40 protein-coding genes and 2 pseudogenes are annotated in these 49,394 nt (G+C 73.0%); 21 read left to right on the top strand and 21 right to left on the bottom strand.

Going from position 1 to position 49,394, the window contains the following annotated elements; translation table 11 throughout:
• Positions 1 to 191, bottom strand: a pseudogene (locus tag KSNIM_RS12465) (hypothetical protein); the annotation flags it as partial.
• A gap of 243 nt (positions 192 to 434) precedes the next feature.
• Between KSNIM_RS12465 and hemG the strand changes: the two are divergent.
• A complete protein-coding gene (gene hemG / locus KSNIM_RS12460; RefSeq protein ID WP_263103306.1) occupies positions 435 to 1,841 on the top strand; it encodes a protoporphyrinogen oxidase in 1,407 nt (468 codons plus the stop codon).
• Positions 1,838 to 2,551, top strand: a complete 714-nt coding sequence (hemQ, locus tag KSNIM_RS12455; RefSeq protein ID WP_263103305.1) for a hydrogen peroxide-dependent heme synthase — start codon at positions 1,838 to 1,840, stop codon at positions 2,549 to 2,551. Before hemG ends, hemQ begins: the two co-directional genes overlap by 4 nt.
• A gap of 67 nt (positions 2,552 to 2,618) precedes the next feature.
• On the opposite strand, the gene KSNIM_RS12450 is transcribed toward hemQ, so the two are convergent.
• The 3 genes and pseudogenes from KSNIM_RS12450 to KSNIM_RS39425 all read right to left on the bottom strand — a co-directional run bounded on the left by KSNIM_RS12450 (position 2,619) and on the right by KSNIM_RS39425 (position 5,906).
• Positions 2,619 to 3,389, bottom strand: a complete 771-nt coding sequence (locus tag KSNIM_RS12450) for a TIGR04222 domain-containing membrane protein (protein WP_263103304.1) — start codon at positions 3,387 to 3,389, stop codon at positions 2,619 to 2,621.
• A 76-nt stretch (positions 3,390 to 3,465) separates the two neighbouring features.
• Complete coding sequence (locus tag KSNIM_RS12445) at positions 3,466 to 4,488, bottom strand: TIGR04222 domain-containing membrane protein (protein WP_263103303.1); 1,023 nt, start codon at positions 4,486 to 4,488, stop codon at positions 3,466 to 3,468.
• A gap of 52 nt (positions 4,489 to 4,540) precedes the next feature.
• Positions 4,541 to 5,906: pseudogene (locus tag KSNIM_RS39425) on the bottom strand (DUF692 domain-containing protein).
• Between the two features lie 207 nt (positions 5,907 to 6,113).
• On the opposite strand from KSNIM_RS39425, the gene KSNIM_RS12435 reads away from it, so the two are divergent.
• Positions 6,114 to 7,025, top strand: a complete 912-nt coding sequence (locus KSNIM_RS12435; protein WP_263103302.1) for a GNAT family N-acetyltransferase — start codon at positions 6,114 to 6,116, stop codon at positions 7,023 to 7,025.
• Positions 7,026 to 7,211: 186 nt separating this feature from the next.
• On the opposite strand, the gene KSNIM_RS12430 is transcribed toward KSNIM_RS12435, so the two are convergent.
• From KSNIM_RS12430 to KSNIM_RS12410, 5 genes are all read right to left on the bottom strand, one after another.
• Positions 7,212 to 9,326 (bottom strand): restriction endonuclease, encoded by a 2,115-nt coding sequence (locus KSNIM_RS12430; RefSeq protein ID WP_263103301.1) that lies wholly within the window; start codon positions 9,324 to 9,326, stop codon positions 7,212 to 7,214.
• A 128-nt stretch (positions 9,327 to 9,454) separates the two neighbouring features.
• Entirely contained in the window at positions 9,455 to 9,859 is a 405-nt protein-coding gene (msrB, locus tag KSNIM_RS12425) for a peptide-methionine (R)-S-oxide reductase MsrB (protein ID WP_263103300.1), read from the bottom strand.
• 13 nt (positions 9,860 to 9,872) lie between these two features.
• The gene (gene murC, locus KSNIM_RS12420; RefSeq protein ID WP_263103299.1) at positions 9,873 to 11,279 is read right to left on the bottom strand and encodes a UDP-N-acetylmuramate--L-alanine ligase; all 1,407 of its coding nucleotides are present in this window, start codon (positions 11,277 to 11,279) and stop codon (positions 9,873 to 9,875) included.
• Positions 11,280 to 11,369: 90 nt separating this feature from the next.
• Complete coding sequence (locus KSNIM_RS12415) at positions 11,370 to 11,828, bottom strand: indole-3-glycerol phosphate synthase (protein ID WP_263103298.1); 459 nt, start codon at positions 11,826 to 11,828, stop codon at positions 11,370 to 11,372.
• Positions 11,829 to 11,938: 110 nt separating this feature from the next.
• On the bottom strand, positions 11,939 to 12,727 hold the full coding sequence (locus KSNIM_RS12410) for a dihydrofolate reductase family protein (protein ID WP_263103297.1): 789 nt from the start codon (positions 12,725 to 12,727) through the stop codon (positions 11,939 to 11,941).
• On the opposite strand from KSNIM_RS12410, the gene zapE reads away from it, so the two are divergent.
• The 4 genes from zapE to KSNIM_RS12390 all read left to right on the top strand — a co-directional run bounded on the left by zapE (position 12,726) and on the right by KSNIM_RS12390 (position 18,526).
• Entirely contained in the window at positions 12,726 to 13,829 is a 1,104-nt protein-coding gene (gene zapE / locus KSNIM_RS12405; RefSeq protein ID WP_411543860.1) for a cell division protein ZapE, read from the top strand. The two genes, KSNIM_RS12410 and zapE, sit on opposite strands and share 2 nt — an antisense overlap.
• 523 nt (positions 13,830 to 14,352) lie before the next feature.
• Positions 14,353 to 16,446 (top strand): excinuclease ABC subunit UvrB, encoded by a 2,094-nt coding sequence (gene uvrB, locus KSNIM_RS12400; protein ID WP_263107924.1) that lies wholly within the window; start codon positions 14,353 to 14,355, stop codon positions 16,444 to 16,446.
• A 248-nt stretch (positions 16,447 to 16,694) separates the two neighbouring features.
• Positions 16,695 to 17,276 (top strand): TerD family protein, encoded by a 582-nt coding sequence (locus KSNIM_RS12395; RefSeq protein WP_263103295.1) that lies wholly within the window; start codon positions 16,695 to 16,697, stop codon positions 17,274 to 17,276.
• A gap of 260 nt (positions 17,277 to 17,536) precedes the next feature.
• Positions 17,537 to 18,526, top strand: coding sequence for a TerC family protein (locus KSNIM_RS12390; protein WP_263103294.1), 990 nt, complete (start codon positions 17,537 to 17,539; stop codon positions 18,524 to 18,526).
• 43 nt (positions 18,527 to 18,569) lie between these two features.
• On the opposite strand, the gene KSNIM_RS12385 is transcribed toward KSNIM_RS12390, so the two are convergent.
• From KSNIM_RS12385 to KSNIM_RS12375, 3 genes are all read right to left on the bottom strand, one after another.
• Complete coding sequence (locus KSNIM_RS12385) at positions 18,570 to 19,169, bottom strand: class IV adenylate cyclase (protein WP_263103293.1); 600 nt, start codon at positions 19,167 to 19,169, stop codon at positions 18,570 to 18,572.
• A 7-nt stretch (positions 19,170 to 19,176) separates the two neighbouring features.
• Positions 19,177 to 19,830 (bottom strand): MBL fold metallo-hydrolase, encoded by a 654-nt coding sequence (locus tag KSNIM_RS12380; RefSeq protein ID WP_263103292.1) that lies wholly within the window; start codon positions 19,828 to 19,830, stop codon positions 19,177 to 19,179.
• An 84-nt stretch (positions 19,831 to 19,914) separates the two neighbouring features.
• Positions 19,915 to 20,700 carry a maleylpyruvate isomerase family mycothiol-dependent enzyme gene (locus KSNIM_RS12375; protein ID WP_263103291.1) on the bottom strand — a complete coding sequence of 262 codons (786 nt, stop codon included), beginning with the start codon at positions 20,698 to 20,700 and terminating at the stop codon, positions 19,915 to 19,917.
• 425 nt (positions 20,701 to 21,125) lie between these two features.
• Here KSNIM_RS12375 and uvrA point away from each other — a divergent pair, with 425 nt between their 5' ends.
• From uvrA to KSNIM_RS12315, 12 genes are all read left to right on the top strand, one after another.
• Positions 21,126 to 24,059, top strand: a complete 2,934-nt coding sequence (gene uvrA / locus KSNIM_RS12370) for an excinuclease ABC subunit UvrA (protein WP_263103290.1) — start codon at positions 21,126 to 21,128, stop codon at positions 24,057 to 24,059.
• A gap of 144 nt (positions 24,060 to 24,203) precedes the next feature.
• Positions 24,204 to 24,707: a Rieske (2Fe-2S) protein gene (locus KSNIM_RS12365; RefSeq protein WP_263103289.1), complete on the top strand. Its 504-nt coding sequence runs from the start codon at positions 24,204 to 24,206 to the stop codon at positions 24,705 to 24,707.
• A gap of 66 nt (positions 24,708 to 24,773) precedes the next feature.
• Entirely contained in the window at positions 24,774 to 26,837 is a 2,064-nt protein-coding gene (gene uvrC / locus KSNIM_RS12360; protein ID WP_263103288.1) for an excinuclease ABC subunit UvrC, read from the top strand.
• A gap of 118 nt (positions 26,838 to 26,955) precedes the next feature.
• Positions 26,956 to 27,840, top strand: coding sequence for an RNase adapter RapZ (rapZ, locus tag KSNIM_RS12355; RefSeq protein ID WP_411543694.1), 885 nt, complete (start codon positions 26,956 to 26,958; stop codon positions 27,838 to 27,840).
• A gap of 73 nt (positions 27,841 to 27,913) precedes the next feature.
• Entirely contained in the window at positions 27,914 to 28,990 is a 1,077-nt protein-coding gene (locus KSNIM_RS12350) for a uridine diphosphate-N-acetylglucosamine-binding protein YvcK (protein WP_263103287.1), read from the top strand.
• Positions 28,981 to 29,961, top strand: coding sequence for a DNA-binding protein WhiA (gene whiA, locus KSNIM_RS12345; RefSeq protein WP_030266394.1), 981 nt, complete (start codon positions 28,981 to 28,983; stop codon positions 29,959 to 29,961). Before KSNIM_RS12350 ends, whiA begins: the two co-directional genes overlap by 10 nt.
• Positions 29,962 to 30,246: 285 nt before the next feature.
• Positions 30,247 to 31,251, top strand: a complete 1,005-nt coding sequence (gene gap, locus KSNIM_RS12340) for a type I glyceraldehyde-3-phosphate dehydrogenase (protein WP_263103286.1) — start codon at positions 30,247 to 30,249, stop codon at positions 31,249 to 31,251.
• 155 nt (positions 31,252 to 31,406) lie between these two features.
• Positions 31,407 to 32,612, top strand: a complete 1,206-nt coding sequence (locus tag KSNIM_RS12335; protein WP_263103285.1) for a phosphoglycerate kinase — start codon at positions 31,407 to 31,409, stop codon at positions 32,610 to 32,612.
• Between the two features lie 4 nt (positions 32,613 to 32,616).
• On the top strand, positions 32,617 to 33,402 hold the full coding sequence (gene tpiA / locus KSNIM_RS12330; protein ID WP_263103284.1) for a triose-phosphate isomerase: 786 nt from the start codon (positions 32,617 to 32,619) through the stop codon (positions 33,400 to 33,402).
• 88 nt (positions 33,403 to 33,490) lie between these two features.
• Positions 33,491 to 33,724: a preprotein translocase subunit SecG gene (secG, locus tag KSNIM_RS12325; protein WP_263103283.1), complete on the top strand. Its 234-nt coding sequence runs from the start codon at positions 33,491 to 33,493 to the stop codon at positions 33,722 to 33,724.
• A 200-nt stretch (positions 33,725 to 33,924) separates the two neighbouring features.
• A complete protein-coding gene (locus KSNIM_RS12320; protein ID WP_257019256.1) occupies positions 33,925 to 34,212 on the top strand; it encodes an RNA polymerase-binding protein RbpA in 288 nt (95 codons plus the stop codon).
• 93 nt (positions 34,213 to 34,305) lie between these two features.
• Positions 34,306 to 35,451: an acyltransferase family protein gene (locus KSNIM_RS12315; RefSeq protein WP_263103282.1), complete on the top strand. Its 1,146-nt coding sequence runs from the start codon at positions 34,306 to 34,308 to the stop codon at positions 35,449 to 35,451.
• A gap of 68 nt (positions 35,452 to 35,519) precedes the next feature.
• On the opposite strand, the gene pgl is transcribed toward KSNIM_RS12315, so the two are convergent.
• From pgl to tkt, 5 genes are all read right to left on the bottom strand, one after another.
• Positions 35,520 to 36,260 carry a 6-phosphogluconolactonase gene (gene pgl, locus KSNIM_RS12310; RefSeq protein ID WP_411543859.1) on the bottom strand — a complete coding sequence of 247 codons (741 nt, stop codon included), beginning with the start codon at positions 36,258 to 36,260 and terminating at the stop codon, positions 35,520 to 35,522.
• 44 nt (positions 36,261 to 36,304) lie between these two features.
• Positions 36,305 to 37,423 (bottom strand): glucose-6-phosphate dehydrogenase assembly protein OpcA, encoded by a 1,119-nt coding sequence (opcA, locus tag KSNIM_RS12305; RefSeq protein ID WP_263103280.1) that lies wholly within the window; start codon positions 37,421 to 37,423, stop codon positions 36,305 to 36,307.
• Positions 37,420 to 38,943, bottom strand: coding sequence for a glucose-6-phosphate dehydrogenase (gene zwf / locus KSNIM_RS12300; protein ID WP_263107922.1), 1,524 nt, complete (start codon positions 38,941 to 38,943; stop codon positions 37,420 to 37,422). Before zwf ends, opcA begins: the two co-directional genes overlap by 4 nt.
• A 105-nt stretch (positions 38,944 to 39,048) precedes the next feature.
• Positions 39,049 to 40,188: a transaldolase gene (tal, locus tag KSNIM_RS12295; RefSeq protein ID WP_263103279.1), complete on the bottom strand. Its 1,140-nt coding sequence runs from the start codon at positions 40,186 to 40,188 to the stop codon at positions 39,049 to 39,051.
• 95 nt (positions 40,189 to 40,283) lie between these two features.
• The gene (gene tkt, locus KSNIM_RS12290) at positions 40,284 to 42,383 is read right to left on the bottom strand and encodes a transketolase (RefSeq protein ID WP_263103278.1); all 2,100 of its coding nucleotides are present in this window, start codon (positions 42,381 to 42,383) and stop codon (positions 40,284 to 40,286) included.
• A gap of 455 nt (positions 42,384 to 42,838) precedes the next feature.
• On the opposite strand from tkt, the gene KSNIM_RS12285 reads away from it, so the two are divergent.
• On the top strand, positions 42,839 to 43,780 hold the full coding sequence (locus KSNIM_RS12285; RefSeq protein WP_263103277.1) for a heme o synthase: 942 nt from the start codon (positions 42,839 to 42,841) through the stop codon (positions 43,778 to 43,780).
• A gap of 75 nt (positions 43,781 to 43,855) precedes the next feature.
• Here KSNIM_RS12285 and KSNIM_RS12280 read toward each other — a convergent pair whose 3' ends face one another.
• Together KSNIM_RS12280 and KSNIM_RS12275 are read right to left on the bottom strand one after the other, a co-directional pair.
• Positions 43,856 to 45,457, bottom strand: coding sequence for a phytoene desaturase family protein (locus KSNIM_RS12280; RefSeq protein ID WP_263103276.1), 1,602 nt, complete (start codon positions 45,455 to 45,457; stop codon positions 43,856 to 43,858).
• A gap of 71 nt (positions 45,458 to 45,528) precedes the next feature.
• Positions 45,529 to 46,170 (bottom strand): DUF2461 domain-containing protein, encoded by a 642-nt coding sequence (locus tag KSNIM_RS12275; protein ID WP_263103275.1) that lies wholly within the window; start codon positions 46,168 to 46,170, stop codon positions 45,529 to 45,531.
• Between the two features lie 85 nt (positions 46,171 to 46,255).
• Here KSNIM_RS12275 and KSNIM_RS12270 point away from each other — a divergent pair, with 85 nt between their 5' ends.
• Entirely contained in the window at positions 46,256 to 46,588 is a 333-nt protein-coding gene (locus KSNIM_RS12270; RefSeq protein WP_263103274.1) for a hypothetical protein, read from the top strand.
• Positions 46,589 to 46,702: 114 nt separating this feature from the next.
• Here the strand turns inward: KSNIM_RS12270 and KSNIM_RS12265 are convergent, their stop codons facing one another.
• A complete protein-coding gene (locus KSNIM_RS12265) occupies positions 46,703 to 47,656 on the bottom strand; it encodes a COX15/CtaA family protein (protein ID WP_263103273.1) in 954 nt (317 codons plus the stop codon).
• 92 nt (positions 47,657 to 47,748) lie between these two features.
• Positions 47,749 to 49,394 (bottom strand): acyltransferase family protein (locus KSNIM_RS12260; protein ID WP_263103272.1); only part of this gene is annotated, 1,646 nt, incomplete at its 5' end.

Here is a 49,394-nt window from a genome sequence, read left to right as displayed (position 1 = left end):
GCCGCCCCCGCCCCGGCCGCGGGCCCGCCCGCGGTGGGTGCGGCCTTCGGCGCCACCGCCTGGGCGGGTGCCGCGGCGTCCGAGGAGGACCGGCCGCCCTCCGCGCCGCACCCGCTCAGCAGCAGCACCGCCGCCAGCGCGGTGCCGGCCAGCACCCGTCTGCCCGCGAGCCCCGTGTCCGTGCGCCCCATGTCCGTCCTCCCCTGGTCCCTCCGCGCGGTGTTCCGCGCCGGTCGCACCATTGGACGCGCCCGCGGCCTGTCCGGACCCGTCCCGGTGATCCCGAACCGGTCACGGTCCGGCCTCGCCCCGGTGAACACCGCCCGTGCGGGGCAGCGGAGTTGACGGACCGCCGACAGCCCGGCCGGGCCGGACCGGCCGCGGCCGAGCGGGGCAGCCCGGGGGCGCGCGTAAGGAGTGGAAGACTGCCGGACATGGCAGAACCTCATGTCGTGGTGATCGGCGGCGGCATCGCCGGACTCGCCGCAGCGGTGTTCCTGAGCGACGGCCCGCACCGGGTCACCGTGCTGGAGGCGTCCGAGCGCCTCGGCGGCAAGCTCATGGCGGGGGAGGTCGGCGGCGTCCGGGTCGACCTCGGCGCCGAGTCGATGCTCGCCCGCCGCCCCGAGGCGGTGGAGCTGGCCCGCGCCGTCGGCCTCGCCGACGAGCTGGAGCCGCCCACCGGCGCGAAGGCCGCCATCTGGACCCGCGGCGCCCTGCGCCCGCTGCCCGGCGGACAGCTGATGGGCGTGCCCGGCGACCTCGACGCCCTGGCCGCCTCCGAGGTGCTCTCCGCCGACGGCCTGGACCGCGCCCGGCACGAGCGCCCGACCCGGGTCGGCGAGGACGTCGCGATCGGCGCCTACGTCTCCGCCCGGCTCGGCCGCGAGGTCGTCGACCGGCTCGTCGAACCGCTGCTCGGCGGTGTCTACGCCGGCCACGCCGACGAGATCTCGCTGCGCGCCGCCGTCCCGCAGCTGCTCCCGCTCGCCCGCGGCGGCGGAGCCCTGGTCGACGGCGTGCACGAGCTCGTCGGCCGGGCCCGACCCGACGCCGGCCCGGTCTTCCAGGGCATCCGCGGCGGGCTCGGCACCCTGCCGGAGGCCGCCGCGGCCCACCTGCGGCGCGGCGGCGCCGACCTGCGCACCGCCAGCCCCGTCGACGAACTGCGCCGCACCCCCGAGGGCTGGCGGGTGGTCGTCGGCGGCGAGGCACTGCACGCCGACGCCGTGGTGCTGGCGGTGCCCGCCCCGCAGGCGGCCGCGCTGCTGCGCACCGACGCCCCGGCCGCCGCGGCCGAGCTGGACACCGTCGAGTACGCCGGGATGGCCCTGGTCACCATGGCCTTCGAGCGTGCCGACGCGGCCGCCCTCCCGTACGGCAGCGGCTTCCTGGTGCCGCCGGTGGACGGCCGGGCGATCAAGGCCTCGACCTTCTCCTCGTACAAGTGGGGATGGCTGGACCGCGCCGCGCCGGAGGCGTTCCTGCTGCGCACCTCGCTCGGCCGGCACCGCGAGGAGGCCGCCCTCGACCTGCCGGACGAGGAGCTCGTCGCGCGCTCGCTGGCCGACCTGGAGCGGGCGACCGGGCTGCGCGCCGCGCCGTACGCCACCGCGGTCACCCGCTGGCGGGCCGGCCTGCCGCAGTACCCGGTGGGCCACCTGGACCGGATGACCCGGGTCCGCCGGCTGGTCGCCGAGGCCGGTCGGCTGGCGGTCTGCGGCGCCGCCTACGACGGGGTGGGCATCCCCGCCTGCATCGGCAGTGCCCGCCGCGCCGTCAACGAGTTGTTGACCCCGGCGGACGGCGCCGGAGCCCCGGAAGGGACAATGAGGACATGACTGAGAGCACTGAACAGCAGCCCGTGAAGAAGAAGGCCCGCGACCTCAACCAGGTCATCCGCTACACCATGTGGTCGGTGTTCAAGCTCAAGGGTGAGCTGCCCGAGGACCGCGCCACCCTGGCCGCCGAGGTGGACGAGCTCTTCGCCCAGCTCGACGCCAAGGACGTCACCGTGCGCGGCACCTACGACGTGTCCGGCCTGCGGGCCGACGCGGACGTGATGATCTGGTGGCACGCCGAGAACTCGGACGACCTGCAGGAGGCGTACAACCGCTTCCGCCGCACCGCCGTCGGCCGTGTCCTGGAGCCGGTCTGGTCGAACATGGCGCTGCACCGCCCGGCCGAGTTCAACAAGTCGCACATCCCGGCGTTCCTCGCCGACGAGCGCGCCCGCGACTACGTCTGCGTCTACCCGTTCGTCCGCTCCTACGAGTGGTACCTGCTGCCCGACGAGGAGCGCCGCGCCATGCTCGCCGAGCACGGCATGATGGCCCGCGGCTACCCGGACGTCCGGGCCAACACGGTCGCCTCCTTCGCCCTCGGCGACTACGAGTGGCTGCTCGCCTTCGAGGCGGACGAGCTGCACCGGATCGTCGACCTGATGCGCGACCTGCGCCCGTCCCGGGCCCGACTGCACGTCCGCGAGGAGGTGCCGTTCTTCACCGGTCGCCGCAAGCCGGTCGCGGAGCTCCTCGCCGGCCTGGTCTGAGCCGACCCGGACCGGGCGGACGCGGTCCGAACCGGCACGGTCCTGCCGCACGGGCGGCGCAGCGGACTCAGGTCCGCAGCGCCGCCCGCAGCCGTTCGTCGGTGAGGGCGGCCGGGCCGACCATGGCCACGGCCGTGAGCAGCGCCTGCTCCGGGTCCCGGTCGTGGCCGAGCTGGCGGGGAACCCGGGCGGTGCGCAGCACCTCCAGGCCCGCGGGCGCGGCGAACCGGGTGTAGGTGTGCACGTCCACCCGGGCCATCAGCAGGGTGCCGCAGGTGAGGATCAACGGCAGCGAGAACCAGGCGATCGCCGCACCGGCGTCGCCGGTGCCGGGGGCGGCGAGGGCGAGCGACGCGGCCAGCAGCAGGACGCACAGCAGCAGCGCCATCCGGACGTGCCGCACCGCCCGCGAGGTGTCCCGGCGGACGGTCTCCGGAGTCGCCAGACCGGCCCGGGCGAGGCGGTCACCGATCTCCCGGACGGTCGGGTGCGCCGCCAGCGAGGCCCGCAGCGGCGCCGTCCGGCACTGGCCCTCCGGCCCGATCTGCTCGATCAGCGCCCGCTCCAGCCGGCTGCGGCCCCGCGGGTCGACGACGGTCGTCCAGCCGGTGTGCGCGAGGTGCAGCCGGCCGCGGCCCGCCATCAGCACCAGCGCCAGCTCCACCACCCGGCCGGGTCCGCCGGCCAGGTAGGCGGTCTCGTACAGGCCGATCCCCACCGCTTCGGGGGGCCGGGAGCCGAGGCCGTCGAGCAGGTCGGCCCTGGTGGCGACCCGGACCAGCTGCAAGCAGGAGAACGCGGCAGCCGCGCAGGCCGGGATCAGGAGGAGCACCCACATGGGCTTGTTCTAGTCCCGGCAGGGGCGGGCGGGGAACACGTGCCCCGCCCGCGATACGAAACTGTGACAAGCCGGATCAGGACCCGCCGCACCCGCCGCCGCCGCAGCTGGACCCGCAGGAGCTCCCCGACGAGCAGGAGCTGCCGGAGGATCCGCACGAACTGCCGGACGAACCGCAGCCCGACGACGAGCCGCAGCTGGACGAGGAGGACCCGCAGCTGGACGAGCCGCAGCTCGACGAGGAGCCGCTGTCCGAGCCGGACCCGCACCAGGTCGCCGTGGAGCAGGACGAGGACGACGACGCCGAGGACGAGGCGGCCAGCTGCCGGGCCGTCAGCGCCGCCCGCATCTCATCGTCCAGCTCGTCGGTGCCCTCCAGGGCCAGCGCGCCGAGCACGGTCAGTGCGGCGACGGGCGCCACCACGTCGTACGGCCGCCAGGCGCCGCCCTCCTTCATCATCGACAGCTGGCGGCGGCCCGCCGGGGTGACCCGTCCCTTGTCCGGCCTGGTCGCGGCCATGTAGAACACGCCGGCGACCAGCAGCACGGCGAACGGGAAGACCGGCGGCGCCCCGGTGTACCGGCCGTCGAAGGTGCGGCTCGTCCAGTCGACCATCGCGAACACGCCGAGGACCACCGTCGCCAGCAGCGCCAGGCCCATCAGGCGGCGGGCCCGCACCACCGCCCGGTGGCGGTCCGGCCGGCGCATCAGGCCGCGGTCGGCCAGCCGGTCGCCGATCTCCTGGACGGCAGCGCTGCGCGCCACCTGGCGGCGCAGCACGTCGGCGTCCTGCTGCCGGCCGGGGCCGGCCGCGTCGATCAGCGCAGCCTCGACGGCGTCCCGGGGAGCCGGGTCGGTGACGGTGACCAGGCCGGACCGCGCCACGATCACCCGGCCCTCCTGCTGCATCCGCACCAGGGCGGTGACCGCGACCCGGGCCGGGCCACCGGCCAGGAAGGCCGTCTCCATCAGTTCCAGGCCGCGCCCGGACAGGCCCCGCGGGTGCGGCACCCGGCGCAGCCGCGCGTGGGTGACGCCCACTGCCGCCCCGGTGGCCAGCACCAGGACGAGGGCCACGGTGAACTCCGTACTCCACATCGTTGTCTCCCCCGTGGGTCGAACGGGTCCGGCGGACCCGGTGGTGCCGTGCTCAGCCCCGGGACGGGGCCGGCCGGCCGTGGGTGTCCGCACCGCCGCGGCGGCGCAGGCGGTCGTGCACCGTGCGGGCCAGCACCGTGCCGGACAACACCGCCCGGGCCGCCCGCAGCGGACCGGGCGCGTGCGCCGCCGCCGCGGGCCGCAGCCAGTGCTCCAGTTCGGCGTGCCAGGCGGCGGCCGGTTCCGCGGCCAGTGCCCAGGCGGCGAACTCCCGCGCGTCGGCCCGGTACCCGCCGCGCTGCGGGCCCTGCCGGGCGTACCGGTCGAACAGCGGCCGCCAGTCGGCACCGAGGATCCGGGCCGGCTCGGGCACCACCCGCGCGGTGGTGTCCCGCCGCTTGGCGAGCAGCCCGCGGGCCTGGGTGGCGACCTGCGCCGGGTCGAAGCCCTCCGGCACCGGGCCGCCCGCGACCAGCGCGGCCATCAGCTCGGTCTGCCGCCGGGCGAGCCGGGCCCGGGCCACCGCCAGCTCGGCGTCGTCCCCGCGCAGCAGGTACTCGTCGGGCTCAGCCACCGTGCCGCACCCCCTCGGCGAGCGGCGCGCGCTCCAGGACGGCCCGGATCGCGTCGAGTTCGCCGGCCAGCTCGGCCGGCGGCGGGAAGGCGTCGTCCCGTTCCAGCAGCACGCCGGGCGGCACGGCGCGCCCGCACAGTTCGGCGAGCACCTCCAGCACCGGCTCGGTGACCGGGTGGGCGTGGGTGTCGTGCCAGACGCCGTCCCGCTCCACCCCGCCGGCGACGTGCACGTAGGCGAGAGCCTCCAGCGGCAGCCTGGCCAGCTCGGCGGTGACGTCCAGGCCCAGGTTGACCCGGTTGGTGTGCAGGTTCGCGACGTCCACCAGCAGCCGCACGCCCGTCCGCTCCACCAGCTCGGCGAGGAACTCGCCCTCGGTCAGCTCGTCGTCCGGCCAGCGCAGGTGGGCCGCGATGTTCTCCAGCGCGAGCGGCACCGGCAGCTGGTCCTGGGCGATCCGGACGTTCTCCGCGACCACCCGCAGCGAGTCCCGCGACCGCGGCACCGGCAGCAGGTGCCCCGACTCCATCCCGCCCGCACGGACGAAGGCCAGGTGCTCGGTGACCAGCGGCGCACCGAGCGCCTCGGCCACCCCGGCCAGCCGCTCCAGCCGGTGCCGGGCCGGCGGCTCGGCACCGCCGAGGCCGAGCGACACCCCGTGCGGGACGACCGTGACGCCGCGCCCGCGCAGCACCTCCAGCGAACGCGGCAGATGGTCGGCGCAGACGTTCTCCGCGACCACCTCCACCCAGTCCACGCCGGACAGCCGCTCGACCGCGGTGTCGATCTCCGCCCGCCAGCCGATCCCCACCCCCAGCCGGGGCGGCTCCGTCGAGTGCGCCATGCGCGCTCCCCCCTCTCCTGCGTCCGACGCCGCCGGTGTCCGCTGCTGAGGGTGTACCGGCCGGACACGGCTGCCAACCACCGGCGGCCGAACTCAGAGCTGAACTTGAGCTTTCTCCGGGGCGGCGCCCGATTCGAGGGCAACTCCCGTCCCGGAGACCGATATTCGAGGGCGCCGAGGCGGCCGAGTCGTTAACGTGACGTGTCTATGACGCTCACGATCCGCGCCTTCCGGCCCGACGACGCGCCCGCGGCCTGCGCCGCCCTGCGCGCCGGCCGCCCGTATCTTGTCACCACCCCCGAGACGGTCGCCTGGCAGGTCGCCGCCCAGCCCCACCTGCGGATGCTCCTCGCCGAGGCGGACGGGCGGATCGTCGCCACCGCGCGGTTCGGCGCCTACCCCGACAGCGAGGAGCCGGGCCACGGCTTCGCCGCCGTCCACGTCGTCCCCGCACACCGCAGGCAGGGCGCCGGAACCGCCCTGCTGGCCGCCACCGAGGAGGCGCTCGTCGCCGAGGGCGTCCGCCACGCGCACTGCTGGGTGGACGACGATCCGGCCGCGCACGCCTTCGCCGCCGGCCGCGGCTACACCTGCGGCCGGGTCGCCTACTTCGCCGGACGCGACCTCACCGCCCCGCTGCCACCCCTGCCGGCCCGCCCGCCGGGCGTCGAACTGCGCACCGCCGCCGACTTCGCGGACGACCCGCACCCGCTCTACCTCGTCGACGTCGAGGGCACCCGGGACGAGCCCGGCGACGTCGACCTCGCCGACCAGGGCTACGCGTCCTGGCTGGCCGAGATCTGGCACCGGCCCGACCTCGACCGGAAGCTCACCACCGTGGTGCTCGCCGACGGACGGCCGGTCGGCTTCTCCGCCGCACAGACCGACGGCGAGGGCCGCTACTGGTCTTCCTTCACCACCACCGTGCGGGCCCACCGCGGCCGAGGCCTCGCCAAACTCGCCAAGGCCGACTCGCTGCACCGGGCCCGCGCCGCCGGCATCACCGCCGCCTACACCCACAACGACGGCAGCAACGCCCCGATGCTGGCGGTCAACGACTGGCTCGGCTACGAACGCTGCGCCGCCGAGTGGAAGTACAGCCGCGAGCTCACTGCGTGACGTTGCTGGGAGGGCAGGACGTCAGGGGCGCGGGGAGCTGCGCAGCCCGAGGGTGGCTGTCACTACGGAATCGGGCCGACCCCTGATCCGTGCAGTGGCCCGTATCCGACTTGCGCAGTTCCGCCCCCAGCCTTCGCCGCGGGAGGTACCCCCAGCGCCCCTGACGTGCTGCCCCCGGGAGTCCCTTCAGCCGACGTCGACGCCGTGGGCGCGGGCCAGGCCGGCCAGGCCGTCCGCCCAGCCCTGGCCGACCGCGCGGACCTTCCACACCTCCGCGCCCCCGGCCGGCCGGTGCCGGTAGACCTCGGCGACCAGCATCGCGGACACCGCGGGGTCGGACGGCGGCCGGAACGACCAGGCGGTGCCGTCCGCGGCGTGCAGCAGCAGGTCGGCGTCGATGAGCCCGGCGCAGGTGAGGGCGGTGTCGGCGTCCATGTTGACGGAGACGGCGACCCGGTGGACGTCCGCCGGGAGGTCCGCCGGCCGCAGCACCGCCGACTCCGTGCGCCGCCCGTCCGCGGCCGCCTTCTCGCCGAGCTGCACCGCCCCGCCGGCCGCGCTGCGCTGGTGGTAGAAGACGAAGTCCCCGTCGGAGCGCACCCGGCCCTCGGCGGTGAGCAGCAGCAGCGTCAGATCGGCGTCCGCACCCGCGGAGGAGAAGCGGACGGTCAGCGCACCGAGCGCGCTCTCCGGCAGCACTGCGTTCTGCCCGGGCGCGAGCACCGTCGGTGCCGGAGGCGCCGCCTGCCGTCGGGTGCCGCGACCCGCCGCACCGTCCGGTCCGAGTCGCCCGGCCAGGCCGTGCTCGCGCAGCAGGGCGACCAGCATCGGCCCGTCCACCAGGGTCAGCGGCCGGCCCTCCACCCAGCGCCGCGAGCCGGGGCCGAAGCCGGAGGTGGTGACGAGGATGCCGCGGTTGGCGCCGCAGCGGGCCATGGTGGCGTCCAGGTCGCGGACGGCGGTGGGCGGCACGGTGTGCCGGTAGCGCTTGGCCTGGATGACGATCCGGCCGCCGGTGATCGGGTCCGGGTCCTCGGCGAGCACGTCGACGCCCTCGTCGCCGCTGCGCGCGGTCGTCCGGGTGTGCAGGCCGCGCCGGCGGAACAGTTCGGCGATCAGCTCCTCGAAGGCGATCGGATCCATGGTGAACAGGTCCGGCCCCTCGTCGCCCTCCGGTGCGGCCGCGGCCGCGGACGGGGACCCGGTGGCGTGCGGCCGGACGGCCTCCGGCTTGTCGGGCCGCGCCGACAGCCGGCCGTCCAACGCCTCCACCAGGCAGTCCACCGCCGCGACCCGCTCCAGGTCGAGCGCCAGGAACCCGGCCCGTTCGGCGGCCACCGAAACCAGGCAGCGGCTCTCCTCACGGCCGGTCGCCGGATCGACGGCCTCCACCACGCCGTGCACCACGACCGACGAGAGCAACTCCCCGTCGTCCGCACGGAACGCCTCCGCCAGCACCCGCAGCGCGCACTGCGCCACGACCTCCCGGTACAGCGTCCGCCGCTCGCCGGCCGGCCGGGCCACCTCGGCGTCCCGGTCGTCGGCCTTCACGTACCGGTGCCGGGCGACCGCCGGCACCACCGATGAGTCCGGCAGCGGCCACTCCACCACCAGCTGCCGGGCCCCGGCGTCCCAGACGGCCTCGGCCGTGTGCGGGAAGCCCTCCGGCCAGTCGTCCCGCCAGCCCAGCGCCGTCTCGAAGTACTCCTCGACCGCCTCCGGCGCCTCCGACCGCAGCCCGGCGACCAGCTGCCCGGCCCGGGCCGCCAACTGCTGCCGGGAGGCCAGCCAGGCGTCGAACTCGGCCCGGTACTCGGCGAGCCGGCGCTGCCGCTCCTGCTCGGCGGCCTGCGCGGCGTACCAGTCCTGCTCGAACCGGGCGCGGGCCTGCGCCGCCTGCTCGTCCCACGTCCGGCGGGCCGCCGGGTCGAAGGCCTGCGCGCCCGTCAGCGGCGGTATCAGGTACCAGGACTGGTCGGGCATCGGCACCGGCACCCCCAGCTGCCCGGGGTCGAAGGCGGCCGCGGGCGCCGCCAGATCGGCGGGCGAGAAGGGCCGCCCGCGCAGGCCCGCGGCGAGCGTCCCGCGCAGCGCCGCGACCCGCTCCTCCAGCTCGGCCGTGCGCCGGGCCGCGTCCGCCTCCCGGCTCTGCCGGTAGGCCCTGAGCGCCTCCCGCTGGCCCTGGGCCGCCGCCCGCTCGGCCTCCCGCCGGGCCCGCTCGTACTGGCGCTGCGCGGCCGCGTCGGCGCGGCGCTGCGCCTCCTCCCGGCGGTGCTGTTGGCGCTGTGCCTCCGCCAGCATGGCCAGTACTCCGGAAGTGCGACGCCCTGCCACCGTTGTCCTCTCGTGCGGTTCGACCGATGATCAGTCTGGCACGGTGTGGCGCTGCGGTGACAGGGCGTGCGGGTGCGTGCTCGCGGGGCCCGGTCCTACTCGGCGGGCTTGAGCGTCAGCGAGATGCTGTTGATGCAGTAGCGCTGGTCGGTCGGGGTGTCGTAGCCCTCGCCCTCGAAGACGTGGCCGAGATGGCTGCCGCAGCGGGCGCAGCGGACCTCCACCCGGCGCATCCCGAAGGTCGTGTCCTGGATGTACTCGACGCGGTCCTCGGCCAGCGGCGCGAAGTACGAGGGCCAGCCGCAGTGGCTCTCGAACTTCGTCTCACTGCTGAAGAGCTCGGCCCCGCAGGCCCGGCAGCCGTAGACGCCGACCGTCTTGGTGTCGGTGTACTCGCCGGTGAAGGCGCGCTCGGTGCCGGCCTCGCGGAGCACGTGGTACTCCTCGGGCGACAGCTGGGCCCGCCACTCGGCCTCGGTCTTCTGGATCTCGTGGGTCACGGATGTCCTCCCATCAGGCACCGGGTGCAACGTCGGCGAGGCGGGCGAGAATTTCCGGACCCAGGTTGGTCACGTCGCCCGCGCCCATGGTGAGCACCAGGTCGCCCGGCTTCGCCAGGGCGGCCAGCCGCTCCGGGGCGGCGGCGAACTCGTGCTCCGCGGCGACGTCGGCGCCGGCCCGGCGGGCGGCGTCCACGATCAGGGCGCTGGTGACGCCGGGGATCGGGTCCTCGCGGGCCGGGTAGATGTCGAGCACCACCGAGGCGTCGGCCAGGGCCAGCGCGTCGCCCATCTCGTCGGCGAGCTGCTGGGTCCGGCTGAACAGGTGCGGCTGGAAGACCACCAGCACCCGGCCGGCGCCTGCGGCCTCGCGGATCGCCTCCAGGTCGGCGGCCATCTCGGTCGGGTGGTGCGCGTAGGAGTCGATCACCTGCACGCCCGCGGCCTCGCCCTTGAGCTGCAGCCGGCGGCGCACGCCGGTGTAGGCGCCGAGCGCCTTCGCCAGGTCCGCGGCGGGCACGCCGAGCGCCACGCCGGCGGCCAGCGCGGAGACCGCGTTGTGCGCGTAGTGCCGGCCCGGCACGGAGACGGTGAAGGAGAGCTCCTCGCCGTCCAGCCGCACGGTGACCTCGCTGGTCATGCCGCGCGGGGAGACCGAGAGCACCCGCACGTCGGCGTCCTCGGCGGCGCCGACCGTCACCACGTTCAGGCCCACCCGGCCGCGGACCCGGCGGGTCAGCTCCCGGGCGCCCTCGTGGTCGGCGGAGACCACCAGGGTGCCGCCGGGCACGATCCGGCCGACGAAGGTCTCGAAGGACTGGTGGATCTCCTCGATCGAGGCGTAGTTGGCGTGGTGGTCCAGCTCGACGTTGAGGACGATCGCCACCTCGGGCGCGTACTTGTGGAAGCTGCGGTCGCTCTCGTCGGCCTCCGCGACGAAGATGTCGCCGGTGCCGTGGTGCGCGTTGGAGCCCGGCGCGTCCAGGTCGCCGCCGATCGCGTACGAGGGGTCGAGGCCGAGCTCGCCGAGGCTGACCGCCAGCATGCTGGTGGTGGTGGTCTTGCCGTGGGTGCCGGCGACGGCGAGCGCGCGGCGGCCGCCCATCAGTGCGGCGAGCGCGTCGGAGCGGTGCACGACCGGGATCCCGCGCTCCCGGGCGGCGGCGAGCTCCGGATTGTCCGCGCGGATCGCGCTGGAGACGACCACGCTGCTAGTGCCGGCCGGCAGGTTCTCCGCGGCGTGGCCGACGGCGACCCGGGCGCCGAGCGCGCGCAGCGCCAGCACCGTCTCGGACTCCTTGGCGTCGCTGCCGGAGACCCGGGCGCCCCGCACCGCGAGGATCTTCGCCAGTCCGGACATCCCGGCGCCGCCGATGCCGATGAAGTGCGGGGCGTGCAGGTCGTGCGCGGCGTCGTTCAAGGGATGCTCCGTACAGCCGGGGACTAAGAGGACGAGAATCGCCCTCGCGGTGGTTCCGCAAGGACGATTCTGCACCACCGGCGGAGGAGCTCAGGAGTCGCTGGCGAACAGCTTGAGGACGGGGACACCGACCTTGTGCCGCGCCCGCGACGCCCAGTCGCGGTGGAAGAACTCCTCCACGAAGTGCGGCGAGGTCAGCACCAGGACCTCGTCCGCGCCGTGCTCCTCGACCACGCTCCGCAGGCCGTCGAGCGGGTTCTGCTCCACCACCCGGCCGGTCGCCTCGGCGCCCGCCTCGCGCAGGTGGCGCAGGCTGTGTTCCAGGGACTCCTCGGCCACCGTGGGCACCGACTCGTCGTCGTGCTCGTGCACCGCCTTGTCGAGATGGCCCAGCGCCACGTCGTCGAGTGCTCTCAACAGCTCGTCCTGTCTTCCTCTCGGCTGCATCAGCACCACGAAGGAGACCTTCTCGTCGCCGTGCAGCGTGGTGACCAGCTCGACGTCCGCGTCGGACAGCGCCTTTTCGATCATCAGTACGGTCTTGAACACGTGAGTCCCTTCGTACAGTGCAGGCCCCCCGGTCCGCTGCCCTCATCTTGCCCGGCGGAAGCTTTCCTCACGCTGCACACGCACCACACGGACCACGGCGGGCGGCCGGGTCACCCCGTGGCCGGACCGGCCGGACCGCCGTCCACCCGGACGTAGCGGCCGAACAGGAAACCGCCCTCCTCGATCAGCGACTCCAGCCGCATCGCCCGCACCTTCTCCACCGCGGCGCCGTACGCGATCCTCGGCGCATCGCCCGCCGTCATGAGCGGCGCCAGCGACAGGCACAGCTCGTCGAGCAGCCCGGCCGCCGCCAGCCCGCCCAGCAGCCGCGGGCCGCCCTCGGTCAGCTGCCTGGTCCAGCCCCGCGCCGCCAGCGCCGCCACCGCCGCCGGCAGGTCCACCGACTGCTCGCCGGCCACCACCACGTCCGCCACCTCGGCCACCGCCCGGCGCGCCTCGGCCGGGGAGTCCTCCGTGGTGAGCACCACCGTGCGCACCAGCGGCTCGGTGAACAGCGGCGCCGACAGGTTCAGCGCGAGCCGCCGGCTGACCACCGCGATCACCGGCGCGGGGGCCTGGCCCGCCGCCGCCCGGGCCGCCGCGAACTCCTTCCGCGCCCGGGCCGGCCGGTACCCCTCCGCCCGGACCGTCTCCGCCCCCACCAGCACCACGTCCGCGAGCGCCCGCAGCACCCCGAAGATCCGCTTGTCCGCGGCGCTCGACAGGCCCTCCGACAGGCCCTCCAGCCGCGCCGAGCCGTCCAGGCTGGACACCATGTTGGCGCGCAGCCACGGCCGCCCGGCGCCCGCCTCGTCCGGGTACGCGTACAGGGCGGCGAGCGACTCCAGCGCGGCCGGGTCTGCGACGGGGGCTGTGAGCGGATTCATCAAGAGCTGCATGGTGGCGAGTCTTCCACGGGGCGTACCCTGTACTACCGTGCCCGCAGCCCCCCACGCCGACGTCACCGCCACCGAGACGGCCACCGTGACAGCCCTCACCGATCGCCGACCGGTCGTGCCCGCCGAGCGCCTGGTGGCCGAGATGGTCCCGCCGCCGCGGTTCGCCGGCGTCAGCTTCGGCAGCTACATCCCGGACAGCACCCAGCCCAGCCAGTACGAGGCCGTGCAGGTCCTGGAGCAGTTCGCGGCCTCCCTCAACGGCAGCGGCGCCGCCCCGAAGCGCGGCTGGTTCCGGCGCGCCGCCGCGGCCCCGGCCGCCCCCGCCGGCATCTACCTCGACGGCGGCTACGGTGTCGGCAAGACCCACCTGCTCGCCTCGCTCTGGCACGCCACCCCCGGGCCCAAGGCCTTCGGCACCTTCGTCGAGCTGACCAACCTGGTCGGCGCCCTCACCTTCAAGGGCGCCGTCGAGACCCTCTCCGGGCACCGGCTGCTCTGCATCGACGAATTCGAGCTGGACGACCCGGGCGACACCGTCCTGGTCTCCACCCTGCTCAGCCGGCTCGTCGAGAACGGCGTCAAGCTCGCCGCGACCTCCAACACCCTCCCCGACAAGCTCGGCGAGGGGCGCTTCGCGGCCGCCGACTTCCTCCGCGAGATCCAGGGCCTGGCCGCCCACTTCCGACCCGTCCGGATCGACGGCCAGGACTACCGCCACCGCGGCCTGCCCGAGGCCCCGCCGCCGTACACCGACGACGAGGTCACCGCCCGGGCCGCCACCGCCCCCGGCGCCTCGCTGGACGACTTCGACGCCCTGCTCGAACACCTCAAGAACGTCCACCCGAGCCGGTACGGCGCACTGCTCGACGACGTCCACGCCGTCTTCCTGCGCGGCGTCCGGCCGGTCGACGACCAGTCCACCGCCCTGCGGCTGGTCGTCCTCGCCGACCGGATGTACGACCGCGAACTCCCCGTCACCGCCTCCGGCGTGCCCTTCGACCAGGTCTTCCCCGAGGACATGCTGCGGGGCGGCTACCGCAAGAAGTACCTCCGCGCCGTCTCCCGCCTGGTGGCCCTCGCCCGCGACAGTTCCAAGGTCTGACACCGGGTCGAGTTCGTCCCCGCTCGGCCCCGGGATGTGCGCGCCGTCCGCACGGGACGGCCTCGTCCACGGCGGACGCCCCGCCGACCGCCGCACCGGCCGCCGTCCAGGCCGGGACCCCGATCGTGGGGCCGCCCGCGGGTGTCACCGTGACGGCGTCGACCTGCACGACGGGCGGATCCAGAAGTTCGCGGTCTGCGCCGGGTACTGGACGTCGCCGGCCAGCCTCGGCGTCGGCCGGCCCGAGAACGGCCGCCGCCAGATCTCCGCACACAGCTGCGGCGGCCAACCCGACACCGTCCCGGTGATCGACGGCCAGGCCTGGCAGAAGATCAACCTCTGGACCGGTTCCACCGCGCCCGCCGGTTCGGACATCCACGTCGAGCCGCTGGTCCACACCCCGGGCACCGGAACCCCCGGGGACGGCGGTCTGTGGCGCCCGCCGTCCGCACCGTTCGTCTGCACCTGGGGCCGCTCGCCCGTAGGGCCCGACACTGTCGGTGCTGGGCCGTACGGTGGAGTGGTGCGCCCCAACACGAGTATCGAGCGGTCCACGACGCCCTTCGAGGTCGTCAGCCCCTACCAGCCCAACGGCGACCAGCCGGCGGCCATCGCCGAGCTGGAGCGCCGCATCCGCGGCGGCGAGAAGGACGTGGTCCTGCTCGGTGCGACCGGCACCGGCAAGTCCGCGACCACGGCGTGGATGATCGAGAAGCTGCAGCGCCCCACCCTGGTGATGGCGCCGAACAAGACCCTGGCCGCCCAGCTGGCCAACGAGTTCCGCGAGCTGCTGCCCAACAACGCGGTCGAGTACTTCGTCTCGTACTACGACTACTACCAGCCCGAGGCGTACGTCCCGCAGACGGACACCTACATCGAGAAGGACTCCTCGATCAACGAGGAGGTCGAGCGGCTGCGCCACTCCGCGACCAACTCCCTCCTCACCCGCCGCGACGTGGTCGTGGTCGCCTCGGTGTCCTGCATCTACGGCCTCGGCACCCCGCAGGAGTACGTGGACCGGATGGTCCCGCTCAAGGTCGGCGAGGAGATCGACCGGGACGCGCTGCTCCGCCGCTTCGTCGACATCCAGTACACCCGCAACGACCTCGCCTTCACCCGCGGCACCTTCCGTGTCCGCGGCGACACGATCGAGATCTTCCCGGTGTACGAGGAGCTCGCCGTCCGGATCGAGATGTTCGGCGACGAGATCGAGGCGCTCTACACGCTGCACCCGCTGACCGGCGAGATCATCAGCCAGGACGACTCGATCTACGTCTTCCCCGCCTCGCACTACGTCGCCGGCCCGGAGCGGATGGAGCGCGCCGTCAACGACATCGAGAAGGAGCTCGGCGAGCGCCTCGCGGTGCTGGAGAAGCAGGGCAAGCTGCTGGAGGCCCAGCGGCTGCGCATGCGCACCACCTACGACATCGAGATGCTCCGCCAGATCGGCACCTGCTCGGGCGTCGAGAACTACTCGATGCACTTCGACGGCCGGTCGCCCGGCTCCCCGCCGAACACCCTGCTCGACTACTTCCCGGAGGACTTCCTCCTGGTCATCGACGAGTCGCACGTCACGGTGCCGCAGATCGGCGCGATGTACGAGGGCGACGCCTCCCGCAAGCGCACCCTGGTCGACCACGGCTTCCGGCTGCCCTCCGCGATGGACAACCGCCCGCTGAAATGGGAGGAGTTCCTGGAGCGGATCGGGCAGACGGTCTACCTGTCGGCGACCCCGGGCAAGTACGAGCTGTCCCGCGGCGACGGCGCGGTCGAGCAGATCATCCGCCCGACCGGCCTGATCGACCCCGAGGTGATCGTCAAGCCGACCGAGGGCCAGATCGACGACCTGGTGCACGAGGTCCGCACCCGCGTCGAGCGGGACGAGCGCGTCCTGGTCACCACCCTCACCAAGAAGATGGCGGAGGACCTCACCGACTACATGCTCGGCCTGGACATCCGGGTGCGGTACCTGCACAGCGACATCGACACCCTGCGCCGGGTCGAGCTGCTGCGCGAGCTCCGCGCCGGCGAGTACGACGTCCTGGTGGGCATCAACCTGCTCCGCGAGGGCCTGGACCTGCCCGAGGTGTCGCTGGTGGCGATCCTGGACGCCGACAAGGAGGGCTTCCTCCGGTCGGGCACCTCGCTGATCCAGACCATCGGCCGTGCGGCGCGCAACGTCTCCGGCCAGGTCCACATGTACGCGGACCGGATCACCCCGGCGATGGAGCTCGCGATCGAGGAGACCAACCGCCGCCGGGCCGTGCAGCAGGCGTACAACGAGGCGAACGGCATCGACCCGCAGCCGCTGCGCAAGAAGATCGGCGACATCCTCGACACCCTCGCCCGGGAGGACGTGGACACCGAGGAGCTGCTCTCCACCGGATACCGCGCCCCGGGCGGCAAGACCCGCACGCCCGTCCCGGCGCTCGGGGCGGACCGCAAGCCGGCCAAGAGCCTGCCCGCGGCCGAGCTGGCCCAGCTCATCCAGGACCTCACCGACCGGATGCACGCGGCCGCGGCCGAGCTGCAGTTCGAGGTGGCCGCGCGGTTGCGCGACGAGGTCGGCGAGCTGAAGAAGGAGCTCCGGCAGATGCGCGAGGCCGGGATGGCCTGATCCCTTCCGGACGCGCTCCCACGGGGGCACTCCCCGGTGCGGGAGCACCCTGCATGACATGTGCCCGCAGGCCCTAGGCTGGCCTGCGGGCACCGGTCGTCGAACAGGACCCGGCCGCGCAGCTGCGGCGGGCGGTGGCGGTGCGGCCGCAGGGCACTGGGGGCCTCAGCCGGGGGACGGCAACGGGGTGTTCCGTCGGAGTGCGGTGGGACCGCTCCCGCCGGGCTGAGGAGAGAGAGGGAAGCACCGTGTCGGTGAATCTGGCCAAGGGGCAGAGCGTCAGCCTGCAGAAGAGCTCGGGGGAGTCGCTGACGGTCGTCCGGATGGGCCTGGGCTGGCGGGCCGCCGTCCGCAAGGGGCTGTTCGGCAGCCGCAGCCGTCAGGTCGACCTGGACGCCTCGGCCCTGCTGTACGCCGAGCGCACCCCCTCCGACGTGGTGTTCTTCCAGCACCTGGCGAGCAACGACGGCTCGGTGCAGCACACCGGGGACAACCTGACCGGTGGTGCCGGCGGAGGCGGCGACGACGAGGCGATCCTGGTCGACCTGCTGCGGGTGCCGGTGCACATCACCCAGATCGTGTTCACCGTCAGCTCGTACACCGGCCAGAGCTTCGCCGAGGTGCAGGACGCGCACTGCCGACTGGTCGACGAGTCCACCGGCCAGGAACTGGCCCGGTACGAGCTGGCGGCCGGCGGCCGGCACACCGGGCAGATCATGGCCAAGGTGTACCGCGAGCCGGCGGGCGGCTGGGCGATGCAGGCGATCGGCGCACCGGCGCGGGCCAGGACCTTCCAGGACATGCTGCCCGCGATCGAGCCCTACCTCTGAGGCCGCCGGCGCTGTCCCGCGGCACCCCCGACCGGCCCCGCGCCTGACAGTTCTTTACCTTCTTTACCTTGTCTTGGGGATTCTGTTAGCCTCGGCGTAGAGCGGAGGGGAGTACTCCCCAGCGGCAGCCCCGTCATCACGGACGTCCGCCCATCGGGTGTCCCGGGGTGCCGGCCCGCGTGCTCCTTGGGTGAGCCGCAGGGTGGAGGAGACCTCCGGCAGTGACGATGCCTGTTCGCCTACCTGCCGGAGGAGCAGACGTGGACGTTTCCCTTGGCCTGTGGATCGGCACGATCGGGGTGCTGGTCGCCCTGATCGTGGCCGACTTCTTCATCGGCGGCCGCAAACCGCACGAGGTCTCCGTCAAGGAGGCCGGGATCTGGACGGTCGTCTGGATCGTCCTCGCCGTGCTGTTCGGCGCGTTCCTCTGGAAGCAGTACGGCTCGCAGCCCGCGAGCGAGTTCTTCGCCGGATACATCACCGAGAAGTCGCTGAGCGTCGACAACCTCTTCGTCTTCATCCTGATCATGGGCAAGTTCGCGGTGCCGCGGATCTACCAGCAGCGCGTGCTGATGTTCGGCGTGATCATCGCGCTGGTGCTGCGGGCGGTCTTCATCGCCGGCGGCGCGGCCCTGGTCTCCACCTTCTCGTGGGTCTTCTACATCTTCGGCGCCTTCCTCGTCTGGACGGCCTGGAAGCTCATCCAGGACGCCCGCTCCGACGAGGAGGAGGAGTTCGAGGAGAACCGCCTGCTCAAGGCGATCGAGAAGCGCTTCCCGGCGACCGACAAGTACCACGGCACCAAGCTCTTCGTCGTGGAGAACGGCCGCCGGCTGATGACCCCGATGCTGATCGTCATGCTGGCGATCGGCACCACCGACGTGCTGTTCGCCCTGGACTCGATCCCCGCGATCTTCGGCCTGACCCAGGACCCGTACATCGTGTTCACCGCGAACGCCTTCGCGCTGATGGGCCTGCGCCAGCTGTACTTCCTGATCGGCGGCCTGCTGAAGAAGCTGGTCCACCTCGCCTACGGCCTGTCGGTGATCCTCGGCTTCATCGGCGTCAAGCTGGTACTGCACGCGCTGCACGAGAGCGGCGTGCACGTGCCGGAGGTCAGCATCGGCGTCTCGCTGGGGTTCATCGTGGCGGTGCTCGCCGTCACCACCGTCACCAGCCTGATCGCCTCCCGCCGGCAGGAGCGCGCGGCCCTCGAATCGGCGGACGAGCGCGACGGCGCGGACGTCTGACCCACCCGATCCCGCAGCGGCGGGGTGCGACCGCGGGGACCGGTCACACCCCGCCGCTGCGTCCGCGTGCGGCGGCCACCGCGTCGGTGTACGCCTCGGCCGTGAGGTCCGCGGGCGGCACGCCGAGCTCGGCGAGCACACCGCGGACGGCCGCCAGTGCCGCCGGCAGCTCGTCCTCGCCGCAGACCGTCTCCACCTCCAGGAAGGCCCCGGCGAGCTCCGGGACCTCGACCAGGGTGGCCAGCAGGTCGCGGCCGTCCCGGTGCAGCGTGTGGTTGCGGCAGTGCTTCTCGAAGGCCAGCACCGGCCGGTAGCCGAGGCCCCGCAGCACCGCGGCGGCGCCCGCCGGATCGGTGACGGCCGTCTCGGCCTCCGGCTTGGCGCCGGAGACCGCGTCGACCCGGGCGTCCTTCCAGGTCAGCAGGGTGCGGCTGTCCGCCGGGCCGGTGACGGTGCGCAGCCGCAGCTCGCGGTCGCCGTGGGCCAGCGAGCCGTCCGGCAGGTCGTAGTAGGTGTCCCGGTACACCTCGGCCCGGCCGGGACCGGCCAGGGCGTCGAGCCGGGCCCGGAGGGCGGTGGGGTCGCGGACGACGGCCTTGAGCTCGGCCTCGACCGCGCGGCCCCGCCGCGCACCTCCGCTCATCCGGCGGTCACCAGCCGCGCTCGCGCCACTCGCCGAGGTGCGGGCGCTCGGTGCCGAGCGTGGTGTCGTTGCCGTGGCCGGGGTACACCCAGGCCTCGTCCGGCAGCACGTCGAAGATCTTCTCGTTGACGTCGCGGAAGAGACTGGCGAAGGCCTCAGGGTCCTTCCAGGTGTTGCCGACGCCGCCGGGGAAGAGGCAGTCGCCGGTGAACACGTGCGGATGGCCCTGCGGGTCGTCGTAGATCAGCACGATCGCGCCGGGGGTGTGGCCCACCAGCTTGCGCACGGTGAGCTCGACCTGGCCGACCCGCAGCACGTCGCCGTCGTCCAGCAGCAGCTCGGTGGGGACGTCGATGGCCTCGGCGTCGATCCGGCCCGCCGCGGTGCGGGCGCCGGTGACGGCCACCACCTCGGCCAGCGCGGCCCAGTGGTCGTGGTGCCGGTGCGTGGTGACGACCGTGGCCAGGCTGTCGCCGACCGTCTCCAGCAGGGTGGGGGCGTCGGCGGCCGCGTCGATCAGCAACTGCTCGTCGGTGGCGCGGCAGCGCAGCAGGTAGGCGTTGTTGTCGTACGGGCCGACCGCCACCTTGGTGACGATCAGGTGGGCGAGCTCCCGCACGTCGGGCGGGCCGCCGACCTTGACCGCTCCGTGGTAGGTCATCGCTCTGCTCCTCGATCGTCGTGGCCGGGCACCGCGGTGCGACCGGGTGCCGGCTGAGAGTCCGTCACCTGCATCATCGCCTGTTCAGTTCAGCGGCGGAAGCTGCGGCAGCACGGTCCGCGGGTCGGGCAGCAGCACACCGGCCCGGTGCACCTGCAGGCCGTCGCCGTCGGAGCGACCGGAGAGCCAGGCCGTGAGCGCCCGGACGGGGCCCTCCACGGCCAGCTCGGGGCCGGCCGGCTCGCCGATCCTGGCCACCGCCCCGGTGTCCTCGGCGGTGAGCGCGACGCCGGGCAGCCCCTCGACGCCGTCCAGCCGGCCGGCGAGGCGGGCCAGCTCGGCGGAGGCGAAGGACTCCGGCCAGTGCGCGGGGGTGTAGCCGGCGTCCAGGTCGACGTGGTGGTACTCGACCTCCATCAGCCGCTTCCAGGGCACGTCGTAGGCGGGGAAGACGTAGCCGGTGCGGTGCCGCAGCGGCACCGTCCAGGCGGTGTCCGGCAGGCTCTCGGCGGCTGCGGCCAGCCGCTCGGCGGTCCGCCGCAGGTCGGCGAGCTGCTCGTCGAGCGGGCGGCCGGCGCCTTCCCGGATGCCCTGCTCGCGTGCCTCCGGGCTCGCGTACTGCGGGACGTCCACGCCGGTGCGGGCGGTCTCCAGCAGGTTCACCAGGGAGTCGGCGTTGCGCGACAGGTGGGCCAGCACGTGCCCCCGGGTCCAGCCGGGCAGTGCGGACGGGCCGGCGACGTCGTCCGGGGCGAGGTCGGCGACGGTGCGCAGCAGGTGATCGGTGCCCTCGGCGACGGCCTTGAGGCTCTCGGCGGCCCTGGCGGCCGCCTCCTCGGGCAGGATGCCGGCGGCTGCGGGGTCGGTCATGGCGGTCTCCCGGGTGGTGCCGTGGTGCGTCCGGCGTTTCCCGCGGGGGCCGCCGGTCGTTGTCACGGCGACGCTACCGCCCGCCGACCGCGCCGAGCAGCGGCTTTCCCCGCGCCGGCGATCAACGTGTCGAGGCCGCGTCACTCATTCGGGTGGTCCCCACTGGACAAGGTCGATATTCGAACGCCTGCGCTATAGGCTTACTGTCCCGAGTCGGAAGAAATCGCTCGTCCAGCTGGTTGCCTTCCCTGGGGCTTGTTCGCGGCCGCCGCCGAGGCGGCCGCTGCCGCCAGGGCCGGGCCGCGGTGGGATCCGAGGACGCGCCGACCGCCCGTACGCATGCCCAGAAGCCCCAAGCCCGACGTCCTGCAGCTTCCAGAAGTCCCCCCGAAGCCCCACCTCCCCGGAGAAAGGCGCCAGAAGCAGTGGCCGACCGCCTGATCGTCCGCGGTGCTCGCGAGCACAACCTCAAGAACGTCTCGCTCGACCTGCCCCGCGACTCCCTTATCGTCTTCACCGGCCTCTCCGGGTCCGGCAAGTCCTCGCTGGCCTTCGACACGATCTTCGCCGAGGGCCAGCGCCGCTACGTCGAGTCGCTGTCCTCCTACGCCCGGCAGTTCCTCGGCCAGATGGACAAGCCGGACGTGGACTTCATCGAGGGCCTGTCGCCCGCGGTCTCGATCGACCAGAAGTCCACCAGCCGCAACCCGCGGTCCACCGTCGGCACCATCACCGAGGTCTACGACTACCTCCGCCTGCTGTTCGCCCGGATCGGCAAGCCGCACTGCCCGCACTGCTCCCGGCCGATCGCCCGGCAGTCCCCGCAGGCCATCGTCGACCGGGTGCTGGAGCTCGCCGAGGGCACCCGCTTCCAGGTGCTCAGCCCCGTGGTGCGCGAGCGCAAGGGCGAGTTCGTCGACCTCTTCGCCGACCTGCAGTCCAAGGGCTACGCCCGGGCCCGGGTCGACGGCGCGACGGTGCAGCTGACCGAGCCGCCGACCCTCAAGAAGCAGGAGAAGCACACCATCGAGGTGGTCGTCGACCGCCTGACGGTCAAGGCGAGCGCCAAGCGCCGGCTGACCGACTCCGTCGAGACGGCGCTCAAGCTCTCCGGCGGCATGGTGGTGCTCGACTTCGTCGACCTCCCGGAGGGCGACCCCGAGCGCGAGCGGATGTACTCCGAGCACCTGTACTGCCCGTACGACGACGTCTCCTTCGAGGAGCTGGAGCCGCGCTCCTTCTCCTTCAACTCGCCGTTCGGCGCCTGCCCGGAGTGCTCCGGCCTCGGGAACCGGATGGAGGTCGACCCCGAGCTGGTGATCCCGGACGAGGAGAAGTCGCTCGACGAGGGCGCCATCCACCCGTGGTCCCAGGGTCACACCAAGGAGTACTTCCAGCGTCTGATCGACGCGCTCGCCGGCGAGCTCGGCTTCCGCACCGACATCCCCTGGGCCGGGCTGCCCGCCCGCGCCCGCAAGGCCCTGCTGTACGGCCACCGCACCCAGGTCGAGGTCAAGTACCGCAACCGGTACGGCCGCGACCGCTCGTACACCACGTCCTTCGAGGGCGCGGTGCCGTTCGTGCAGCGCCGCCACTCTGAGGCCGAGAGCGACTCCAGCCGGGAGCGCTTCGAGGGCTACATGCGCGAGGTGCACTGCCCCGCCTGCAACGGCACCCGGCTCAAGCCCGTGGTCCTCGCCGTGACGATCCAGGACAGGTCGATCGCCGACGTCTCGGCGATGTCGATCAGCGACTGCGCCGAGTTCCTCGGCGCGATGAAGCTGACCGCCCGCGACAAGAAGATCGCCGAACGTGTCCTCAAGGAGGTCAACGAGCGGCTGCGCTTCCTGGTCGACGTCGGCCTGGACTACCTCTCGCTCAACCGCGCCGCGGGCACCCTCTCCGGTGGCGAGGCCCAGCGCATCCGGCTCGCCACCCAGATCGGCTCCGGCCTGGTCGGCGTGCTCTACGTCCTCGACGAGCCGTCCATCGGCCTGCACCAGCGGGACAACCACCGGCTGATCGAGACGCTGGTGCGGCTGCGCGACATCGGCAACACCCTGATCGTCGTCGAGCACGACGAGGACACCATCAAGACCGCCGACTGGGTCGTCGACATCGGCCCCGGCGCAGGCGAGCACGGCGGCAAGGTCGTGCACTCCGGCTCGCTGAAGGAGCTGCTGGCCAACGACGAGTCGCTGACCGGCCAGTACCTCTCCGGCCGGCGTTCCATCCCCACCCCGGCCGTCCGCCGCCCGCGCGACAAGAAGCGCCAGCTCATCGTGCACGGCGCCCGCGAGCACAACCTGCAGGACGTCACGGTCGGCTTCCCGCTCGGCACCTTCACCGCCGTCACCGGTGTCTCCGGCTCCGGCAAGTCCACGCTGGTCAACGACATCCTCTACACCCACCTCGCGCGCGAGCTCAACGGCGCCCGCAGCGTGCCCGGGCGGCACACCCGGATCACCGGTACCGACCTGGTGGACAAGGTGGTGCACGTCGACCAGTCGCCGATCGGCCGCACCCCGCGGTCCAACCCGGCCACCTACACCGGCGTCTTCGACCACGTCCGCCGCCTCTTCGCGGAGACCCAGGAGGCCAAGGTCCGCGGCTACCTGCCCGGCCGGTTCTCCTTCAACGTCAAGGGCGGCCGCTGCGAGAACTGCTCCGGCGACGGCACCATCAAGATCGAGATGAACTTCCTGCCGGACGTCTACGTCCCGTGCGAGGTCTGCCACGGCGCCCGGTACAACCGGGAGACGTTGGAGGTCCACTACAAGGGCAAGTCCATCGCCGAGGTGCTGGACATGCCGATCGAGGAGGCGCTGGCCTTCTTCGAGGCCGTCCCGGCGATCGCCCGGCACCTGCGGACCCTCAACGACGTCGGCCTCGGGTACGTCCGGCTCGGCCAGTCCGCCCCGACCCTGTCCGGCGGCGAGGCCCAGCGCGTCAAGCTCGCCTCCGAGCTGCAGAAGCGCTCCACCGGCCGCACCGTGTACGTCCTCGACGAGCCCACCACCGGCCTGCACTTCGAGGACATCAGCAAGCTGATCAAGGTGCTGGAGGGCCTGGTCGACAAGGGCAACACCGTGATCGTCATCGAGCACAACCTCGACGTCATCAAGACCGCCGACTGGATCGTCGACATGGGCCCGGAGGGCGGCAACGGCGGCGGCACGGTGGTCGCCGAGGGCACCCCGGAGGAGATCGCCGCGATCACCGCCAGCCACACCGGCAAGTTCCTGCGGGACATCCTCGGCGGGGTCTCCGACGCTGCCGTCCCCGCCGCCCGCCGCGGTGGCAGCCGCAGCACGGCGGCCGGCGGCACCGCCCGCAAGCGGGCCGCCGCCAAGAAGTAGCGGGGCACACGCTCACCGAACCTCCCCGGCCCCCGGCCGGCCGGGGAGGTGGTGTGTCAGTACCGCTCGGCCGGGCGGAACGCCCAGGTACGGCGCATAGACTGCGGTCGGTCCGCCCGTACCCGCGTCCGAGGAGCCGCCCGCATGAACGAGCCCGTCGCCACCGCGTCCGCCGCCGAGACCGACCGCGGCCCCGCCGCCTCCCGCCGCACCCTGCTGTGCGGCGCGGCCGCCGTGCTCGCCGCGGGCGGCACCGTCGCGGTCACCGGCTGCTCGTCCTCGTCCTCCTCGGGCTCGTCCGGCTCGTCCGGTTCCACGGGCGGTTCCGGCGGTGCCCAGGCGCAGAACGCGGCCCCGGTCGACCTCGGCCCGGCCGCCGACATCCCGGTCGGCGGCGGCAAGGTCTTCCGCGACCAGAAGGTCGTGGTCACCCAGCCCGCCGCGGGCGAGTACAAGGCGTTCAGCGCCAAGTGCACCCACGCCGGCTGCATCGTCGACGAGGTCAAGGACAAGACGATCGACTGCCCCTGCCACGGCAGCCGCTTCTCGATCACCGACGGCGCCGTCGAGGGCGGCCCGGCGCCCAAGCCGCTGCCCTCCTACAAGGTGGCCGTCGTCAACAACAACGTCCAGGTCACAACGGTCTGACCGGTTCGCGGCCGCACCCCGGGAAACCGGCCACGGGGGGTCATCGGCAGTCGGTACGGTAGGGGCATGGCAGACCCGTCCACCTACCGTCCGGCGCCCGGTGCGATCCCGCTCTCACCCGGGGTGTACCGGTTCCGCGACGAGCACGGCCGGGTCATCTACGTCGGCAAGGCCAAGAGCCTGCGCCCGCGGCTCTCCTCCTACTTCCAGGACCTCGCCGGCCTGCACCCGCGCACGGCCACGATGGTCACCACCGCCGCCTCGGTCGAGTGGACGGTGGTCGGCACCGAGGTCGAGGCGCTGCAGCTGGAGTACTCCTGGATCAAGGAGTTCGACCCCCGCTTCAACGTCAAGTACCGCGACGACAAGAGCTACCCCGAGCTCGCCGTCACCCTCAACGAGGAATTCCCCCGCGTGCAGGTCATGCGGGGGGCGCACAAGAAGGGCGTGCGCTACTTCGGCCCGTACGGCCACGCCTGGGCCATCCGCGAGACCGTCGACCTGCTGCTCCGCGTCTTCCCCGTCCGCACCTGCTCCAACGGCGTCTTCAAGCGCGCGAGCCAGGTCGGCCGGCCCTGCCTGCTCGGCTACATCGGCAAGTGCGCCGCGCCCTGCGTCGGCAAGGTCTCCGCCGACGAGCACCGCGCCCTCGCCGAGGAGTTCTGCGACTTCATGGCCGGCCGCACCGGGGGCCACCTGCGCCGCCTGGAGCAGCAGATGCAGGAGGCCGCCGCCGCCATGGAGTACGAGAAGGCGGCCCGGCTGCGCGACGACATCGGCGCCCTCAAGCGCGCCATGGAGAAGAACGCCGTCGTCCTCGCGGACGGCACCGACGCCGACGTGCTCGCCCTCGCCGAGGACGAGCTGGAGGCCGCCGTCCAGATCTTCCACGTCCGCGGCGGCCGGGTCCGCGGCCAGCGCGGCTGGGTCACCGACCGCGTCGAGGACGTCGACACCGCCTCCCTGGTCGAGCACGCCCTGCAGCAGCTGTACGGTTCCGGCACCGAGAACGTGCCCCGCGAGGTGCTCGTCCCGGCCCTGCCCGAACCGTCCGGTCCCGTCCGCGAGTGGCTCACCGGCCTGCGCGGCGCCCAGGTCGACCTGCGCGTCCCGCAGCGCGGCGACAAGAAGGACCTGATGGCCACCGTGCACCGGAACGCCCAGCAGGCGCTCGCGCTGCACAAGACCAAGCGCGCCTCCGACCTCACCACCCGCAGCCGCGCCCTCCAGGAGATCGCCGACGCGCTGGAGCTCGACTCCGTGCCGCTGCGCATCGAGTGCTTCGACATCTCCCACCTGCAGGGCGAGGACGTGGTCGCCTCGATGGTCGTCTTCGAGGACGGCCTGGCCCGCAAGAGCGAGTACCGGCGCTTCCAGATCAGGGGCTTCGCCGGTCAGGACGACGTCCGCTCGATGCACGAGGTGATCGGCCGCCGCTTCCGCCGCTACCTCCAGGAGCGCGAGCAGACCGGTGAGTGGGCCGTCCCCGAGGACACCGGCACCGACGAGGCGCCCGACGGCATCGACGGCACGGCCGAGCCGGTCGAGGACCCCGCGGCCGGCCCGGTCGACCCGGAGACCGGCCGCCCCCGCCGCTTCGCCTACCCGCCGCAGCTGCTGGTCGTCGACGGCGGGCAGCCGCAGGTCGCCGCCGCCCGCCGGGCCCTCGACGAGCTCGGCATCGACGACGTCGCCCTCTGCGGCCTCGCCAAGCGGCTGGAGGAGGTCTGGCTGCCCGGCCAGGACGACCCGGTCGTGCTGCCGCGCACCAGCGAGGGCCTCTACCTGCTGCAGCGCGTGCGCGACGAGGCGCACCGCTTCGCCATCGCCTACCAGCGGTCCAAGCGCTCCAAGCGCCTCACCACCGGCGGGCTGGACGCAGTGCCCGGCCTCGGCGAGACCCGCCGCCAGGCACTGCTCAAGCACTTCGGCTCCCTCAAGCGGCTGCGGACCGCCACCGTGGACGAGCTGTGCGAGGTACCCGGGATCGGCCGCCGCACCGCGGAGACTGTTGCGGCCGCGTTGGCCTCCCGGCCACCTGCCGCACTCGCGGTGAACACCGCCACCGGCGAGATCATTGACGACAGCGCCGACCCTGCCGGGGCCGGCGCACCCCGGGAGACGCCATGACGGCCGAAGACGCCCGTCGCCGCGCGGCCCCCGGCGCCGCCCCCGCCGGCGGTGCCGGGAAGCACCGCCGGGTCCGGGGCGTTCTTCCGAAGCGAACCACCGAGAGCGGGGAACCGAAGTGAACGTGTCCGACGTGGGCGACAACGCACCGGAGCTGGTGATCATCTCCGGCATGTCCGGCGCCGGCCGGAGCACCGCGGCCAAGTGCCTGGAGGACCTGGGCTGGTTCGTGGTGGACAACCTGCCGCCCGCGCTGATCCCCACCATGGTGGACCTCGGCGCCCGCTCGCAGGGCTCGGTGCCCCGGATCGGCGCCGTCGTCGACGTCCGCGGCCGCAGCTTCTTCGACGACCTGCTCACCTCGCTGGAGGAGCTGGAGAAGCGCGGCGTGCGCCTGCGCGTCGTCTTCCTGGACTCCTCGGACGAGGCGCTGGTGCGCCGCTTCGAATCCGTCCGCCGCCCGCACCCGCTGCAGGGCGACGGCCGGATCGTCGACGGCATCGCCCAGGAGCGCGAGCTGCTGCGCGACCTGCGCGGCGAGGCGGACCTGGTGATCGACACCTCCAACCTCAACGTGCACCAGCTGCGCGCCAAGCTCGACGCCCAGTTCGCCGACCACGACGAGCCCGAGCTGCGCGCCACCGTGATGTCCTTCGGCTTCAAGTACGGCCTGCCGGTCGACGCCGACCTGGTGGTGGACTGCCGCTTCCTGCCGAACCCGCACTGGGTGCCCGAGCTGCGGGCCCACACCGGCACCGACAGCGACGTCGCCGACTACGTGTTCAAGCAGCCCGGTGCCCAGGAGTTCCTGGACGGCTACGCAGAGCTGCTGAAGATCGTGACCGAAGGGTATCGCCGCGAAGGCAAGCGCTACATGACACTTGCCGTAGGCTGCACCGGTGGCAAGCACCGCAGCGTCGCCATGTCCGAGCGGCTGACCAGGCGTCTGATCGCGGACGGCGTCGAAACGGTGCTCGTCCACCGCGACATGGGCCGGGAGTGACCGGCCGGGGCTGACCCGGCCGGGCCGTCACCGGCCCGCCCACGGGAGCACGAGACAGGAACATGGGGTCGGTGTGACGGGATACTCGCCAGCACGGCAGTTCCAGCAGAGGTCTGGCGAGCGAGCCCCGGCCGGAAGCAGTCCGGCTGCCCAGAAGTCGCGCCCCGGCGCGCCGAGGATCACCGCGCTCGGCGGCGGCCAGGGGCTGTCCGCCTCGCTGTCCGCGCTGCGCCGGCTCACCAACGAGCTGACCGCGGTGGTCACCGTCGCCGACGACGGCGGCTCCAGCGGGCGGCTGCGCACCGAGCTCGGGGTGCTGCCCCCGGGCGACCTGCGCAAGGCGCTCGCCGCGCTCTGTGGCGACGACGACTGGGGTCGCACCTGGTCCGAGGTCATCCAGCAGCGCTTCACCGGCGACGGCGACCTCGGCGGCCACGCCGTCGGCAACCTGCTGATCGTCGCGCTCTGGGAGAAGCTCGGCGACCCGGTCGAGGCGCTCAACTGGGTGGGCCGGCTGCTCAACGTCCAGGGCCGGGTGCTGCCGATGTCGGCCGTCCCGCTGGACATCGAGGCGGAGGTCCGCGGGCACGACCCGGCCCGGCCGCACGAGCTCACCGCCGTCCGCGGCCAGGCCAGCGTCGCCGTGACCCCCGGCACCGTGCAGTCGGTCCGGCTGCTGCCGGAGGAGCCGCCGGCCGTGCCCGAGGCGGTCGAGGCCGTGCTGGAGGCGGACTGGGTGGTGCTCGGCCCGGGCTCCTGGTTCACCAGCGTGCTGCCGCACCTGCTGGTGCCCGAGCTCGCCAAGGCGCTGGTCGAGACCCGCGCGCGCCGGCTGCTCACCCTCAACCTCGCGCCCCAGCCCGGCGAGACGGAGGGCTTCAGCCCGCAGCGGCACCTCGACGTGATCGCCGACCACGCGCCCGACCTCGCCGTCGACGCCGTGCTGGTCGACGAGCGGGCGGTCACCGGTGGGGCCTTCGGCCTCGCCGACCTGGCCGGACTGGAGAAGGCCGCCGAGCGGATGGGCGCGGCCCTGGTGCTGGGCCGGGTCGCCCGGGCGGACGGAACCCCGCGACACGACCCGGAGCTCCTGGCGGCTGCGTACGACCGGATTTTCCGGACACATGGAAGGATCGGCCCATGGCGATGACTCCTGCGGTGAAGGACGAAATCTCCCGGCTCCCGGTCACCCGGGCCTGCTGCCGGAAGGCCGAGGTCTCGGCGATCCTGCGGTTCGCCGGCGGGCTGCACATCGTGAGCGGCCGGATCGTGATCGAGGCGGAGCTGGACACGGCCATCGCGGCCCGGCGTCTGCGCAAGGACCTGCTGGAGATCTTCGGGCACTCCTCGGACCTGGTGGTGATGGCGCCCGGCGGGCTGCGCCGCGGCAGCCGGTACGTCGTCCGGGTGGTCAAGGACGGCGAGCTGCTGGCCCGGCAGACCGGCCTGGTGGACGGCCGCGGGCGCCCGATCCGCGGGCTGCCGCCGGCCGTGGTGTCCGGTGCGACCTGCGACGCCGAGGCCGCCTGGCGCGGTGCCTTCCTGGCGCACGGCTCGCTCACCGAGCCCGGCCGGTCCTCCTCCCTGGAGATCACCTGCCCCGGCTCCGAGGCGGCGCTCGCCCTGGTCGGCGCGGCACGCCGGCTCGGCATCCCGGCCAAGGCCCGCGAGGTCCGCGGCGTGGACCGGGTGGTCATCCGGGACGGTGACGCGATCGGCGCGCTGCTGACCCGGCTGGGGGCGCACGAGGCGGTGCTCGCGTGGGAGGAGCGCCGCATGCGGCGCGAGGTCCGCGCCACCGCGAACCGGCTCGCGAACTTCGACGACGCCAACCTGCGCCGTTCGGCGCGCGCGGCGGTCGCGGCGGGCGCGCGCGTGCAGCGCGCGCTGGAGATCCTCGGCGACGAGGTGCCCGAGCACCTGGCGGCCGCTGGCCAGCTGCGGATGCAGCACAAGCAGGCCTCGCTGGAGGAGCTGGGCGCGCTGGCCGACCCGCCGCTCACCAAGGACGCGGTGGCCGGCCGGATCCGCCGCCTGCTGGCGATGGCCGACAAGCGCGCCGCCGAGCTGGGGCTGCCGAGCACGGAGGCCAACCTCACCGACGAGATGGCGCTCAGCTGACAATCCGTGTCGCGCTATTCGGACACATATAGGGGCGCGGGGAACTGCGCGAATCGGAAGGCGTGACAGCGCCTCCGCCGATTCGCCCAGTTCCCCGCGCCCCTTTTTGCACGACAGCCACAGGAGTTACTCGCCGGTAATCCGGAGGGTCGCTCAGGGCCGTCCCGGGCGGAGAGGCGATGTGCCCAGCGGAGCCGCGGGGAGGTAGGGTCATGGGTGGTCGGGGACATCCCATTTCAACCCCCGTCGGAATTCAGTCCGGCGTACCTAAGAGGAGATCGGTTCGTGACGATCCGGGTAGGCATCAACGGATTTGGCCGTATCGGCCGCAACTTCTTCCGTGCGGTTCAGGCTCAGGGCGCGGACATCGAGATCGTCGGTGTCAACGACCTGACCGACACGAAGACCCTCGCGCACCTGCTCAAGTACGACTCGATCCTCGGCACCCTGCAGTCCGAGGTCTCTCACACCGCCGACAGCATCACCGTGGACGGCAAGACCTTCAAGGTCCTCGCCGAGCGCGACCCCGCGAACCTCCCCTGGGGCGAGCTGGGCGTCGACATCGTCATCGAGTCCACCGGTATCTTCACCAAGGCCGAGCTTGCAAAGAAGCACGTCACGGCCGGCGCGAAGAAGGTCATCATCTCGGCGCCCGCGACGGACGAGGACGTCACCATCGTCATGGGCGTCAACGACGACAAGTACGACCCGGCGAACCACACCGTCATCTCGAACGCCTCCTGCACCACCAACTGCGTCGCCCCCCTGGCGAAGGTGCTGAACGAGAACTTCGGGATCGTCAAGGGTCTGATGACCACCGTCCACGCGTTCACCAACGACCAGGTCACGCTGGACTTCCCGCACAAGGACCTGCGCCGTGCCCGTGCGGCGTCGCTGAACATCATCCCGACCTCGACGGGTGCCGCGAAGGCCACCGCCCTGGTCCTGCCCGAGCTCAAGGGCAAGCTCGACGGCACCTCGCTGCGCGTCCCGGTGCCGACCGGCTCGATCACCGACCTGGTGGTCACCCTGGAGCGCGAGGTCACCGTCGAGGAGGTCAACGCGGCCTTCCAGAAGGCGGCCGAGGGCGACCTCAAGGGCATCCTGCAGTACACCGAGGACCCGATCGTCTCCTCCGACATCGTCAACTCGCCGTTCTCCACGATCTTCGACTCCCTGATGACCATGGCTCAGGGCAACCAGGTCAAGGTCTTCGGCTGGTACGACAACGAGTGGGGCTACTCGAACCGTCTCGTCAACCTGACCACGCTCGTCGGCGGCCAGCTCTGACCCTGCGCGGGAGCTGACGTGATGTGAGGTGCGGGGCCCGGAAGGCTGACGCCGTCCGGGCCCCCGCTTCGCGTCCCGACCCTCGCCCGTCGTGTTCCTGGTGGCCCGCCGCCGTGCCGCCGACACGCACCACCTTCCTCGGGAGACCCAAGACCGTGAAGACGATCGAAGACCTCCAGGTCGCCGGCAAGCGGGTGTTCGTCCGCGCCGACCTGAACGTGCCGCTGTCCGGCGGGACGATCACCGACGACGGCCGGATCCGCGCCGTCGCACCGACCATCGCCAAGCTGGTGCAGGCCGGCGCCAAGGTGGTCGTCGCCTCGCACCTGGGCCGCCCGAAGGGCGAGCCCGACCCGCAGTACTCCCTCGCGCCGGTGGCCGTCCGCCTCGGTGAGATCCTCGGTGTCCCGGTGTCCTTCGCCACCGACACCGTGGGCGAGAGCGCGAAGGCCACTGTCGCCGCCCTGGCCGACGGCGAGGTCACGCTGCTGGAGAACCTGCGCTTCAACGCGGGCGAGACCGCCAAGGACGACGCCGAGCGCGGCGCCTTCGCCGACGAGCTGGCCGCCCTGGCCGACCTCTACGTGGGCGACGGCTTCGGCGCGGTGCACCGCAAGCACGCCTCGGTGTTCGACCTGCCGGCCCGGCTGCCGCACGCGGTCGGCGACCTGATCGCCACCGAGGTGGGGGTGCTGAAGCGCCTCACCGACGAGGTCGAGCGCCCGTACGTGGTGGTGCTCGGCGGGTCGAAGGTCTCCGACAAGGTCGGCGTGATCGAGAACCTGCTGGGCAAGGCCGACAAGATCCTCATCGGCGGCGGCATGATGTACACCTTCATCGCGGCCCAGGGCCACGGCGTCGGTGCCTCGCTGCTGCAGGAGGACCAGATCCCGGTCGTCCAGGACTACCTGAAGCGCGGCGCCGAGCAGGGCGTGGAGTTCGTGATCCCGGTGGACACCGCGGTGTCCGGCTCGTTCCCGGACGTGAAGAACCAGGCCCCGGTGGACGACTACCAGGTGGTCGACGTGGAGGCGATCCCGGACGGCGCGCTGGGCCTGGACATCGGCCCGCGGACGGCGCAGCTGTTCGCCGAGAAGATCGCCGACGCAAAGACCGTGTTCTGGAACGGCCCGATGGGCGTCTTCGAGCACCCGGCGTTCGCCGACGGCACCCGGGCCGTGGCCCAGGCGCTGCTGGACAGCGACGCGTTCACCGTGGTCGGCGGCGGCGACTCCGCCGCGGCCGTCCGCACCCTGGGCTTCGACGAGACGGAGTTCGGGCACATCTCGACCGGCGGTGGCGCAAGCCTCGAGTACCTGGAGGGCAAGACCCTCCCCGGTCTCGCCGCCCTGGAAGGCTGAGGAAATGACTGAGCGCCTCCCGCTGATGGCGGGCAACTGGAAGATGAACCTCAACCACCTCGAGGCCATCCAGCACACCCAGAAGCTGGCCTTCGCGCTGGCCGACAAGGACTACGAGGCCGTCGAGGTCGCCGTACTGACCCCGTTCACCGACCTGCGGTCGGTGCAGACGCTGGTCGACGGCGACAAGCTGAAGATCAAGTACGGCTCGCAGGACATCTCGCAGCACGACTCCGGTGCCTACACCGGCGAGGTCTCCGGCCCGATGCTCTCCAAGCTGAAGTGCACCTACGCGGTGATCGGCCACTCGGAGCGCCGCCAGTACCACGGCGAGAACGAGGAGATCGTCAACGCCAAGGTGAAGGCCGCCTACCGCAGCGGGATCACCCCGATCCTGTGCATCGGCGAGCCGCTGGACGTCCGCAAGGCGGGCACCCACGTCGAGTACACCCTGGCGCAGCTGGACGGTGCGCTGGAGGGCGTGCCGGCCTCGGACGCGGAGACGGTCGTCGTCGCGTACGAGCCGGTCTGGGCGATCGGCACCGGTGAGGTGGCGACCCCGGAGGACGCCCAGGAGGTCTGCGGGGCGATCCGCGCCCGCCTGGCCGAGCTGTACGACGCGGAGCTGGCCGGCAAGGTCCGCATCCTGTACGGCGGTTCGGTGAAGTCCTCCAGCGCGGCCGGCCTGATGGCCAAGCCCGACATCGACGGCGGTCTGATCGGCGGGGCCTCGCTGGACGCCGAGGAGTTCGTCAAGATCGTGCGCTACCGCGAGCAGGCAGTAGGCTAACGCCGCCGCAGCAACGTAGGCTTTGGGGCCGGACCGCTTCCACGCGGCCCGGCCCCTTCGCCGAAGATACGAGAGAGTTGGTCCCGCCGTGGTTCTCGGGTTCTCGATTGCCCTGATCATCTTCAGCCTGCTGATGATCCTCCTGGTGCTGCTGCACAAGGGGAAGGGCGGCGGCCTGTCCGACATGTTCGGCGGTGGCGCGATGTCCACCGGCGGCGGCTCCGCGGTGGCCGAGCGGAACCTCGACCGCATCACGATCCTCGTGGGCATCGCCTGGTTCGCCTGCATCGTGGTGCTGAGCCTGCTGCTCAAGTACAAGTAGCTCTGACGTCCCGTCCGGCCCCCGGCGGGCCGCTCGGCGCCCGGTCCGGCAGGCGGTGGTGGCAGAGCTTTAACTCCCGCTTACACTAGGACGACTTCGCCACCGTCCGCACAGCCGCGGCCGGGCGGCACCAGCACGCAGGGAGTCCAACCGTGGCAAGTGGCAACGCCATCCGAGGAAGCAGAGTCGGCGCAGGCCCCATGGGCGAGGCGGAGCGCGGCGAGTCCGCCCCCCGTAACCGGATCTCCTTCTGGTGCGCGAACAAGCACGAGACGCGCCCCAGTTTCGCCGCCGAGGCGGCGATCCCGGAGACCTGGGACTGCCCGCGCTGCGGGTTCCCGGCAGGCCAGGACGAGCACAACCCCCCGGCCCCGGCCCGCAACGAGCCGTACAAGACCCACCTCGCCTACGTGCGCGAGCGCCGGACCGACGCCGACGGCGAGGCGATCCTCGCCGAGGCGCTGGCCAAGCTCCGCGGCGAGATCTGAGGAGAGCACGCGAAGGGCGCCGCCGGTGACGGCGGCGCCCTTCACGCTGTCTCCCGGCGAGTCGTCCCCCGTAGCACCGACCTGGAGTGACCCGTGCGCAAGCTGACCCACGCCGAGTACCTGGGGATGCGCAGGTTCGACGCGCTCGACGGTCTGCGCGCCTTCGCCGCGGTGATCGTGGTGCTCTTCCACTTCGCGGGTCCGCGCGCGGCGTTCCTCTCCGGCTGGATCGGGGTGCACGTCTTCTTCGTGGTCTCCGGGTTCCTGATCACCACGCTGATGCTCCGCGAACGGGACCGGACCGGTCGGATATCCCTGCGTGACTTCTACCTGCGCCGGATCTTCCGCATCATGCCCCTCTACTACGTGGTGCTGGCGGCGACGGTGGTCACCCAGTACCGCAACGGCGGGGGATGGACGCTGCTGCGCGACCACCTGCCGCACTACGCGACCTTCCTCAACGAGTACGACGTGGCCGCCGGCACGCCGTTCCTCCATTCCTGGACGATCGGCATCGAGCAGAAGTTCTACCTGGTCTGGCCGCTGGCGCTGATCCTGGCCGGCGCGGTCGCGCTCCGGCTGCGGATCCCGGTGGCGCTGCTCGGCATCGCGGTGCTGCTGGTGCCGTTCTCCGCGGCGTGGGAGTCGCTGGCCGTCCACTACGCGGTGCTGATGACCGGCGCCCTGCTGGCCCTGGTCCTGCACAGCCGGCGCGGGTTCGCGCTGCTCGCCCCGTTGACCCATCCCGCGGTCGGGGCCGTGGCGGGGGCCGCGTTCGTGGTGCTGCACCTGTCGGTGCCCCGGCTCACCGAAGCCCTGCACGGCCAGCGCCACACCGTCGTGGTCTACGGCGTGGGTGTGGCGCTGCTGCTGCCCTCGCTCCTCGGTCCGGGAGCGGGGCGCTGGATCCTCTCCCGCCGCCCGCTGGTCTTCGTCGGCGAGCGCTCGTACGGCCTCTACCTGGTGCAGGTGCTGGCCGCGTCCGCGGTCTTCGGCATGGCGCCGAAGCTGCATCACGGCTCCCCTGTCGCGGGTCTGGCGGTGGTGGCCGTCGCGCTGCTCGCGGCGGACGTGCTGTACCACCGGGTCGAGCAGCCGATGATCGTCCTCGGCCGGAAGCTGATCGAGCGGCTGGACGCCCGCGGCGCCGCGGGCCGGCCGACCCCGCCCGCCTCGGAGCCCGTGGCGGGGACCGGGCCGGCCACCGAGGAGCGGGCACCCGCCCCGGCCACGGCCTGACCCCGCACATACGCGCGCCCCGCCGGACAGGACGTCCGGCGGGGCGCACGTGCGTGCCGCGGGCCTCCTCAGGCCGAGGCGGGCGGGTACAGCTGGGGCGGCAGCTCGGACGCCGCGGAGCGGTCGAGCAGCCAGAGGGTCCGGGCGGTGCCGTACGCGCCGGAGGCGGGCGCCTGGAGCTCCCCGGGGCCCCGCAGGGCGAGGGAGACCGCCGCCGCCTTGTCCTCGCCGGCCGCGAGCAGCCAGACCTCGCGGGCCGCCCGGATCGCCGGGAGGGTGAGCGAGATCCGGGTGGGCGGCGGCTTCGGGGCGCCGCGGACACCGATCACGGTGCGCTCGGTCTCCCGGACACCGGGGTGCTCCGGGAAGAGCGAGGCGACGTGGGTGTCCGGGCCGACGCCGAGCAGCAGCACGTCGAAGGCCGGCACCCCGGCGTGCTCGCCGGGCCCGGCGGCCTTGGCGAGCTCCTCGGCGTACCGGGCGGCGGCCGCCTCGACGTCCGAGCCGTCCACGCCGTCCGAGGCCTGCATCTCGTGCACCCGGGCCGGGTCCAGCGGGACGCGGTCGAGGAGCTCGGCGCGGGCCTGGACGGCGTTGCGGTCCGGGTCGCCGGCGGGGACGAAGCGCTCGTCGCCCCACCAGAGGTCGAGCCGCGCCCAGTCGACCGCGTCGCGCGCCGGGGAGGCGGCGATCGCGGCCAGCAGGGCGTTGCCGTTCCGCCCGCCCGTCAGCACCACCGAGGCGGTGCCGCGGGCGGACTGGGCGTCGACGATGCGGGTGATCAGCCGGGCCGCCGCGGCCTGCGCCATCAGCTCCTTGTCCCGGTGCACCACCAGCTGCGGGGTCGCCGCCGTCACGAGTCGCCCCGCTTGCGCGCAGCGGACTTCCTGGCGGCCGGCTTCTTCGGCGCCGTCCCGGCCGAGGGTTCGGCCTCCGCCGGCTCCGCATCCGCCGCTTCGCCGGACGGCAGCTTCGCGGTGACCCGGGCCGGGGCCGCGACCTCGGCCGGGACGCTGCCGGCCGACGGTGCGGCCTCCTCCGGCAGCTTCTCGCGCAGCCGCTCCACCGGGGTGCGGACGGCCGTCGCGTAGATGTCGTCCGGGTCGAGCCGGCGCAGCTCCTCCGCGATCAGCTCGGCGGTGTCGCGGCGCTTGAGCGCGACCATCCGGTCCGGCGAGCCGGGCATGCTCAGCGTGCCCATCAGGCCGTCCGGACGGTCCAGGACGATCTCGCCGTCCTTGGTGCGGAGCCGGACGGCGGTGATGCCGGGGCCGCCGGTGATGATCCGCTCGACCGGTACCCGCAGCCGGTTGGTCAGCCACAGGCCGAGCAGTTCGACGCTGGGGTTGTACGACTCGCCCTCGACGACCGCGCCGGTGATCGCGGTGGGCCGCTGGTCGAGCGCGGCGGCCAGCATGGAGCGCCAGCCGGTGATGCGGGTCCAGGCGAGATCGGTGTCGCCGGGGGTGTAGCTGGCAGCCCGCTGGGCGAGCTGGCCGACCGGGGACTCGGCGGTGACCGCGTCGGTGATGCGGCGCTGCGCGAGCGCGCCGAGCGGGTCGTTCGCCGGGTGCAGCGGGGCGTTGTCCGGCCACCAGACGACCACCGGGGCGTCCGGCAGCAGCAGCGGCAGGACGACCGACTGGGCGTGCGCGGCGAGCTCGCCGTGCATGCGCAGGACGACCGTCTCCCCGGAGCCCGCGTCGCTGCCGACCAGGATCTCGGCGTCCAGGCGGGTCTCGGCGCGGGCGCGCGGCGAGCGTCCGGCCCGCTTGATGACCGCCAGGGTGCGCGAGGGGTGCTCGCGGGAGGCGTCGTTGGCGGCCTTGAGGGCGTCGTAGGCGCTGCCCTCGTCGGTCACGATCACCAGCGTGAGCACCATGCCGGCCGCGGTGGAGCCGCTGGCCCGGCGGGCGTCCATCAGCGCCGCGTTGATCCTGCTGGAGGTGGTGTGGGTCAGGTCGATCTTCATGGCCGGCGCCAGCTCCTGCCGTCTCGTGCGAGCATCTCGTCAGCCTCGATCGGGCCCCACGTCCCGGCCGCGTACTGCGCGGGCTTGCCGTGGGAGTCCCAGTACTGCTCGATCGGGTCGAGGATCTGCCAGGAGAGCTCGACCTCCTGGTGCCGCGGGAAGAGGTTGGCGTCGCCGAGCAGTACGTCGAGGATCAGGCGCTCGTACGCCTCCGGGCTGGACTCGGTGAAGGACTCGCCGTAGGCGAAGTCCATCGTGACGTCGCGGACCTCCAGCGCGGTGCCGGGCACCTTGGAGCCGAACCGCACGGTGACGCCCTCGTCCGGCTGCACCCGGATGACCAGGGCGTTCTGCCCCAGCTCCTCGGTGGCGTAGGAGTCGAACGGCAGGTACGGGGCGCGCTGGAAGACGACCGCGATCTCGGTCACCCGGCGGCCGAGGCGCTTTCCCGTCCGCAGGTAGAACGGGACGCCGGCCCAGCGCCGGTTGTTGATCTCCAGCTTGATGGCCGCGTAGGTGTCGGTCTTGGACTCGGGGTTGATGCCGTCCTCGTCCAGGTAGCCGACGACCTCCTCGCCGCCCTGCCAGCCGGCCGCGTACTGGCCGCGCACGGTGTGCTTGCCGAGGTCGGCGGGCAGCTTGACGGCGCTGAGCACCTTGAGCTTCTCGGCGACCAGGGCCTTGGGGTGGAAGGACGCGGGCTCCTCGATGGCGGTGAGCGCCATCAGCTGGAGCAGGTGGTTCTGGATGACGTCGCGGGCCGAGCCGATGCCGTCGTAGTAGCCGGCACGGCCGCCGATGCCGATGTCCTCGGCCATGGTGATCTGCACGTGGTCGACGTACGACCGGTTCCAGATCGGCTCGAACATCTGATTGGCGAAGCGGAGCGCCAGGATGTTCTGGACGGTCTCCTTGCCGAGGTAGTGGTCGATCCGGAAGACCTCGTCCCGGGGGAAGACCTCGTGGACGATCCGGTTCAGCTCCTGGGCGCTCGCCAGGTCGTGGCCGAACGGCTTCTCGATCACCGCGCGGCGCCAGGAGCCCTTCGGCGGGTCGGTCAGGCCGTGCTTCTTGAGCTGCTGGACGACGGTCGGGAAGAACTTCGGCGGCACCGACAGGTAGAAGGCGAAGTTGCCGCCCGTGCCCTGGGCCTGGTCGAGGTCCTCGATGGTCTTCCGCAGGGTGTCGAAGGCATCGTCGTCGCCGAAGTCGCCCTGGACGAACCGCATGCCCTTGGCGAGCTGCTGCCAGACCTCCTCGCGGAACGGCGTGCGCGCGTGCTCCTTGACCGCGTCGTGCACCTCCCGCGCGAAGTCCTCGTCCTCCCACTCGCGGCGGGCGAAGCCGACGAGCGAGAAGCCCGGCGGCAGCAGCCCGCGGTTGGCGAGGTCGTAGACGGCCGGCATGAGCTTCTTGCGCGAGAGGTCGCCGGTCACGCCGAAGATCACCAGGCCGGACGGCCCGGCGATCCTCGGCAGCCGGCGGTCGGCCGGATCGCGCAGCGGGTTGGAGGGCTGCAGGGGGTCACCCTGCCCGACCTCGGCCCCCTCGACATCGGGAAAAGCAGGGGTGTTGCTCACTGGTGTTGGCTCCGCTCTCCGTGCGCTTGGTCGTGAGCAGTTGTGTCAGTTCTGGTCGCCGTGCGCGGCGAGCGAGGCCGCGACCGTGTCCAGCAGTTCCTTCCAGGACGCCTCGAACTTCTCGACGCCCTCGTCCTCGAGCACCTGGACGACGTCGTCGTAGTCGACGCCGGCCGCGGCCACGGCGTCCATGACGGCCTTGGCGTCGGCGTAGTTCGGGGTGATGGTGTCGCCGGTGACCACGCCGTGGTCGTCGGTGGCGTTGAGGGTGGCTTCCGGCATGGTGTTGACGGTGCCCGGGGCGGCCAGCTCGGTCACGTACAGGGTGTCCGGCAGGTTCGGGTCCTTGACGCCGGTGGAGGCCCACAGCGGGCGCTGCGGCTTGGCGCCGGCGGCCTCCAGGGCCTTCCAGCGGTCCGAGCCGTCGCGCTTGGCGTCGACCGAGCCGAAGACCTCCTCGTACGCCTGGTAGGCGAGGCGGGCGTTGGCCACACCGGCCTTGGAGCGGAGCTCCTTGGCGTCGCCGCCGATCTTGTCGAGGCGCTTGTCGATCTCGGTGTCCACGCGGGAGACGAAGAAGGAGGCGACCGACTCGATCTGCGAGAGGTCGAGGCCGGCGGCCTTGGCCTTCTCCAGGCCGGCGAGGAAGGCGTCCATCACGGCGCGGTACCGCTCGAGCGAGAAGATCAGCGTCACGTTGACGCTGATGCCCCGGCCGATAACCTCGGTGATGGCGGGCAGGCCGGCCTTGGTGGCGGGGATCTTGATGAACACGTTCGGGCGGTCCACCAGCCACCACAGCTGCTTGGCCTCGGCGACGGTGGCCGCGGTCTCGTGCGCCAGGCGCGGGTCGACCTCGATCGACACCCGGCCGTCGCGGCCGTTGGAGGCGTCGTAGACCGGGCGCAGCACGTCGGCCGCGTCGCGCACGTCCGAGGTGGTGATCATGCGGACGGCCTCGTCCACGGTGACCTTGCGGACGGCCAGGTCGGTCAGCTGGCCGTCGTAGGCGGCGCTGCCGGAGCCGATGGCCTTCTGGAAGATGGTCGGGTTGGTGGTGACACCGACGACGTGCTTCTCCTGCACCAGCTCGGCCAGGTTGCCGCTGTTGAGCCGCTCGCGGCTGAGGTCGTCCAGCCAGATCGCCACGCCTTCGTCGCTGAGGCGCTTCAGAGCGTCAGTCATGGTGCTACATCCTCTTTTTTCGTACGTCTGCTGTGGGGTCGTCAGACAGGCCGGGCGTCCGATGTGCGGTCGGACACCCGGCCTGGAGAGCACTGCTAGCGGGAGACGGCCTCGACCGTGCGGAGCGAGGCGCGGGCGGCGTTGGCCACGGCGTCGGCGGTCAGGCCGAACTCCTGGAACAGCACCTTGTAGTCGGCGGAGGCACCGAAGTGCTCCAGGCTGATGATCCGGCCGGCGTCGCCGACCAGCTCGCGCCAGCCCTGGGCGATGCCCGCCTCGACGGAGACCCGGGCGCGGACGTTCGGCGGCAGCACGCTGTCGCGGTACGCCTGGTCCTGCTCGTTGAACCACTCGATCGAGGGCATCGAGACGACGCGGGTCGGGATGCCGTCCGCCTCCAGGGCCTCGCGGGCCTGGACGGCGAGCTGCACCTCGGAGCCGGTGCCGATCAGGATGACCTTCGGCGAGGCGCCCTCGGCCTCGGCCAGCACGTAGCCGCCCTTGGCCGCGCCCTCGGCGGAGCCGAACACCTCGCGGTCGTAGGTGGGCACGCCCTGGCGGGTGAGGGCCAGGCCGACCGGGCCGGGGTGGCTGGTCTGCCGCTCCAGGATGGTGCGCCAGACGACGGCGGTCTCGTTGGCGTCGCCGGGGCGGACGACCGCGAGGCCGGGGATGGCGCGCAGCGCGGCCAGGTGCTCGACCGGCTGGTGGGTCGGGCCGTCCTCGCCGAGGCCGATGGAGTCGTGCGTCCACACGTAGGTGACGGGGAGCTTCATCAGCGCGGCGAGGCGGACGGCCGGGCGCATGTAGTCGGAGAACACCAGGAAGGTGCCGCCGTAGATGCGGGTGCGGCCGTGCAGCGCGATGCCGTTCATGATCGCGCCCATGGCGTGCTCGCGGATGCCGAAGTGGATCGTCCGGCCGTACGGCGAGGCGGTCTTCAGCGGGTTGCTCGCCGGGAGGAAGGAGGACTCCTCGTCGATGGTGGTGAGGTTGGACTCGGCGAGGTCCGCCGAACCGCCCCACAGCTCCGGGATGTGCCGGCCGACGGCCTTCAGCGCGTCGCCGGAGGCCTTGCGGGTCGCGACGTCCTTGCCGGCCGGGAAGACCGGGAGGGCCTTCTCCCAGCCGTCGGGCAGCTCGCCGATCTGGATCCGGTCGAACTCGGCGGCGCGCTCCGGGTTGGCGGCGCGCCACGCGTGGAAGGACGCCTCCCACTCGGCGCGGGCGGCCTTGCCGCGGTGCACGACCTGGCGGGCGTGCTCGACGACCTGCTCGGTGACCTCGAAGGTCTTCTCCGGCGAGAAGCCGAGCACCTTCTTGGTGGCGGCGATCTCGGCGTCGCCGAGCGCGGAGCCGTGCGCCTTGGCGGTGTCCTGGGCGTTCGGGGCCGGCCAGGCGATGATGGTGCGCATCGCGATGATCGACGGGCGCTCGGTCTCGGCCTTGGCGGCGGCCAGCGCGGTCGCCAGCGCGTGCACGTCGACGTCGCCGTCGGACTTCGGCGTGATCCGCTGGACGTGCCAGCCGTACGCCTCGTAGCGGGCGAGGACGTCCTCGGAGAAGGCCGTCTCGGTGTCACCCTCGATGGAGATGTGGTTGTCGTCGTAGAGCGCGACGAGGTTGCCCAGCTTCTGGTGGCCGGCCAGCGAGGACGCCTCCGCGGAGACGCCCTCCTCCAGGTCGCCGTCGGAGACGATGGCCCAGATCGTGTGGTCGAACGGGGACTCGCCCTCGGCGGCCTCCGGGTCGAACAGGCCGCGCTCGTAGCGGGCGGCCATCGCCATGCCGACCGCGTTGGCGATGCCCTGGCCGAGCGGGCCGGTGGTGGTCTCGACACCCGCGGTGTGACCGTGCTCGGGGTGCCCCGGGGTACGGCTGCCGGCGACCCGGAAGGCCTTCAGGTCGTCCAGGGACAGACCGTAGCCGGAGAGGTAGAGCTGGGTGTAGAGAGTCAGCGACGTGTGTCCGGGGGAGAGGACGAAGCGGTCGCGGCCGACCCAGGCGGGGTCGGTCGGGTCGTGGCGCAGGAAGCGCTGGAAGATCACGTATGCAGCCGGGGCCAGCGACATCGCGGTGCCGGGGTGTCCGTTGCCCACCTTCTGCACGGCATCCATCGCGAGGACGCGGGCCGTGTCGACGGTCCGCTGGTCCAGTTCGGTCCATTCGAATGCGTTCGTCGGCGTGGTGCTCACCCTGTCTCAGGGCTCCTTCCTGGTGGTGAAGAGTGACCCCGTGAAGGGGACCGGTCGGCCACGTCGCTGTGGTCCTGACGTTCGCTGGTGCCGGTCACGGAGGGTTGATCCCGCTTCTCTGTGCGAGCCTACCGCTCACAAGGGGCCTCACCTTGCGTGCCGGGGCAACCGGGGTGGCGCTATCGGCATTCCCGAAGGGCTTCGCGGGCTCTGTCCTACCCTCACCCGGACCCGAACGGTCCGCTCGTCCGAGGGGCAAGACGGGCGGGCCGGCCGTCCGCGGTGCGAGCTGCGGCGATTCACCCGCGGGTGTGCGGCTCCGGCTCGCCGGGGCACCCCGGGGCGGGACGGGACATATGGAGCGTCTAAGGTGGCGTGGTACGCGCAGCGCGGACGCACCGGAGCCCACGGGCCCAGAGGACGCCTGTGGAAGTTCATCGTGAGTTGGGGTGTTCGTGACCGCCGTCGAATCCCGCCCCGCCGGGGCGGTCGGGGCGACGCCTGCGCACCGGCCGTTCGGGGCCCGTGTCGGCGCATTCGTCGCACTGACCAAGCCGCGGATCATCGAGCTGCTGCTGATCACCACCGTTCCGGTGATGTTCCTGGCGCAGCACGGTGTACCCGACCCGTGGCTGGTCGTCAAGGTCGTGGTCGGCGGCTACCTCTCCGCGGGCGGCGCCAACGCCCTCAACATGTACATCGACCGCGACATCGACGCGGTGATGTCCCGCACCGAGCGCCGGCCGATCGTCACCGGCATGGTGTCGCCGCGCGAGGCGCTGGTCTTCGGCATCGCGCTGGCCGTCGGCTCGACGCTCTGGCTGGGCCTGCTGGTCAACGCGCTCTCCTCGGCGCTGGCGCTCGGCGCACTGCTGTTCTACGTCTTCGTCTACACCCTCGGCCTGAAGCGCCGGACGACCCAGAACATCGTCTGGGGCGGCATCGCCGGCTGCATGCCGGTGTTCGTCGGGTGGGCCGCGGTGACGAACTCGCTCTCCTGGTCCGCGCTGGTGCTCTTCCTGGTGATCTTCTTCTGGACGCCGCCGCACTACTGGCCGCTGTCGATGAAGGTCCGCGAGGACTACGCCAAGGCGGGCGTGCCGATGCTCCCCGTCATCAAGGGCAACCTGGCCGTCGCCCGGCAGATCGTCGCCTACTCCTGGGTGATGGTGGCCGTCTCGCTGGCCCTGTGGCCGCTCGGCCACACCAGCTGGCTGTACCCGGTCTCCGCGGTGCTGCTCGGCGCGTTCTGGCTGAAGGAGGCGCACGGCCTGCACGCCCGCGCCAAGGCCGGGGTGGTCGGCGCCAAGCTCAAGGAGATGCGCCTGTTCCACTGGTCCATCACCTACCTGACCCTGCTCTTCGTGGTCATCGCGGTGGACCCGTTCATCACGTGACGGCGAGCGCCCGACACCGACCGGAGCCCCGGGGCCTGCGCCCCGGGGCTCCGTCGTTCCGTCGTGGCCGTGCGGTCACCGGCCGAGGACGGCCATCGCGGCGTTGTGCCCGGGGATGCCGCTGACCCCGCCGCCGCGCACCGCACCGGCCCCGCAGAGCAGCACGTTGGGGTGGCCGGTGGCGACGCCCCAGCGGTCGGCCGGGTCCTCGCCCCAGGGGAAGGCCAGCTCGCGGTGGAAGATGTTGCCGCCGGGCAGGCCGAGGTCGGCCTCCAGGTCCAGCGGGCTCTTCGCCTCGATGCAGGGCCGGCCCTCGCCGTCCACGGCCAGGCAGTCGGCCAGCGGCTCGTCCAGGCAGTCCTGCAGCGGCGCGAGCACCGCCTCCAGCGCCGCCGCCCGGGCCTTCTCCGGATCGTCGGCGAACAGCCGGGCCGGCTGGTGCACCCCGAACAGGGTGAGCGTGTGGAAGCCCTGCGCGGCGAGTCCCGGACCGAGGATCGACGGGTCGGTCAGCGAGTGGCAGTAGATCTCGGACGGCGCCGGGGCGGGCACCCGGCCCTCCGCGGCCTGCCGGTAGGCGGTCTCCAGTTCGGTGTACGACTCGGCCAGGTGCAGGGTGCCGGCGAAGGCGTCCCGCGGGTCGGCCGCGGCGTCCTTCAGCCGGGGCAGCCGGCGCAGCAGCATGTTGACCTTCAGCTGGGAGCCCTCCGGGGCGGGCTCCGGCGGGGCCTCGCCGAGCAGCCTGGCGAGGGCCTGCGGGGCGGCGTTGCACAGTACAGTCCCGGCGCCCACCCGGTGCTCGCGGCGGTCGTGCCGGAAGACGACCTCGGCGGTGCCGCCGGCGGTGCCCGGGTCGATCGCGGTGGCCTCGCAGCCGGTGCGGATCTCGGCGCCGGCGGCCCGGGCCGTGTCCGCCAGTGCGTCGGTGAGCGCACCCATACCGCCCACCGGCACGTTCCAGTCGCCGGTGCCGCCGCCGATCACGTGGTAGAGGAAGCAGCGGTTCTGCGGCAGCTGCGGGTCGTGGGCGTGGGTGAAGGTGCCGATCAGGGCGTCGGTGAGCACCACGCCGCGGACGAGGTCGTCGGCGAATGCGCCCTCCACGGCCTCGCCGATCGGCCGCTCGAAGAGCGCCTCCCACGCGGCCGGGTCGTCGATCCGCCGCCGCAGCTCCGCGCGGGTCGGCAGCGGTTCGGTGAGCGAGGGGAAGACCCGTTCGGCGACCCGGGCGGTCCGCCCGTAGAACTCCTGCCAGGCCGCGTACTCGCGGTCGGAGCCGGTCAGGGCGCGGAAGGACGCGGCGGTGCGGGACTCGTCCGCCCGGTCTACCAGCAGCCCGGTCGGCCGGCCGCCGCGCACGGCCGGTGTGTACGAGGAGATCCGCCGCGGACGCACCGCGAAGTGCAGCCCCAGCTCGTCGACGATCTTCTGCGGCAGCAGGCTCACCAGGTACGAGTACCGGGACAGCCGGGCCGCGACCCCGGGGAAGGCCTCGGTGGAGACCGCGGCCCCGCCGGTGCGGCCGAGCCGTTCCAGCAGCAGCACGCTGCGGCCGGCCCGGGCCAGGTAGGCGGCGGCCACCAGGCCGTTGTGGCCGCCGCCGACCACGACCACGTCGTAGCGGCCGCGGACGGGGGAGGAGTCGGGCGTGTTCGCGTCACCTCGGGAGGGCTGCATGCGGCAGGTCTACCAGAGGCCGTGCGGGGCGGCCAGGGTGCGGACAGGAGGGTCGTGCGGGCGGACGGACGTCAGCGCGGCGGGAGCTCGCTGGGGCCGACGTGGCCGTCCAGCCAGTCCTTGAGCGGCCGGGAGGAACGGAGGAAGCCGGTGATCCGCTCGTACGCCTGCGCGGTGCCCAGCCAGGCCGCGGGCTCCCACTCCTGCCAGGCGATCAGGCCCTTGTTGCGCAGCAGCCCGATCCGCGGGTGGTCCTTGGGGTAGCCGCGCGGCGCCGACTTCAGCGGGTCCCGGCCGACCACCGAGGGCCCGGCCTCCTCGACCGCGGCGATCACCCGTTCCAGCTCGGCGCCGGTGACGTCCTCCGCGACCGCCGCACGGTAGCGGGTCAGCTGGTCCGGCGCCAGGTGGTACATGCCGTTGCCGCAGGCCAGGCCATCGGCCGAGAGCTGGACGTAGCCGCCGGCCTCCAGGAAGGCGCCGATGTGCGTCTTGTACGGCGACTTGTCGGCGCTGAAGCGGACGTCCCGGTTGGGACGGAAGATCTTCCCCGGCCCGAACTCGTCCTCCAGTGCGTCCAGCAGATCGGCCATCGGGGCCCGGACGGACTGCTCGTAGCGGTCCTTGTGCGCCGTCCAGAAGGTCTTGGAGTTGTCCGCCTCCAGCTGCTCGTAGAACTCGAGCGCCTCGGCCGGCCAGCCATCGAAGGTCATCCCGTCAGCCTAGGGTGCGGCGGTGTGGCCCGCTGCACACCTCGCTGCCGTCGCCACCGTGTCTACCGCTCGGTAGCATGCGGGCATGACCAGCGCAGAGACCGCCACCCCCACCGCGCAGGACGCGCGCGCCGAGCGGCGCGCCAAGCGCATCGCCAAGCACATCACCGCCTTCACCGCCCAGCACGGCGGCAGCGCGGACGGCGTCGTCGAGTACGTCGGCCGCACCGCCACCCGGATCGTGCTCGTCGGTGCGGACGGCGCCTGGGGCGACCAGGTCGCCCCGACCTACGCCATCGGGCAGCGCGCCGCCCAGCTGGCCGGCGTCACCCTGCACGACACCTTCGAGGGCGAGCTCGGGCTCAAGGTGAAGACCGGCGCGTACGAGTGGAAGCGGATGGCCGGCATCCAGATCTGAGGCCTGCTGAGAACCACGGAGGGGCGCGGGGAACTGCGCGATACGGGAGAGGCCGACGGTGGCCTTCCGATTCGCGCAGTTCCCCGCGCCCCTGTCTGTGGCCGGGTGTCTGCCTCAGCTCGCGGGGACGAGCTGGGCGGGGACGGGGGCCGGGTCGGTGGCGGGGCGGGTGCGGAGGGCCAGGGGGATGCGGAGGGCGGCGGCCCAGGTGAGGGCGGCGCCCAGCATGTGCAGGCCGACCATGATCTCGGGGGCGTCGGTGAAGTACTGGACAAAACCGAGGACGCCCTGCAGCAGCAGGACGACGAGCAGGTCCCGCACCCGTGCCCGGGCCGCCAGCGGCGCCTTCACCGCGGCGAGCACGAACACCGCCGCCAGCGTGAGGCCGATCGACAGGAAGGCCAGGTCGGCGTGGGCCTGGGCGAGCCGGTCGTAGTCGACCGGGATCCGCCAGACGTCGCTGGAGGAGCCGGGGTGGTGGCCCGCGCCGGTGACCAGGGTGCCGGCGGCGACCAGCAGGCCGACCACCGAGACGAGGACGTACGACAGCTGCTTCAGCGGCCGCGGCACGAGGAGTTCGGGGGCGCCGTCGCCCTCCGCGGTGCGCTCCCACATCAGCACGGCGACCCAGACCAGGCCCATCGCGGCGACCATGTGCAGCGCCACCACGTACGGGTTCAGGCCGGTGAGCACGGTGATGCCGCCGATCACGGCGTTGCTCATGACCAGCCAGAACTGCGCCCAGCCGAGCCGGGTGAGCGAGCGGCGCCACGGCGTGGCGCAGCGCGCGGCCAGGGTGGCCCAGGCGATCGCCGCGCAGAGCACGTAGGTGAGCATCCGGTTGGTGAACTCGATGACGCCGTGGATGCCCATCTCGGGCGTCGGCGTGATGCTCTCGCCGGTGCAGCGCGGCCAGGTGGTGCAGCCGAGGCCGGACGCGGTGAGCCGTACGGCGCCGCCGGTGAGCACGATGACCACGCTCATCACCAGGGCGGACAGCGCCGCCCGGCGGACGGTCACGGCCGTCGGGTGCCAGCGGTCGGCGAGGAGTGCGGTGGGGGTGAACACCGCTTCATCCTAGATTGCCCTTATCCGATCACCGACCGCGGCCCGGCTGCGGGCCGCCCCGTGCGGGCGGTCCGCGGCCGGGCCGCGGTCGTTCAGCCGGCGGCCCGCCGTTTTCCGCGGGCCTTGCGGGGATACGGGAAGAGCCGTGGCGAGCGTTTCGCCGCGACGTCCTCGATCCAGCCGAAGGTGAGGACGAACAGCCCGATCAGCGGGATCGCCGCAAAGAGCTGCGGATAGGGGCTGCCCAGCACCGAGCCCCAGTTGTCGGCGAGGTAGTCGACCCGCCAGAGCTGGTCGACCACCGGGACGGACAGCTCCAGGGCGAGCGTGTGCCAGAGGTAGACGCTGACGGCCCGGGCGTTCAGCAGGCTGATGATGCCGCTGAACGGTTCCAGGCGCCGCGGCCACTGCTCCCACGAGGGGCTGAGGTGGAGCAGCAGCAGCACGTAGCCGAAGGACCAGACGGCCTGGGCGATCGGCACGCCCTCCAGGTCGCCGACCTCCGTCGGGTCGAGCACCGGCCGGCTGACGTACCACCAGTACCCCGCGACCATGATCATCGGAGCCACCGAGGGGGCGACGTACTGCGGGAGCTTCTTGAGCAGGCCCTCGTTGTGGGCCATGCCGAGGATCCAGCAGGAGCCGAAGATCGTGAAGTCGGACCAGGTCTCCCAGATCCGGCCGTCCTCCGGGAGCAGACCGGAGAAGAAGGTCAGCACCAGCGGGGTGAGCACCGTCACCAGCGGGAAGCGGCGCAGGGCACGCAGCAGCAGCGGCGACAGCAGCACGTACCAGAGGTAGGCGCGCAGGTACCAGAGCGGCACGCCGACCTGGGTGCCCCAGCTGTCCTCCATGAGGCCGCCGAAGCCCGGCAGGTCGCCCTGGGGGTAGGGCGGGGTGCTCACCGGCAGGATCCAGAAGGCGAGCTTGCCCCACCACCAGTTGGGGTGGCCCTCGGCGTCGGGGCCCCAGCCGTCCAGGATCCACAGGGTCATCACCACGACGCCGAACAGCCACATCGGCGGCAGCAGACGGCGCAGTCGGCCGCGGATGACGGTCACCGCGGGCCGCTTCAGCGAACGGGCCATCAGCGAGCCGGCCAGTGCGAACATCACACCCATGGACGGGAAGACCAGTGGCAGCCAGGCCCAGCTGAAGTTGTGGTAGAGCACGACGCGGACGAGGGCCAGGCCGCGCAGCAGGTCGAGGTAGCGGTCACGGCCGCCGCCCGTCCGGGCGGGCTTCGCCTCCGGGTCGGCGGCCTCCTCCGCCTCCCCGGCGGGGGCGCCCGGCGGGCGGGCGTACTGGGCGTCGAAGGCCTTGGCGAGTGCGGCGAGCTCGTCCGGGACGCGGAGCTTGAGGGTCTCCTCGTGCCGGGGCACGGTGCTGCGGCCGGCGGCGGGCGAGGCCGTCCAGCCGTCCTCCGCGGGCCGGTCGTGCGCCGGCTTGTCGAAGGAGGGCCGCTCGGCGGTGCGCTGCGCGCTCGGCGGGGCGGGACGCGGCTCGGTGCGGTCGGGGCCCGGCTGCGGACGGCCCGGGGCCGCGGACTCGGGCGAGCGGCGCTGCGGGGGCAGGCCGCCGCGGCCGCCGGGCGGCGGCGGAACCCGCAGGGCCATCGTCTCGTCGGGGGAGAAGCCGCTCCGGGGCGCGGACGCGGGGCGGTCCCCGTTCCCCGGCCGTTCGGCGGGGCGGGGGCGCTCCGCGGCTCCGGGGCGTTCCGGGGGGCGCTGCGGCGGGG

Source organism: Kitasatospora sp. DSM 101779, assembly GCF_025655475.1.
Classification (GTDB): Bacteria; Actinomycetota; Actinomycetes; order Streptomycetales; family Streptomycetaceae; genus Kitasatospora.
Note: the sequence above shows the minus strand (reverse complement) of the source record. Positions and strands in the feature narration are given on the sequence as shown.

What these genes read in the sequence shown, in the direction of transcription:
- hemG (WP_263103306.1), top strand. Translation starts at nt 435, where the DNA reads ATGGCAGAACCTCATGTCGTGGTGATCGGCGGCGGCATCGCCGGACTC.
- hemQ (WP_263103305.1), top strand. Translation starts at nt 1,838, where the DNA reads ATGACTGAGAGCACTGAACAGCAGCCCGTGAAGAAGAAGGCCCGCGAC.
- KSNIM_RS12450 (WP_263103304.1), bottom strand. Translation starts at nt 3,389, where the DNA reads ATGTGGGTGCTCCTCCTGATCCCGGCCTGCGCGGCTGCCGCGTTCTCC.
- KSNIM_RS12445 (WP_263103303.1), bottom strand. Translation starts at nt 4,488, where the DNA reads ATGTGGAGTACGGAGTTCACCGTGGCCCTCGTCCTGGTGCTGGCCACC.
- KSNIM_RS12435 (WP_263103302.1), top strand. Translation starts at nt 6,114, where the DNA reads ATGACGCTCACGATCCGCGCCTTCCGGCCCGACGACGCGCCCGCGGCC.
- KSNIM_RS12430 (WP_263103301.1), bottom strand. Translation starts at nt 9,326, where the DNA reads ATGCTGGCGGAGGCACAGCGCCAACAGCACCGCCGGGAGGAGGCGCAG.
- zapE (WP_411543860.1), top strand. Translation starts at nt 12,726, where the DNA reads ATGGTGGCGAGTCTTCCACGGGGCGTACCCTGTACTACCGTGCCCGCA.
- KSNIM_RS12410 (WP_263103297.1), bottom strand. Translation starts at nt 12,727, where the DNA reads ATGCAGCTCTTGATGAATCCGCTCACAGCCCCCGTCGCAGACCCGGCC.
- KSNIM_RS12385 (WP_263103293.1), bottom strand. Translation starts at nt 19,169, where the DNA reads ATGAGCGGAGGTGCGCGGCGGGGCCGCGCGGTCGAGGCCGAGCTCAAG.
- KSNIM_RS12380 (WP_263103292.1), bottom strand. Translation starts at nt 19,830, where the DNA reads ATGACCTACCACGGAGCGGTCAAGGTCGGCGGCCCGCCCGACGTGCGG.
- KSNIM_RS12375 (WP_263103291.1), bottom strand. Translation starts at nt 20,700, where the DNA reads ATGACCGACCCCGCAGCCGCCGGCATCCTGCCCGAGGAGGCGGCCGCC.
- KSNIM_RS12365 (WP_263103289.1), top strand. Translation starts at nt 24,204, where the DNA reads ATGAACGAGCCCGTCGCCACCGCGTCCGCCGCCGAGACCGACCGCGGC.
- uvrC (WP_263103288.1), top strand. Translation starts at nt 24,774, where the DNA reads ATGGCAGACCCGTCCACCTACCGTCCGGCGCCCGGTGCGATCCCGCTC.
- whiA (WP_030266394.1), top strand. Translation starts at nt 28,981, where the DNA reads ATGGCGATGACTCCTGCGGTGAAGGACGAAATCTCCCGGCTCCCGGTC.
- tpiA (WP_263103284.1), top strand. Translation starts at nt 32,617, where the DNA reads ATGACTGAGCGCCTCCCGCTGATGGCGGGCAACTGGAAGATGAACCTC.
- KSNIM_RS12320 (WP_257019256.1), top strand. Translation starts at nt 33,925, where the DNA reads ATGGGCGAGGCGGAGCGCGGCGAGTCCGCCCCCCGTAACCGGATCTCC.
- pgl (WP_411543859.1), bottom strand. Translation starts at nt 36,260, where the DNA reads ATGGCGCAGGCCGCGGCGGCCCGGCTGATCACCCGCATCGTCGACGCC.
- opcA (WP_263103280.1), bottom strand. Translation starts at nt 37,423, where the DNA reads ATGAAGATCGACCTGACCCACACCACCTCCAGCAGGATCAACGCGGCG.
- tal (WP_263103279.1), bottom strand. Translation starts at nt 40,188, where the DNA reads ATGACTGACGCTCTGAAGCGCCTCAGCGACGAAGGCGTGGCGATCTGG.
- KSNIM_RS12280 (WP_263103276.1), bottom strand. Translation starts at nt 45,457, where the DNA reads ATGCAGCCCTCCCGAGGTGACGCGAACACGCCCGACTCCTCCCCCGTC.
- KSNIM_RS12275 (WP_263103275.1), bottom strand. Translation starts at nt 46,170, where the DNA reads ATGACCTTCGATGGCTGGCCGGCCGAGGCGCTCGAGTTCTACGAGCAG.
- KSNIM_RS12270 (WP_263103274.1), top strand. Translation starts at nt 46,256, where the DNA reads ATGACCAGCGCAGAGACCGCCACCCCCACCGCGCAGGACGCGCGCGCC.